Here is a 57671-nt window from a genome sequence, read left to right as displayed (position 1 = left end):
ACGGATACGTGTTTTGTCTTCATCCGTGCTGCGCAGTGCAGCGTAATAAGCTGCAATACCTTCCAGCGCATGGCGCGTCTCAAGCAGGTCAAACTGGGATTCAGGATGGTCGGAGAGCAGCTCTACCAGTGGGTCGCTAAAGCTCTGCCACAGGCTGCTCTGAACAAAAGTGCCACCGCCCTGACGACGAAGCAGTAACCCCTTCGCTTCAAGGCGTTGGATCGCCTCGCGTAAGGAGGGGCGGGAGACGTCGAACTGTTTTGCCAGCTCGCGTTCCGGTGGGAGTTTTTCTCCGGGGCGAAGTGTCCCCTCAAGAATTAAAAACTCCAGCTGCTGCTCAATCACATCGGAGAGTTTTGGTTGGCGGATTTTGCTGTAGGCCATGATTTCCTGTCTTAAGCCATTTGCCCGGAGTCAATTGGTCTTACCAATTTCATGTTCTTGACGCTAAAGTAACAAAGTATTCACCTTCTGTCCATACAGGTTTTGATTGAAATCAGTAAAGGAGGCATATTTTAACAACATTACAGAAATAACGTTTCAAACATGTAACTATGCACAAATGTTAAATTTACCCATCCCGAGGTAGTTTTAACCGAATTGAAACGAAAAAATATATCATTTGAACCGATTCACCTGCCTATTTATCGATTTATCAATCACTATTTACGAATAAAAATTCAAATTGGAAATTTTGTGGTAGATAAACTCGCGCTTACAAATGGTTTCTTTTTATTCAACTCGTCACTCGCGCCGCATAAAGCAGGTGCATTCGCGCCCACATAACATTATTCTGATTAAGACAAAAGTCTTTAGGCAACATTTCATAATTCATTGCTGTAAATAAATTAATACAACAAACGGAATTGCAAACTTACACACGCGTCACTGCGTGGTTCAAAATATAAGTACTCGAAAGATGAAGAGTAAAACCACACACGAGGTTTCATGATGGAAAGTCAACAGCATGGCGATCAGCTAAAGCGCGGCCTTAAAAACCGCCATATACAGCTTATCGCGCTGGGTGGCGCGATTGGTACCGGGTTATTCCTCGGAAGCGCATCCGTTATTCAGTCTGCAGGGCCGGGGATTATTCTGGGTTACGCTATCGCCGGATTTATCGCTTTTCTGATTATGCGTCAGTTAGGTGAAATGGTGGTTGAAGAGCCTGTTGCAGGCTCCTTTAGCCACTTTGCCTATAAATACTGGGGCGGTTTCGCGGGGTTCTCTTCCGGCTGGAACTATTGGGTACTGTACGTGTTGGTTGCCATGGCTGAGCTAACTGCCGTGGGTAAATACATCCAGTTCTGGTATCCGGAGATCCCAACATGGGTATCTGCGGCTGCCTTCTTTGTGCTGATCAACGCCATCAACCTGACCAACGTGAAAGTGTTTGGTGAGATGGAGTTCTGGTTTGCCATTATTAAAGTCATTGCCGTTGTAGCGATGATCCTGTTCGGTGGCTGGTTACTGTTTAGCGGTAACGGCGGCCCGCAGGCCAGCGTCAGCAACCTGTGGAGCCAGGGTGGATTCCTGCCACACGGCTTCAGCGGGCTGGTAATGATGATGGCTATCATCATGTTCTCTTTCGGCGGTCTGGAACTGGTCGGGATCACCGCAGCAGAAGCCGATAACCCGGAACAAAGCATTCCCAAAGCGACTAATCAGGTCATCTACCGTATCCTGATTTTCTATGTGGGTTCACTGGCAGTTCTGCTTTCCCTGATGCCGTGGACGCGCGTAACAGCAGATACCAGCCCGTTTGTCCTTATCTTCCACGAGCTGGGTGACACCTTTGTTGCCAACGCCCTGAACATCGTAGTGCTGACCGCAGCCCTTTCTGTCTATAACAGCTGCGTATACTGCAACAGCCGTATGCTGTTCGGCCTGGCTCAGCAGGGTAACGCGCCAAAAGCGCTGATGAACGTCGATAAACGCGGCGTACCGGTTAACACCATTCTGGTCTCCGCACTGGTTACCGCACTGTGTGTACTGATTAACTATCTGGCACCGGAATCTGCGTTTGGCTTGCTGATGGCACTGGTGGTTTCCGCATTGGTCATCAACTGGGCAATGATTAGCCTTGCGCATATTAAGTTCCGCAAAGCAAAACAGCAGCAGGGCGTCGCCACTCGCTTCCCGGCACTGCTCTACCCGCTGGGTAACTGGGTGTGCCTGATTTTCATGGCTGCGGTACTGGTGATTATGCTGATGACGCCGGGCATGGCGATCTCGGTGTACCTGATCCCGGTATGGATAGCCATTCTTGGCATCGGCTATCTGTGCAAACAGAAAACGGCCGGCGCCGTGAAAGCGCATTAATTCTCCCTCCCCCACCTGCATCGGGTGGGGGTTGTTACCTGCCTCACACTTTCCCACTCACGACTGTTTAGTCCATATCAGCGGCGTTATCCTGCAACGCAAAAACACCGGTGCCAGACAATAATTCTCTCCATATCTCATTAATGGAGTGCAGTTGATGGAAACCAGTAAGCTCACGGTGAAAGAAAAGATCGGCTATGGAATGGGCGACGCCGGATGCAACATCATCTTTGGCGCCATCATGTTGTTTGTTAACTATTTTTACACGGATATTTTCGGTCTTTCTCCAGCACTTGTCGGCGTATTGCTGCTCTCGGTACGCGTTATTGATGCTGTTACTGACCCTATTATGGGGGCAATGGCCGATCGTACTCGCAGTAAATATGGTCGGTTTCGTCCATGGCTTCTGTGGATGGCTTTCCCCTACGCATTATTCAGCGTACTGATGTTTACCACCCCGGAGTGGACGTATAACAGCAAAGTTATCTATGCGTTTGTCACCTACTTCCTGCTCTCTATTACCTACACAGCAATCAACATTCCCTACTGTTCACTCGGTAGCGTCATCACCAACGATCCGAAAGAACGCGTCGCCTGCCAGTCGTATCGTTTCGTGCTGGTCGGGATTGCAACTCTGCTACTCTCACTCACGCTACTGCCAATGGCTGACTGGTTTGGCGGGGAAGATAAAGCCAAAGGCTATCAGATGGCGATGGCCGTGCTGGCTTTCATTGGTATGTGCATGTTCCTGTTTTGTTTCGCAACCGTGCGCGAACGTGTACGCCCTGCGGTACCCACGAACGACGATTTGAAAGCCGATCTAAAAGACGTGTGGAAGAACGATCAGTGGGTGAAAATCCTGCTATTAACCTTGTGCAACGTCTGTCCGGGCTTTATTCGTATGGCTGCCACCATGTACTACGTCACCTGGGTTATGCAGCAAAGCACACAGTTCGCAACGTTGTTTATCAGCCTTGGCGTGGTCGGCATGATGATCGGCAGTATGCTCGCGAAGGTATTAACTGACCGCTGGTGCAAACTGAAAGTCTTCTTCTGGACCAACATCGTACTGGCGGTGTTCTCCGGCGCGTTTTACTTCTTCGATCCGAAAGCCACCATGATGATTATGGTGCTCTACTTCCTGCTCAACATCCTGCATCAGATCCCTTCCCCACTGCACTGGTCGCTGATGGCGGATGTGGATGACTACGGTGAGTGGAAAACCGGTAAACGTATTACCGGGATCAGCTTCTCCGGCAACCTGTTCTTCCTGAAGCTGGGGCTGGCGATTGCCGGCGCGATGGTGGGCTTCCTGCTCTCCTGGTACGGCTACGACGCAGGGGCGAAAGCGCAAAGTGACTCCGCGATTAACGGCATTATGCTGTTGTTCACGATTATTCCGGGCGTCGGTTATCTGATTACCGCAGGCGTGGTTCGTCTGCTGAAAGTTGACCGCGAATTTATGCAGCAAATCCAGTCAGACCTGGAAAAACGCCGCGCCAACTACCGTGAATTGAATGAGTACCATGACGTTAAATCGACTGAACATGTAAGGAAAGCCTGATGAATCAGTGGCCGAATCCCTTTATCGAACAGCGTGCCGATCCGTTTATCCTGCGAGACGGTAACCACTATTATTTCATTGCTTCAGTACCTGAATATGACCGACTGGAGCTGCGTCGGGCTGACTCTCTGGAGGGATTACGCACCGCGGAACCCGTTGTTGTCTGGCGCAAACCGGACAGCGGCCCAATGAGTCAGCTTATCTGGGCACCGGAGATCCACGCTATTGCCGGTAAGTGGTACATCTATTTTGCGGCCACGCACACGCAGGCGCTTGATACGTTGGGTATGTTCCAGCACCGCATGTTTGCGTTGGAGTGCGCAGATGCCGATCCGCTAAGCGGTAAGTGGGTTGAGAAGGGGCAAATTGAAACCCAGTTTGATACCTTCGCGCTTGATGCCACCACGTTTAACCATCAGGGGAAACAGTGGTATTTGTGGGCACAGAAATCGCCTGATATTGCCGGAAACTCCAATATTTATCTCGCAGAGATGGAAAACCCTTGGACGATTAAAGGCCAGCCGGTGATGCTCAGCCATCCGGAATATGACTGGGAATGTCGGGGCTTTTGGGTCAACGAAGGTCCAGCCGTCGTGGTGCACGGAGACAAATTGTTTGTCAGTTACTCCGCCAGCGCAACCGATGAAAACTACTGCATGGGTTTACTGTGGATCGATCTCCATGCCGATCCGCTCAACCCAGAAAACTGGCATAAGTCACCGCGTCCGGTCTTCACCACCAGCTATGAAAACCGTCAGTATGGACCCGGGCACAACAGCTTTACGCAAACGCCGGAAGGGGATGATGTACTGGTGTATCACGCAAGGAATTACACCGAAATAGAGGGGGATCCGCTGTATGACCCGAATCGCCACACCCGACTGAAGCTTGTACGCTGGGATGAGAACGGCATGCCGGATTTTGGCGTGCCGCCTGTCGATACGCTTTAAAATGTTTGCCCGGTGGCGCTGCGCTTACCGGGCCTACACTTTTTTCCATTGTAGGCCGGATAAGCGTTAGCGCCATCCGGCACAACGCTACACTAATGTCCCATAAATTGTCAGCAGCGCAATCACCACAACCACGACAAACGACGTTTTCTTCGCCATTGCAACGGCTGCTTTCGGCGTTTCGACCTTATCAGTATGCGGCTCACGCGCTAGCGAGAACTGCGCCAGACGGGTCAACACCTGATACTGCGAAGTATGTATATCCGCCAGCGATGCAAACCAGGCGGGCAACGCCTTCTCACCGTGTCCTAACAGCGCATAGACCACCCCCGCCAGACGTACCGGAACCCAGTCCAAGATATGCAGGATCGCATCAATACCTGACTGCAGACGCTGATGCGGTGTCTGGTAGCGCGCCAGCCAGGACTGCCACGCACGCAAAAAGGCATAGCCGACCAGCGTCACCGGTCCCCATGGACCACCGACGATCAACCAGAATAACGGCGCCAGATAAAAACGGAAGTTGTTCCATAACAGCGCATTTTGTAGCTCACGCAGAAACTCTCGTTCATCACAATCCGGCGGCACGCCATGAATCAGCGTCAGTTCGCTGGCCATCGCCTCACGGGCGTGCGCATCATTCCGTGAAGCCGCATTCAGGTAGGCATGATAATGAAGGCGCACCTTGCCAGCACCGATGCACAGCAAACCAATTAAGATCCACACCACCAACAGCGGAACATTAAATAACAGCCCATGCAGCGCACGCAGCAACAGGAATGTCACCGCCATCGCAATAATGGTCATTGCTAACGTTCGCGCCATAGAGAAATGCTTAACCCGCCGGAAAAAGGCCTCAATCCGGTGATCAAGCTGCCAGTGCTCACCCAGCTTAAACAAGCGCTCAACAATCAGCACCAGTAATGTTGTAAACAGCGTCATGTCATCTCCTTGTGTGACGAGGGGGTGACCAGGGCGCGAAACCTTGCCCAGTCAAAAGATGGCCCAGGATCGGTCTTCCGTTCGGGCGCAATATTGCAATGCCCAGTCATGTTGCTGGCAATCGCCGGATAACGCTGAATCAGCGTCTGCGTCACGGCAGCCAATTGCTGGTACTGCGCATCGGTATAAGCCAGCGTATCCGTACCTTCAAGCTCAATACCAATTGAAAAATCATTACAGCGTTCACGCCCCTGATAGCAGGAGACGCCTGCATGCCAGGCACGTTTGTCAAAGGGAACATATTGCACGACCTCACCGTCACGGCGGATCAGACAATGGGCAGAAACGCGTAAATGGGCAATTTGTGCAAAAAAAGGATGGGCGTTGGGATCAATTGTTCCAGTGAATAACGCGTCTATCCATGGGCCGCCAAATTCACCGGGTGGCAGGCTAATATTATGCACCACCAGCAAAGAAGGACTTTCGTCATCCGGGCGGCAATCGTAATGAGGAGAGGGAACGCGTCGCGCCTCTGCCAACCAGCCCTCGTCTAACAACATGCAGAATCTCCTTATTGGTGGTGCTCATATCAGGTTCAGGGTAGCATGTTTCTACCTTATGATTCGTTAGCAATTTGGAGTTTTATCATGCCGCCTCGCCGCTATAACCCTGACTACCGACGTGACGCGCTGTTGGAACGCATAAATCTCGATATCCCTGCCGCGGTTGCCCAGGCGCTGCGCGAAGATTTAGGCGGAGAAGTTGATGCCAATAACGATATCACCGCACAGCTTTTACCTGAGGATATGCGTTCCCATGCCACCGTCATTACACGCGAAGAGGGTGTTTTTTGTGGGAAACGCTGGGTGGAAGAGGTCTTTATTCAGCTTGCTGGCGATGATGTCAGCATCAACTGGCATGTTGAAGATGGCGACAGCATTAAGGCTAATCAACCGCTGTTTGAACTGGACGGCCCTTCCCGCGTCTTGCTGACCGGCGAACGTACCGCACTCAACTTTGTGCAAACGCTGTCTGGCGTTGCCAGTGAAGTGCGTAAATACGTCGACCTGCTGACCGGGACAAAAACCCAACTGCTGGATACACGTAAAACGCTGCCTGGGCTACGTACGGCGCTGAAGTACGCGGTACTCTGCGGCGGCGGTGCGAATCATCGTTTAGGTCTTTCTGACGCCTTCCTGATTAAAGAGAACCATATTATTGCTTCCGGTTCAGTGAAACAGGCCGTGGAAAAAGCCTTCTGGCTGCACCCGGACGTGCCGGTTGAGGTAGAAGTGGAAAACCTGGATGAACTGGACGATGCGCTGAAAGCCGGGGCGGACATCATCATGCTCGACAATTTCGAAACCGACCAAATGCGCGAAGCAGTCAAACGTACCAACGGCCAGGCGCGTCTGGAAGTATCGGGTAACGTCACCTATGAAACGCTACGCGAATTCGCGGAAACCGGCGTGGATTTCATCTCTGTGGGCGCATTGACCAAACATGTCCGCGCACTCGATCTCTCGATGCGTTTTCGCTAATCGCTGACTGTTCTGCCCGATGGCGCTTCGCGTATCGGGCCTACAGCCCCCAGCCGTATACGCCGTCGCTCGGCGGTTTATTCGAGCGTCTTCGCAAATACGTTGTCTGATTCTGTAATTTCGTAATATTCATCTGAACCGTCCTTCTCGTTCTATTTTTTGCCCCTCGCCTAAAATCCCTTCGATTTGCCAAAGTAGCGCCAGCTAACTCAAGGAGCAAATCAACAATGGACAAACAACGAGGCTTCACGCTTATCGAACTGATGGTGGTCATTAACAGTAAATTACTGTACAAATACCGCATCTGTTAATTCATCTCTCTCCCACAATGCCACAATCCATAACATATTGATTTTAATACATAATGATATCAAAAGGATTTGAACCATCTTAACCATCACTTCCCATTTTTAGACCCCCTTCTACTATATTTCTCGTCAGTAGAGATCTAATGGCATCTTTTCACCTACGCACTAATAACGTATCCTTTGCTTTCGCCAAAATGGTGGTAATCATCTTTAGAACATAGTAAAAATACTGTTGATTTCTATATAGTTCTACCTCTCCTTTAGTTGTTATTAAGATGGCAGTTTCAAATCAGGAACACATAGGTATCATGTACTAACAGCTTTATAACTTAATCAGGTGCTAACCATGGACTCGAAATCTCTTGTTGAACTTTCCCATGATATACAATCCGGACTAGGAAACATTGACGTTCCAGATTTTGATAACATCAAAACTATCGGAATGGCATCAATACTAGCAATGCATATACGCGGATTGGGAGAAATTGATTATGAAGTTTTAAGGAAAGTCAGTGACTTCTTTTTCAACATACCTTCATATGCTTTAAAAAGCGTATTGGAAGTACTGGCTGAGATAGAATATGTAGATTTAATAACGAAAGACAAAAAAATATTGTCAGTAATTCCAAACGTTCCTCGATTCAAAGATCTCTATCAAGGTGTTGGTGATTATTTCACATTTAGCGATCTCAACGAACATGAGCAAGGCACATTGATAATATTATCTAATCTTCAAAACAAACCCGAAAACAGAGACAAACTAATTCATTCTACAGGCATCGACAATACTCTTTTTTCTCGTTGTTTAGAGATTGGTGAAAAAGGTAACTATTTTAGAAATTATAGAGCTAGAGGAAAAAACATCATAGCTAGCCCATTTTATTTTGCCGATAATTTAGAGTCACTTGTCGATATTTCAGCCAAAATTGGTTCGAATGATATTGATGCTGTTTTAAAAATTATAAAAGATAATCAGGGATGGCCTCTCTCACTGATCGAATCACAATTAGAAATCGGTGGAAAAAAGCTAACAAAAGTACAAAAAGAACTTTTAATTGGTTTTTGCCAAGAGGGTGTACTCAAACCCCCTTCAATTGATTTCGGAAACCAAAAACAAGAAACATTCATATTCACACCGAGGCCCGGAAATATAAAATTGAATGCAGCTAACAGAGAGATTTATGAACGAGCAATGGCGTTAGTTTCTTGCGTTAGGAAAGGACAATTACTGCACGACAAATATAGAATAAGGCTTCCAGTTAGAATATTGGAATCATTAAAAGAAAAAGGTTATCTTAATCAAAATTCAGAAGCTGCATCCCAGTATAGGAATCTGGTGTTTTTGAAGGTTGGAATGCTAAAAGCTAAGGATCATAACAAGTGGGAATTTCATTTAATAAAAACAGAAGAAAACATTGAAGCATTAGATTTAGCAATAAGTCTCTTAAAAACAGGAGAACTTGCAAATTTAGAAGTTGATCAAAATGCAAAAATAGCATTAACACAAGATGAAAAATACATTCAATCGATCATTAGCTCCGCAGAACTTAGAACTAGAGAGAAGATAAAACAAAGCGAGGAAGCAAAAGAACAATTTGAACAACTGATTTTCGAAATGGAGTAATGGTAATGGCTAACTTAGATAAAGACCTAGGTTTGAAGCAAGACGCTATAAGGTTTTGCTTGATAAATGGTTACTTGCCATTTTTAGAAGTTAACGTTGAAAACTATAGGGAACTTTCTGATACATCTACAATTATAACAGATGTAGATGTTTTAGGGGTTGCTTTTGATATAACTGGAAAAACCAGAAAGATAATTTTCGATTGTAAAACCCTTAAAAATACCAGCCCTATTAATAGAGCGTTTTGGGCTTCCGGTGTTATGAATTTTTTAGGCTATGATGAAGCATTCATCATATTAAGAAAGAAAGCAAGTGAGGCCCATAGACTTTCCGCAAAAACAATTAATGTCCACCTTTTTGATGAAGATCAAATGAAAGGATATGCTCAATCATTTTCAATGAATTTCAATATTGATTTAAGCTACTCTACGGACATTAATAATTGGATAAGTATACAGGAAGTATATAAAACAGATAAAACCATCCAAAAATATGGCGAATTTTTAGCAAGTTCGGTTCCTACAGAAAATGATCCAGCGAAGAATTTGAGAAGATTTATTGCTGCTTTACAAAAAGTGAAGAATGAACTAGACCCTCAAAAAAATAAACACAGAGCAATTTACTTGCATAGTCTAATGACATTCTCATATATTATGGCATGCTTAGTGCAGCAACTAAGAGGGTTAATTGATTTTGATTATAATCAGAATGAATTCACAAGACTTCTCAAATATTATATCTGGGGAGGGAAGGATAGCTTTATATTAAGACATAAGATGAGAGAACTAATCTCATCTAATGACAGTTCGATTCAAAATATAGAGCCAGAGTTAAGGAATTGGGATGACTTTATTGAACTCACAAGGAGTCTACTTGACTCTCCTAATGATATAATTAAATGTTGCCATGTGTTACGTGAATTTAGTTTTTTAGAACTATCCATGCATGACATTAAAAAGGATGAGCAACTATCCACTCTAATTTCAGATAATTCAAGAATTCGTCAATTTATAATGATAATGGCTAGATACTTAACCAACTCAATGAAAATGCCAAAAGATTTCATTAACGATCTAGTATCAATATTTGATAGATTGAGATAAAAAGAAGAGCAGGCTCGAATTAAATTTCGTGCCTGCTCACCATATAAACAAATGATAATAACTCATTCAACTAGATTATCTTTAATTCAGAGCAGTAATGATTTTCTTAATAACAATTCCCCTTTCTGAATCCCATCTCAGGAGGCATTCATTTCTTTTTTCACGCGAAACACTGTAGCCCTGCCACAATCGCACAACTTTGCAATCTCATCCGGTGTGTTCTTCCCAGCTTGAAGCATCTCAATGATTTTACTGTGTAATTCTTTGTTCTTTTGCTTTCCTTTATACTTCTTAGCCTCTTTAGCAAGGGCAATTCCTTCGTTGCGACGTGATGCGATCATTCCCCGCTCAAATTCTGCAACGGCTCCCATCATGGTTAAGATTAAACGAGATTGTGGGGAGTTATCGAAACTCATTGAGTTAGCAAGGAACTGAACAGTGATCCCGCGAGCAACGAGGCTATCAATAATTTCCAGCAAATCGCGGGTATTACGTGCGAGGCGATCAATGGAATGAGTAATGAGGGTATCACCTTCGCGGAGGTGTAAAAGGAGGTTCAACAATTCAGGTCGCTCGCTGGTGGACTTGCCTGATTCTTTCTCTGTAACAATTTTGTCACAAATAGGTTCCAGTACTGCCAACTGACGCTCAAGATTCTGATCCTTTGTTGAGACTCTCGCGTAACCAAAAATCATTTCCCTGCCCTCACCGCTGATAAGTATCATTTAAATTAACTAAATGATACGGTATCATTTAAATTCTTTCAATGTCTAAATGATACTAAACGAGACAAGAAAAACGGGTATCGTTAGGGAGTACCCAAAAGAGACACATTGGTTACAACAATCGAGTATAAAATTGCTTTTTTAGCTGGAAAAAAGAAAAAGGGCACATTTATAAATGTGCCCTTTTAGATAGATGAGATGTTTACGCCGGTACGCCACTTCTTCCACGATGGGCATTGATTCGGTTGTAAACACTTTGAAGGCCAATTCCCAAGAAATTAGAAATATCTTTTGCAGAATAACCTTGATCGTACAGTGCTTGCATCATCAAGTCCTGATCCCGACGGGGAGCCGTTTTGAACATTTCTTTCGTCAATGCAGCATGAATACCAAAACCAAACATATCTACCTCCATGGATAAAGAAAGCAATAGCAAACTAACATGCACATCTCAAAAGTCAATAATGTTTCGATAATGAATCAGATCAAAAAACAATCAAAACAAACTTTAACTATATGTTTTTATTAAAAAAAATTAATTATAAGTTTATTATAGTTCGCTCCCATCTACTACTTACCTAAGACGACTAATCAACAAGGCAATAGATCGTTTTTTAATCAACTCAGGGTTAGTGGAAAGTTCAGTACTGAGAGCTGAGTACACGGCATTTGGTCGGCGGGGTTGAACCTGATGAGGCGAACGAGATTTTAAATCAGGCGGAAAAAAACTGACTGTACTTTTATCTCAGTAAACGATCCCTTTAACTTTTTTGCCAAAAATCGGGATGCCTGGCTATTGATTATTTTGCGACCTAAAGGCCAGTACTTTTAGCGAGGACGAAAAAGCGATTGATGTGCGGCACGAATCCATCATGGAAATCCAGTTCTATTCACTTGTTATGTCAAAATATAAGCCAAACTTTGTTCATTTACTTCAAAGTGTACTCAGTTTGCTCTTAATCTCATCAGTAATTGCTGAGTGATTTGACTCATAGATGATTTTAAGTGCTTCCAAGTTACTGTCATTTTCGAATACTCGTCGCATTGAAGATGCCTTTGTTCTTGCAGTACTTTCCTTCCATTCTGGATGTTCAGCCATCATTTTCTTAACAAGATTAGTTGCGTCCATTCCACTTTTAACACATTGATAGTATTCAATAAAAGTCTGCATTCCTATTGTTTGTACATTACGGATAATGTTTGAATCTGGTTTTACCGTGTTCTCTTTACTTGAACTTTCTGTGTCTAGTTCAAAAAATTCAATGAGGTCTGTTACGCGTGGGTCTTTTAGTAATAAATTGCTTATCCTTAAAGTATAGCCATTTTGATGTTTATTATAAAACCCATATTCCTTCACTAATTCATGAGGTATGGAAATAGCGTAACGAATTGAAAAATCATGATTGTATATTACGGCAATGAGTTCATCGAACTGATTAAGTTCATAATTCCTGATAATTCCAAGTACTAATGATTTATTCCTGAGGTTATTTTTCCTGGATTTAATCTGTATTTTTCGACCTCCTGAAGTTGTTGCATCGTACCCTTTAGTGCTCGGAGGAGCTAACTCCATCTGCATTTTCTCAGCAACCAGCCATTCGGTGTACTCACTGACGGGATTGTTACGAGTTCTGATCACATCTCTTCGTTCCAGCTCGTCCAGTGTCAGTTGATTTAGTTGCATCAACTCAACGCAACTCAATTGCGATAAGTCCATTACTAACTCCAGAATCTCATTTTCTTTTTCAGTTCTTCAACTTTCAGTGTTTCACTCCCACGATGAACCATCGCGTGGCAGTTTGGGCAAAGGGGAATCATGTCAGTCACTGGATCGACAACGTAATTTTCACCAATCGTATGCAAGGGCTTTATGTGGTGCACATGAATGAACCCACGACCATGTTCACCATAGACCTTCTCAAAGTCAAACCCACAACATTTACATGTTGTGCCGTGATGCTGTATGCAAGCATGGCGAGCTTTGGGATCACGCTCGTAGTAGTTGACTGTTACCTGCGTTTTCGCACCTTCAACAAAACACTCTCCTGAAGGGATTTCATCAGGGAATGGATTGGGCATAAAATCTGCGTACCATATTTCCCCTTCTTTTCGTAGATAACGTTTGTTCAATTTTCGCTCAAAATCTTTGATTACTGCGACTTCAGGGTTATCTGGATGTTCAGAGAAAACCATGTTGAAGGTGAACAATTCATAGCCTTCATGAACTAAGCGGATGTGCTCCAATGCCTGTGTATAGCCCGGTTGTCTTTTGTTATTTGAGTTGTACTCCCAACGCTCCCGGAGAATAACAGACCTCTCTTGATCACTTTCAACATCCCATGACCCAAAAATGACCATTTTCTTTTCATGATTAACAAACGACCAACTCCAAGTCCAGTTATTACAAGTAGCCCCGAGTGACTGGATGAATTGCTTCCGGTTCATATCTAATCCTTCGTGCATGTCGCTGATATAAAATATCTTATGTTATTGGAGAAGTATGAGTCCTTTTCTGTAATACTGCGAGCATTTCTTGTGCTGAAAGGCCGCTTTCACGGCCTTGTTTAACACCGTATTCACTAAGAACGCTCAAGTACCATGTACGCTGGCTGACACATGCTTCCACGTTCCTGTAGCCAGTAGTAATCAAGATCAGCTACACGCACGTCCAATCCAGAATCAACACGGTTGATCTGTAACCGTAGCCCTACAACATCCTTGTACGACAAACCGGATTTAACATTGTACTGGTACTTAACCCCGCTTTCTTCCTCAAATGACTTAAGATAAGGGGTGATTTGCTTCTGGATTTCTTTAAGACAAACAACTTCATTACCAACAACAAAGGGCTTTTCTGGCTTCCCATCGGGAATAGTAGTCGCAATTGCAGTTAATGGGATTATCGTTAAAAGTACTGATAATATTCTTATCATCATTTCTTCCCCTGATACAAGATTACTATTTTGAGCAAATCTGTGTAATTGTTCCATTATGGTTAAAATCAACGAGAATTACTTTTATTGTATTATCATTAAGCATCGATACAAAATAGTTACTTGATGAATTCCCATACTTTCGTGATCCATCATCTGCGGTTTCATTGAATTTAGCAGTGTCAGTACTGTCTTTATCACCTGGAATTGGCATTCTACTGATCAGCTTATCATCTGAGATTGTATATTCAACTAAAATACTTTTATCTGAATAGTAACCAGAATTATGTTTTGTTCCTTGTCGAGTTTGGGTTATCGCATCAAATTTATCGCATTTATAAATATCGGCTTTTTTCGTTTCCGTGCTGCCAGTCGTTGAAGCCTTAGCATTAATATCAGTACTTTTATCTTGTGAAACAACACCGGAACCAATTCCTACTGAGACAACAAAAACAATAAAGCTCATGACTAACGCTGCAATCGAAGTACGGAACTTTCCCCGACCTTTATTTCTGGAATAGTTTGAAACTTTCCTGAAAGTAAGTACTGCTAGGATCACACAAATGATGAAAACAACAAGCCCGGCCATAAAATCCCTCAAAGGTTGTGTATCAAAGGTAATCAGAATATCACTTCACAACAAATCGATCGATAAAAACGATCGATATATCAATTTTCGATCGATAAAAACTATCAAAATCTATTAATCGCCAGCAAATCAATAGGTAAAAACGATCAGACGTTGGTCAGTACTTCGAAAGCATCTGAAGTCCTTGGGCTTGACATTTAAACGCCCTCAGAAAGCCGCTAAGGCTGTTTGATTGCTTATGGATTGGGAGTGTTCCGGGGCTTCCTGTGCGTTTTGTCCGAAACACCATTATGAAGGGGAATTAATCGGATCGGGGTCGCTTCGCTCTGGTCAGTACTGACAGGGCTTTTCCAGTAACTGAAACAGCAGATGCCCCACCAAGTACACAAAGGAATTATTTGTAGAATAAGTAATCAAATAACAGTTAGTTATGTACTTACTGACAGAACAAAAACGCGATTGGGTTCGCTCTGCCAGTGACCGAAGGGAACGCAGCAGTAGAACCGATCCTGCGAACAGTACACGCAAAGCGGGTGCTGCTTAATTTTTTATATATAAACAATGGGATAGCCATCAAGTACTCACTGCGTGAGTACTCTCACTAACTACCCGAAACAGTTCGCTTGCTTCGCCGCTCCTGCTTTCAGGTAGTTAATTCGCTTTCGCTCGTTCATATGTCCGAAATTTATTACCTAAAATATTATAAGGTATTACTTTTCGGACATTTATCCGTTTTTATGATGGTGTTCTGGACTTCATTTTTTGCGTGTTTTTTGTACTTCATTTTCATATTTGTCCCACATCGCCTTTTTCTCTTCAGTACTGAGATCGGCGTTAGTAGCACTGGCAAGAAACGCCCTGAACGCTTCTAACTCAAGCCCCGGATTGCTGCCTTTCCAGCGGCGGAAACGCTTTGCTTTGGTATCAGCAAGAGTGAAACGCTTTTCTTTGTTCATTGAGCCTTGCGGCCTGCCTCTCTGCCCTTGTTCATCATCATCAATACCGAGATCTATGTACTCAATATTGTCCGTAAGATAGCTGGCCTGCCATTCATCAAAAACATAAACGGTCTGCGTTTCAGTACTGTCAAAATTCCTCGAAATCCCTCGTAGTACGAACTGGTGTAAACTTTCGTACTCCCTCGCGAGGTGAATCGCCTCACCGTCAATCCTGAAGAACAATTCACACTGTTTAGCCTCTGTTTCAGAGGGACGCATACAAGCCAACCAGACGCACGTCATCAGATGCTGGTACTTGTTGAACCCTCTGGCATCCGGGCTTATCTCTGTGCCATTCTTGAGGCTCTGAGAGTCACTTTTGTTCTTCGTCCAGTAGAAGTCTTGCCCGTTAAGTCTGGCATCGAGGAAGTCGTATATTTTTTGTACTTTATCAGGGTTGTTATTTTTCCATGTCCTTGATAGTTTGAATTTTTTAGAGAAGTAATAAACCTTTAATCTGTTTTTGAGAGCTGTTTTTCGTGTCAGTAATCCTTCAAGTTCAGTACTTTCAAAGAGTTCTTTATTGCCTTTATAGATCAATGAATTTTCGAAATTAGCTCCGAGAAAGGTGATTGATACGTCTTTGTACTTATTGAGATCTTTCCATGCGGTAATATTAAGTTGTTCCTTTTCCGTATCGGTAAAGTACTCATTATTCATTATAAAAAGATCATTATCATTCAATACTGACAGTTGATTTAAAATGTTCTTTACTACATCCCCCTGAACTTCTGGATTTCTTTCAGCCGCAATATACATATTTCGGTCATCTAATGACTGTACTTTATGGATTAAAACATTTCGGATAACATTTTTTATCTCAGAACTCCCTTCATTTACATTCTGGAAAGAGTGAAAATTAGTCACGTCGTCAATATAAACATTCCAGTTAGATAACAATTCACGAGGGATTTTGAAAAACGTTTTATCTGTTATGAGTAATGTTTTATTACTTCCAGATGAAAGAAAGTCAATAACTGAACTAATAACACTTTCATCTTTTGGTACTGTATCCGTAATAATATACTCGCAATTATTGATTTGCCTTGCTGTCTGTTTAATAAGTTCTTGAGTATTCTGTACTAAAATGTATTTTTCAGTACTTCCGCTTTCGTTAATTATTTTACATACTGCACGGGTCTTACCCGAACCACACTCAGCAGATACGTACTTAAACTTGTTATAAATAGGTGTAGGATTAATCATTTGCACACGCTCCATATTGATTAATTTAGAAAGGCCGATTCGTTCCAGTGAGTCGGCCTTTCGTCATTTTTGTTATTAGTATTTAGAGTATACATTATCAAGCTTAAATCCCAAACAATAATGAACATGCTCAGGTAGGGAATTAATTCCTAATTAGATGTTCAACTGTTTTTAAGTCATCATTCTGAACACCCATGTACAGTACCTCACCATTTTTGCTATTAATTACGATAGCTTGTTTTTCATTAATGGCAATATAATTAATAACCAAAAATATTGTATCGCTATATCTTTTTATAATTATACTTTTGATTACACGTTTAACCTTGATGTTAAAGTCGAGTCTTAAATCCACATTCAACGGATCACTCAATTCCTCTGAATATTTTTTCAACTCGTCGAATGTACTGACATTCACATTCAAACGTTTTAGATTCGATATTTCAGATTCAATTTCGCCAATTTTCTTCTGTATATTTTTCAATATCCTTCTGTCATTAGGATCGGGTATATCCTCTTTCTCGATATCTTGCAATATCTCATCTCTATATTTTATATGCGTTAACAATTCAATTGAGAGATGATTTACTCTAATCTGAACTTCAGACTCATTCGCATTCAATAACGAGAAATCAAAATTCCTGATATGTTGCAATAATGCATTTTCGAAAAGCTTGTATTTGAATCCACGTTCCTGACATCTATCAATCTTAACAAGACTGCCGCCACAACGAAAGTATGACTCACCACTAGGTTCAACACTGTTAACCTGCACATATCTACCACATTCCATGCATATACATAATCCAGCAAATAAGTTATTTGCCTTGCGATGTATTTTCCCAACAGGATTACGTTGTTTCCGTAGTTGGTCTACGATATGGAATAGTGATAAATCTACAACTACTGGATATATAACAAGACCACTCAGTTTTTTCCTACCAGTTGAATTAAATTTTCCAATCAATCGCTCATCTTTTATTATCTTGTTTAAGTGAGCAATAGTTGGTTCACTATCATTGATTAACATATTCCTTTCTTTTAATACATCGCGTATTGCGGCAGGACCGAAACCATCAGCATACATCTGGAATATAAGATTGTACTTTTCCTTCTCCCCTTCTTTGATTACATATCCATTGTCTTTTACTTCCAACCACGATGGGACTCGATTAGTCAGTACTGCTTTACCATCGATCGCGTTTTTAATTCGTTCATCCCAATTCTTGATACTCAATCGGGCTTTGCGTTTACTCTCATTATGTGCACGTTGTAACCCACCTGTAATGATACTGAGGTCACTACTGGAATGATGTATTGTTTCAGTTTCGACTTCATGGATATCACATCCGGCAGTAATCAAATTGAGGAATAGATTAGCGGCTTTAATTGGTTCTGCTCGACTAAATCGGTCAAGATTCTCGATAACTAAAACCGCATTGATAATCTTACGCTCCAATACATCATCAATGAATGATTTCAGCACTGAACCATCTTCTATGTTCTTACCGCTATACGCCGAGATACCTTCTGCGTACAACCAGTAAACCGATCCTAACTCGTATCCTCGATTATGTAGAGAATCATCGTATGCAGCAACGTAATCTCGCAGCATTGTTTGCTGTCTCGACATGCCATAACCATCTTTAGCCTGCCCTCGCGAACTGACACGAGCGTAGCAATACACCGTTTTTTTCATTCTATTTTACCAAAACCTATGACAGTAAAATTCAGTATATCATTGTGGTCATTGGCATCATTGCCATCCTCAGCGCTATCGGTATCCCGGCTTATCAAAACTATCTGCGCAAAGCCGCGCTGACAGACATGCTGCAAACCTTCGTCCCCTACCGTACTGCCGTCGAGCTTTGCGCGCTGGAGCACGGCGGAACAGAAACCTGTGATGCCGGAACAAATGGGATCCCCTCTGTGACCACCACCCGCTATGTCTCAGGTATGAGCGTTGAAAAAGGTATCGTCAGCCTCACTGGGCAGGAAAGTCTGAATGGGCTAAGCATCACCATGACGCCCGGTTGGGACAACGCCAACGGCATAACGGGCTGGAATCGCAACTGCGCTATCCAGAATGACAGCGCGCTGCAACAGGCCTGTGAAGACGTTTTTCGCTTTGATGCCAACTAAGGAAAAGAGATGAATACCACACAACTGACGGCACTTTGCCAACGTTATCAGGGAATATTGCTGGATGCAGACAATGACGTGGTGCATATCGCCGTTGTGGATGCCCCTTCCCACGAACTGCTGGATGCACTGCATTTTGCAACGACCAGGCGTATCGATATTGTGTGCTGGACGCGTCAGCAAATGGAGGGCCACACACACGCGCCGCGTAAAATGCTCCCGGCCATCATCACAGAAAGCAGCGCAACTGCCGCAGAGTTGCTGAACCATGCTTTTCAATCCGCATTGGCACAACGGGCTTCTGATATTCATATTGAACCTGCGGAGAATCACTACCGGATCAGGATACGTGTGGATGGCGTACTACACACATTACCGGAAGTCACCACAGAGATGGGCATTGCTCTCACTGCAAGATTAAAGGTGTTAGGCAGTCTGGATATTGCCGAGCACCGACTCCCGCAAGATGGGCAATTTACCGTGGAGATTTCAGGTGACCCCATTTCGTTTCGCATCGCCACACTGCCTTGCCGATGGGGTGAAAAAGTAGTGCTACGCCTGCTTCATCAGGTTAATCAAACGCTGGAGGTCAACGCACTGGGCATGCATGAGGCACAGCTGGCTGCGTTTTCACAAGCATTACAGCAACCGCAGGGATTGATTCTGGTCACCGGGCCGACCGGGAGCGGCAAAACGGTTACCCTGTACAGTGCGCTACAAACCCGAAACACCCCCGATGTGAATCTCTGTAGCGTAGAAGATCCGGTCGAGATCCCCATTGAAGGGCTCAATCAGACACAAATTCATCCTCGCGCCGGGCTTAATTTTCAGGGTGTATTACGTGCACTACTGCGCCAGGATCCCGACATCATTATGGTGGGCGAAATCCGCGACGGCGAAACAGCTGAGATTGCCCTCAAAGCCGCACAAACCGGTCATTTGGTTCTTTCGACACTGCATACCAATTCCACCAGTGAAACACTGATACGCCTGCAGCAAATGGGGGTGGCACGCTGGATGATTGCCTCCGCGCTGACGTTAATTGTTGCGCAGCGATTAGTCAGAAAATTATGCCCACATTGTCGGCGACGACTTGATACGCCCATAACACTCCCGGCAACACTTTGGCCAACGCCACTACCGCATTGGCAGGCACCCGGTTGCCAACACTGCTATCACGGGTTTTATGGTCGAACCGCTCTGTTTGAAGTATTGCCCATTACGCCAGCGTTGCGGCAACGTATTGCCGATGGCTCATCCGCAGACGTTGTGGAATCAGATGCTCAGCAAGCGGGCATGAGTACGCTTTTCGAAGATGGCTGTCAGGCTGTGGAACAAGGGTTAACGACATTTGAAGAACTGATCCGCGTACTGGGCACGCCCCATGCCAACTAAACACCTCTGGCGCTGGCAAGGAATAACCCACGAAGGTCAGCCTGTAGCAGGGATGCTATGGGCTGATACCCGACCATCGCTCCTGTTTGTGCTCGAACAGCAGCAGATTACACCGATTCGCATTAATCGGATTCGCGTTAAAACCTCACACTGGAGCAGAGCAAACAGTGCCGAAGCCATACGCCAGTTGGCAACATTGCTTAAAGCGGGATTGACGCTTTCCGCTGGGTTAACTCTGCTCGCTGAACAGCATCCCAGCAACCAGTGGCAGGCATTACTGCGCACGCTGGCTTACGATATGGAACAAGGCATTGCGCTGTCAGCCTCGCTTTCGCGGTGGCAACACGTATTTCCCCCGCTGTACCAGGCAATGATCCGCACCGGAGAGCTAACGGGCAAACTGGACGACTGCTGCTTTGAACTTGCTCGTCAGCAAAAAAACCAACAGCAACTGGCGGATAAAGTTAAAAAAGCCCTACGCTATCCCATTATCATTCTTGCCATGGCGATAATGGTTGTGCTGGCGATGCTGCATTTTGTGTTACCTGAATTTGCCGCCATCTATCGCACGTTCAACACCCCGCTACCGGCGCTCACTCAGTGGATTATGGCCGCGGCACACTACAGCAGTCGATGGGGATGGCTGGCAGGGTTGCTCTGCCTGGGGCTGGGAACAACATACGGGTTGGTAAAGCAGAAACCCTACTGGATTATTCTGCGCCAGAAAATACTGCTGCACTTCCCCATCATCGGGCCGATGGTCAGAGGGCAAAAACTTACACAGATCTTCACCGTACTGGCATTAACACAAAACGCGGGCATTCCCTTTCTGCAAGGTCTGGAAAGTGTCACTGAAACCCTTAACTGCCCTTATTGGTCCCAACGTTTGGCACAGGTGCATCACGATATCAGCGCCGGGAAGCCGGTATGGCTGGCACTTAAGAATAGCGGTGAATTTAGTCCACTGTGCTTGCAACTGGTGAGAACCGGTGAAGCTTCCGGCTCTCTGGATGCGATGCTGCAAAATCTCGCCCGACATCACAGCGAATACACGCTGTCTCAGGCCGAAAATTTAGCGGCATTACTTGAGCCAGCCTTGCTTGTCATTACGGGGTTGATTATCGGTACGCTGGTTGTGGCAATGTATTTACCGATATTTCATCTGGGAGATGCAATGAGTGGTGTGGGATAAGTTCAAATGTCGGATGGCTGCATACACGCCTGATCAGGCCTACACCGAGCATGAGCGTAGGCCTGATAAGCTGCGCGCCATCAGGCGTTTAACAGTACAACCTGTTCTTACAGGCTATTGAAAACGCGGTTTTCTTGTTCCTGTACGCGAATAAAGGTTGTCCGTTTGGTCAGCTCTTTCAGGCGGGATGCACCGACATAAGTACAGGCTGAACGCAGGCCGCCAAGGATATCACGAGCGGTATTATCAACCGGGCCACGCAGCGGCAGCTTAACGGTTTTACCTTCAGCGGCACGATACTGAGCAACACCACCAACATGGCGCGTCATAGCAGACTCAGAGCTCATACCGTAGAACAGCATGAATTTCTCACCGTTCTCTTCAACGATTTTACCGCCGCTTTCTTCATGACCAGCCAGCATGCCGCCGAGCATCACGAAGTCCGCACCACCTCCAAACGCTTTTGCCACATCACCCGGCATTGTGCAGCCACCGTCGCTGACAATCATGCCGCCCAGGCCGTGCGCTGCATCAGCACATTCAATGACGGCAGAAAGCTGCGGATAGCCAACGCCGGTTTTTACGCGGGTGGTACATACAGAACCTGGGCCAATGCCCACTTTGACGATATCAGCACCGGAAAGCACCAGCTCTTCACACATCTCGCCGGTGACTACGTTGCCAGCACAGATCGTTTTTGTCGGCCAGGCCGCGCGTGCTTTCGACACAAACTGAACAAAGTGCTCTGAATAGCCATTTGCCACATCAATGCAGATGAAGTTCAGCGCTGGATTCAGTGCCAGAATCTGTTTGGTTTTTTCGAAATCAGTGTCCGACGTCCCGGTTGAAACCATCACGTGTTTCAGTACATCGGCAGAGGAATCCGCAATGAAAGCAGCCCAGTCTTCAACAGAATAGTGTTTATGCACAGCGGTCAGGATGTCGAAGGAGGCAAGCGCCGTTGCCATGGCAAACGTCCCAACGGTGTCCATGTTCGCGGCGATAATCGGCACGCCGGACCAGGTCTGACCTGAATGTTTAAAGGTGAATTGACGTTCCAGTTCAACATCGGAACGACTTTTGAGAGTAGAACGCTTAGGGCGGATAAGAACGTCTTTGAAACCTAACTTCAGATCTTCTTCGATACGCATGTGCGGATTCCTGGGGTTAATGGCGAAAAATCGAAACTCACAACTCCAGTGACGCTATCATACGCACTAATCAATGCCGCGCAAGACTGCGAAATTCTCTTTTTTTACGCTACAATCCCATAAATTTACCTGGCGATTAGTAGGTTAATCCTGCATCAGCTTCGCCTTCGCATGCTTAATTTTTAACTGTTTGATAATCAAACCAAAACTCCAGGATCTGGATCTATGAGGTATACGGTAGCCTTAACCGGCGGCATTGGCAGTGGTAAAAGTACCGTTGCAAATGCATTCGCTGACCTCGGAATAAACGTGATTGATGCGGATATCATTGCACGCCAGGTGGTCGAACGCGGTATGCCTGCTCTACAGGCAATTGCAGAACATTTTGGTTCCGACGTTATTGCTGCGGATGGCTCGTTACAGCGGCGAATTTTACGCGAACGCATTTTTTCCGATCCTGATGAGAAAAAATGGCTAAATTCCTTGCTCCACCCACTTATTCAGCAGGAAACACAGCGTCAGTTTCAGCAAGCGACCTCCCCTTATCTGTTATGGGTCGTTCCCTTGTTGGTAGAAAACGCGCTGTATAAAAAAGCCGATCGCGTACTCGTCGTGGATGTCACCCCTGAGACTCAACTCAGGCGAACCATGCAGCGTGATGATGTTACGCGCGAACACGTTGAACAAATTTTGGCTGCCCAGGCAACACGTGAAGCGCGCCTTGCCGTGGCAGATGATGTTATTGATAATAATGGCGCACCGGATGCTATCGTCTCGGATGTCGCCCGCCTGCACGCGCTCTATTTGCAACTCGCGTCGCAGTTTGTCTCACAGGAAAAACCGTAATGCACACCCAGGTCCTTTTTGAACACCCTCTCAATGAGAAGATGCGTACATGGCTGCGCATTGAGTTTCTGATCCAGCAACTCTCCGTTAATTTGCCCATTGTGGATCACGCAGGTGCACTGCATTTTTTCCGCAATGTGGGGGATTTACTGGATGTATTTGAACGTGGCGAAGTCCGTACTGAACTCCTCAAAGAGCTGGAAAGACAGCAGCGAAAACTTCAGGCCTGGGTTGAAGTTCCCGGCGTCGATCAAAGCAGAATCGACTCTTTACGTCAGCAGTTAAAAAATGCGGGCAGCATTCTGATTTCAGCCCCGCGCATCGGACAAACCCTGCGTGAAGACCGTCTGATTGGCCTTGTTCGTCAGCGTTTAAGTATTCCCGGCGGATGCTGCAGTTTTGATTTGCCGACTTTACATATCTGGCTGCATCTGCCACAGACTCAGCGTGACACGCAGGTTGAGACCTGGCTTGCCAGCCTGAATCCTCTCAACCAGGCATTGTCTCTGGTGTTGGATTTAATCCGCAACTCTGCGCCGTTTCGTAAGCAAACCAGCCTGAATGGTTTTTACCAGGACAACGGCGATGATGCAGACCTGCTGCGTTTACAGTTGCCGCTCGCTTCGCAGCTTTATCCGCAAATATCGGGCCATAAGAGCCGCTTTGCCATTCGCTTTATGCCGCTGGATAGCGAGAACGGTCAGGTGCCTGAGCGCCTCGATTTCGATCTGGCGTGCTGTTAAGGAGTTAAGATGTCTGAACAAACTATCGTAAACTGCCCAACCTGCGGTAAAGCTGTCGTGTGGGCAGAAGTCAGTCCGTTTCGTCCATTCTGCAGCAAACGTTGTCAGTTAATCGACCTGGGTGAATGGGCCGCGGAAGAGAAGCGAATCCCAAGCTCCGGCGATCTGTCAGAAAGCGATGACTGGAGCGAAGAGCAGAAGTAATTCTGCTTATCCGGCCTGCTACACCATTAGCCAGCAATCAACCTTTCAATGACCGGCGCATTCGCGGGCGGGAAATCGTCCGTATTTAGCGCATCTTGCGCAATCCACTGGGCGGGTTGCCCCTCTTTCCCCCACGGTTCACCTTCCCAGCTTTCAACCAGCCAGAACCATAAAGTGATATGTCTGTCGGGGAACTGGTACTCCAGTTTTTCGAACAGTGAGCAATTAACGGGTGTAATCCCCACCTCCTCCTGTAACTCACGACTTAACGCCTGCTCTGGTGTTTCACCCGGTTCAATTTTACCGCCGGGAAATTCCAGTTTGTTTGCCATGTGAGCATCGGCGGCACGCTGAGTGATAAAAATCTCGTTATGCTTATTACGAATAATTCCAACCGCGATTTGCAGTACTTTCATATTTATCGTCCATAAAAAAGGCGCAGAATTCTGCGCCTTTTCAGTGAGGTATTTTCTTAGCTCAGACGGCCATGGCACTGTTTGTATTTTTTACCGGAACCGCAAGGGCATGGATCGTTACGTCCCACTTTACGATCGCCGGTCTGTGCAGCCAACTCTTCTGCAACAGCAGACTCATCATCTTTGTGGCTCAGTTGCTGCATCTGCGCTAAACGCTCCGCATCTTCGCGACGCTGCTGCTCCATTGCTTCGACTTCTTCAGGCATACGCACCTGAACTTTGCTCAGGGTGCTGATCACTTCATATTTCAGTGACTCCAGCATAGAGGCAAACATGGAGAAGGATTCGCGTTTATATTCCTGCTTCGGATCTTTCTGCGCATAACCACGCAGGTGGATCCCCTGGCGCAGATAGTCCATCGCCGCAAGGTGCTCTTTCCACAGGGAATCGAGAGTTTGCAGCATCACGCCTTTTTCGAAGTGACGCATCATCTCCGCGCCCACAACTTCTTCTTTACGCTGATAAACTTCGATGGCGTTTGCCAGGATACGTTCACGCAGCGTTTCTTCGTGCAGCTCAGGCTCTTTATCCAGCCACTCTGAAATCGGCATCTCGAGGTCGAAATCGTTTTTCAAACGTTCCTGCAGACCCGGGATATCCCACATTTCTTCCAGCGACTGAGGCGGAATGTACGCATCAATGGTGGCTTTGAAGACATCTTCGCGAATGCTGTTGATGGTTTCGCTAACGTCGGACACATCCAGCAGTTCGTTACGCTGGCTGTAGATGGCACGACGCTGATCGTTGGCAACATCATCGTATTCCAGCAGCTGTTTACGAATATCGAAGTTGCGGCTTTCTACTTTACGCTGCGCGTTAGCAATCGCTTTCGTTACCCACGGGTGTTCAATCGCCTCGCCCGGCTTCATGCCCAGTTTACGCATCATGCCAGACACGCGGTCGGAGGCAAAAATACGCATCAGCGCATCTTCCATCGACAGGTAGAAACGAGAAGAACCCGCATCCCCCTGACGACCGGAACGGCCGCGTAGCTGGTTATCGATACGGCGAGATTCATGACGTTCGGTACCAATGATGTGCAAACCACCGGAGGCCAACACCGCGTCGTGACGCACCTGCCAGTCAGCTTTAATCTGGGCGATTTGTTCTTCTGTCGGATTTTCCAGCTCGGCGACTTCTGCCTGCCAGCTACCGCCCAGCACGATATCCGTACCACGACCCGCCATGTTAGTGGCAATGGTCACGGCTGACGGATAGCCCGCCTGTGCGACGATTGCCGCTTCGTTAGCGTGGAACTTGGCGTTCAGCACGTTATGCTTGATACCGGCTTTGGTCAGTTCGTTAGAGACCACTTCCGATTTCTCAATGGAGATAGTCCCCACCAGCACCGGCTGACCATTCGCGGTACGCTCTTTAATATCTTCGATAATGGCCTGAATTTTTTCCGCTTCGGTCATGTACACCAGATCCGGCAAATCCTTACGGATCATCGGACGGTTGGTCGGCACCACTACGGTATCCAGTTTGTAGATAGAGCTGAATTCGAACGCTTCGGTATCTGCTGTACCGGTCATACCGGCCAGTTTTTCGTACAAGCGGAAGTAGTTCTGGAAGGTGATAGAAGCCAGCGTCTGGTTTTCGTTCTGGATTTCTACGCCTTCTTTGGCTTCAACAGCCTGGTGCAGACCGTCGGACCAGCGACGCCCCTGCATGGTACGTCCGGTGTGTTCGTCGACGATGATAACTTCGCCATCTTTCACAATGTAGTCGACATCGCGGGTGAACAGCACATGTGCGCGCAGTGCAGCAGTCACGTGATGCATCAGCATGATGTTGCCCGGAGAGTACAACGACTCGCCTTCATCCATAATGCCTTCTTTCACCAGCAGTTCTTCAATCAGAACCAGACCACGTTCAGTAAGGTTAACCTGGCGCGATTTCTCATCGACAGAGAAGTGGCCTTCGCCCTGGAACGTGTCAGAATCTTCCTTCTCCTGACGGATCAGGTTTGGAATGATTTTGTTCACTTTCTTGTACATTTCCGAGCTATCTTCAGCCGGGCCGGAAATGATCAGCGGAGTACGTGCTTCATCGATCAGGATGGAGTCGACCTCATCCACCAACGCATAGTGCAGTTTACGCTGAACGCGCTCTTCCGGGCTAAACGCCATGTTGTCGCGGAGGTAGTCAAAGCCGTATTCGTTGTTGGTACCGTAAGTGATGTCAGCATTGTAAGCTTCACGCTTGGCCGGTGCCGGCAGACCTGACATGTTGATACCTACGGTCATACCGAGGAACTCAAACAGTGGGCGGTTATTTTCGGCGTCACGCTGAGCCAGATAGTCGTTCACGGTAACCACGTGTACACCTTTCCCGCTTAATGCGTTCAGGTAGGCCGGCAACGTTGCGGTCAGTGTTTTACCTTCACCGGTACGCATTTCTGCGATACAGCGATCGTTGAGGACCATACCGCCCAGCAACTGCACGTCAAAGTGACGCATACCGAACACACGCTTACTGGCTTCACGGACAACCGCGAATGCTTCCGGGATCAGGCTTTCAACGCTGGCGCCTTTTTCCAGACGCGCGCGGAACTCCGCAGTCTTCGCTTTCAGCTCGTCATCGGAGAGTTTTTCCATCTCCGGTTCCATCGCGTTAATGACGTTGACCACTTTGCGCATACGACGCAGCGTACGCTCGTTACGGCTACCGAATACTTTCGTTAATAATTTGATTAGCATAATAAAATCTCAAACGCCCCGCGGTGCGGAGTCAAAAATTATAAGTTGGAAGGTTCTTTTTTAGCTGAGGCGTTGAGGGCCAGCGCGGATCCCCTGCTGCTGGCTGATCCAGACAGGAACACTAAACGCGGCCTGAGAAGTGAAATGGGCATATGTCACGCGACTTACTGTCGCCGGCGGTCTGCCTTCCTGCGTCAGCATCGCGCTGAGCGTATTCAGTAAAGCAAGATGATGCGCCTGGATCGGCAACGGCTCTTCGGCAACGGGCAGTGCCTGAGGAGCCATTGCAAAGGAAAGATGGCGTATAACCGTACGAATGGCATGTTGATGCCAATAATCAACGGTAAAATTCGGGCGACGGTTAGTGGCTTCCAGCAAAGCAAGCTGGTTAAAGTTAACTTTAGCGGCTTGATCGTGATTGCTGGTGGTCGCCTTCGCGGGGGTATTCGGTTCAGCAGCATTACCGATCGCGGGCAGGCCAAAGCTTGCCGCGACCATCCCTAATAAGAGATGCGGCCAGAAGTACCGTCTGCCTAACTGTCGCCAGCGCGTCAGTATTCCACTCACGTTAGTGCCACCTGATCTACCCTGCATTTGGGGTTTTAAATTCAAAACGATTTTTGCGCACAAATCTTATCATTAAAGCGAGCACTCCACAGCAGTAATGACAGCAAGTCGCGGTTAAATATGCTTAAGAAAGCAGCGATCGCGCTGTATTTTAATCTGACAGCGGGGAAAAAGTCGCATCGGAAAAGACGGTGAGCTATCGGAGGATAAAAAAAACGACTGGCTCACCTGGCCGGAGAGAGTGCCAGATTTACCAGTCGAATTTATACGACAGTTTGTGTCGTTATGCCAGTACAGTCGAAGGCGCTTTGAACGCCAGCGGCAGTTCTGCATCGTCCTGGAAGGTCACATATTCCCAGGCTTCCTGTTTTGCCAGGACCGCCTGCAACAGTTTGTTATTCAATGCATGACCGGATTTATACGCGGTAAATGCACCAATAATGTTGTGACCACACATGAACAAGTCACCGATCGCGTCGAGCATTTTGTGACGAACGAATTCATCTTCAAAACGCAGGCCGTCTTCGTTCAGTACGCGATAATCGTCAACAACGATGGCACAATCGAAGCTGCCGCCCAGGCACAGGCCGCGGGACTGCAGATATTCGATATCACGCATGAAGCCGAAAGTACGCGCACGGCTGATCTGGCGCATGAACGCATCAGCAGAGAAGTTCATTGCATAGCGCTGGGTGCTGGAGTCGATCGCCGGATGGTTAAAGTCGATGGTGAAATCCAACGTAAAACCATTATACGGCTTAAACTCAGCCCACTTGTCGCCATCTTCGACACGAACGGTCTCTTTGATGCGGACAAATTTCTTCGCACTGTTCAGTTCTTCAATACCTGCGTCAAGCAGCAGGTAGACGAACGGAGCAGCACTACCATCCATGATCGGGATTTCCGGGGCATTAACCTCAATAACGATGTTATCGATACCTAAGCCCGCCAGAGCAGCATTAAGGTGCTCAACGGTTGAAATCCGCACATCATGCTCGTTGACCAGACACGTACAGAGCATGGTATCACGCACAGATTTGGCATCGGCCGGGAAATCTACCGGAGGATTCAAGTCGGTGCGACGATAGATGACCCCGGTGTTGGCCGGCGCAGGGCGTAATGTCAGGGTGACTTTTTTGCCGGTATGCAAACCGACGCCAGTCGCCTGAACGATACGTTTAAGAGTCCTTTGTTTGATCATCGTATAATCTCGCCAAATTACCTATCCAACCGAAGTGTACTATACATTCGGTGGGCCAGTTTAGCACAAAGAGCCACAATTCCCAAATTCCAGCTAATTCTTAATCAGCTTGCTTACGCAGGAATGCAGGGATATCCAGATAATCCGGTTCTTTAGTGGTTTGCGGCGTATTGTCGTTAACCACCTTCGCTACCGGCTTCTGCTCTTGCGTCAACGGCGCCATACCGTGCTGCTGGTAACGATCCATTACCGGCTGCTGGACCTGCTTGTTGGTCACCAGAGTGATTTCAGGACGCTTGTCCATACCAATTCCAGTGGCAACAACGGTAACGCGCAGCTCGTCGTTCATATCCGGGTCCAGAGAAGTACCGATAACCACAGTCGCGTTATCCGATGCAAATGCACGGATCGTGTTACCTACGGTTTCGAACTCATCCAGACGCAGGTCGAAGCCCGCGGTAATGTTAACCAGCACGCCACGCGCACCAGACAGATCGATATCTTCCAGCAGAGGAGAAGAGATAGCCATTTCAGCAGCTTCTTCCGCACGGTCTTCACCACTTGCCACGCCAGAACCCATCATCGCATAGCCCATTTCGGACATTACGGTGCGCACGTCGGCAAAGTCGACGTTCATCAGGCCCGGACGGGTGATCAGTTCAGCGATACCCTGGACTGCACCTTTCAGTACGTCGTTCGCAGCGCCAAATGCATCCAGCAGAGAGATACCACGACCCAGCACTTTCAGCAGTTTGTCGTTCGGAATAGTGATCAGAGAGTCCACATGTTTGGACAACTCGGTGATACCCTGCTCCGCAAATGCCATACGCTTTTTGCCTTCAAAATTGAAAGGCTTAGTCACGACAGCAACGGTCAGAATACCTAAATCTTTTGCCACTTCAGCAACCACTGGCGCTGCACCGGTCCCGGTACCGCCGCCCATGCCTGCTGCGATAAACACCATGTCTGCGCCGTCAAGCGCTGCACGCAGAGCTTCACGGTCTTCGTCTGCCGCATTGCGACCGACTTCCGGGTTTGCACCCGCGCCCAGACCCTTGGTGATGCCGCTACCAATCTGAATGGTCTGTCCAACCGCCGTTTTACGCAACGCCTGAGCGTCGGTATTCACCGCGAAGAATTCAACACCTTCGATGCGCTCACGCACCATGTGTTCAACGGCATTACCGCCGCCGCCGCCGACGCCGATGACTTTAATCACCGCGTCATTGGTCAGTTCCATAGGTTCAAACATAGTTTCTCTCTCCGTTTTACACTTTATCCTTCAAGCCGCCTCTTTGTTGGCTGCCTTCACTCACTCCCATCACATAGTAAACTATGCTCCAGGAGATTCGCTCAGTTGCCGTCGCGATGCAACTTGAATGACGTTGTGTATGTGCCTGTCGCCTGAGGCCGTAATTATTGCCGGCCTCATAAAAATTAAAACTCTTTTCGCAGCCAACTATTGAGTCGTTTAATCCACGAGCCAACGGATGCCGTTACACGTTTTTCAACTTCAGCTTCACCACTTAAATGGGATTCTTTCCCGTAATGAAGCAACCCCACTGCCGTTGAATAATACGGCTCCTGGGCATAATCTGTCAGACCGGTAATATTGAGCGGCGCACCAATACGCACCTGCGTATGGAACACGCGCTGAGCGCAGGCCGCAAGACCTTCAATTTGCGCAGCACCACCGGTTAACACAATCCCCGCCGCCAGATGATGTTTCACACCCTGCTGGCGAAGTTGTTCCTGTAATTGCAAAATTTCTTCGTTGACCAGGTTAAGCAGCTCGGTATAACGCGGCTCAATGACCTCAGCCAGAGTCTGACGTTGCAGACTGCGTGGCGGACGACCACCGACGCTTGGCACTTCAACGCTCTCATCTTTACCAACAATAGAACCCAGCGCACAACCATGACGAACTTTAATGGCTTCCGCATCGCTCGGCGGCGTACCAAAGGCATACGCGATGTCGCTGGTGACCACATTCCCTGCATAAGGGATTACTTTGGTGTGGCGCAACGCCCCGCCAGTATAAACGGCGATGTCCATTGTACCACCACCAATATCGACCACGCAGACACCCAGCTCACGTTCGTCTTCCGTTAGCACGGAATAACTGGCTGCCAACCCGGCAAATATCAGTTGGTCAACTTTCAGGCCACAGCGTTCAACGGCTTTGACGATATTCTTCGCCATGTCGTTGTGGCAGGTAATCAGATGTACTTTTGCCTGCATACGCACGCCGGAAAGACCGACCGGATTTTTAATGCCTTCCTGGTAGTCAATGGCGTATTCCTGTGGAATAACGTGCAGTACACGATGCTCATCGCGCACACGTACGGATTTTGCCGTATGCACAACATTTTCCACATCTTCCTGGGTCACTTCCTCTTCGGAAATGGGCACCATACCAATTTCATTCTGACAGCTAATATGTTTACCTGAAAGCGCCAGATACACTGAGGAAATCTGGCAATCTGCCATCAGTTCAGCCTGGTCAATGGCGCGCTGTACGCATTTCACCACTGACTCAAGGTCATTCACCCCGCCTTTATCCATACCTCGCGATGGGCAACTGCCCACGCCAATGATATTGACCATACCGTCGGGCAGAACTTCCCCTACTAAAGCGGCTACCTTCGCGGTGCCAATCTCCAGTCCAACTACCAGTTTTCTGTCCGTCGCCTTGATCATTGTTGTTCTGCCTGTGCCTGATTCTGTTGCTGATTAGATTCCTCAGGAGGCAAGGGAACCCAGCCTACTGCTGCTCCTGAGTCATAACGCAAATCAACGTAGCTAATCCGTTTGCCATCGGTTTGCGCCTGCTGCTGTAAAACCGGGTAGAGTTCCACAAAGCGAGCCAAACGTTTTATCGTATCGCCCCTGCCCAGATTGAGCTTAATATCGTTATTAAGCGTTAACTGCCAGGAACGACGAGCGGTCATCGCCGCTTCCTTCAGGGTGAATCTATCCTTAGCCAGCACCTGCCCCATATCGCGGAACCCTTGCAACACTTCACTCGCGCTGCCTTCCGGGCCATACAACATAGGTAATACCTGCTTGTTAGCCCGACCGGTTGGTATGCTGAAGGTAGTTCCATCGGCATCCACCATATGTTGGTCATTCCAACGCGCTATCGGCACATATTCAACCAGATGAATCTTCAATTCATCAGGCCACTGCTTTCTGACGCTCGCCTGCTTAATCCAGGGGAGGCGTTCAATCTGACTTTGGATGATGTTTACATCCTGGGTCATAAAGGTTCCCGGTGCGCCAAGCGCCAGAATGGACTGACGAATATCGTCATTGCGCGTGTAGTGTCGCTCACCGGTCAATACCAGCTTCGACAATGGCAAACGCTGCGCATCTTCCATCCATCCCAACACGACCCAGCCGCTCACAAACACGGTGCACAGCACTGTCAGCAGAAACAAAATTCCTGCAAGACGCGTTCCATTATTGCGGCGTGAGGAGGCTACCTCTTCTTCATCACCGTTTCGCGTGTTCAGCGCAGCCTGCGACATATCAGTCCGCCAACGCCAGAATTCGAACCACCAACTGCGAGAAGCTCAGGCCCGCCTGACGCGCCGCCATCGGCACCAGGCTGTGGCTGGTCATACCCGGAGAGGTATTCGCTTCCAGCAGATAAAACTGGCCATCGCTGTCCAGCATGACGTCAATACGCCCCCAACCTTTACAGCCCAATGCGTTCCACGCATTCAGGACTAACGCCTGTAATTCGGCCTCCTGGTCAACTTCCAGACCTGCAGGACAGAAATATTGTGTCTCATCAGACAGATACTTCGCCTCATAATCATAGAAGGTTCCCGCGGGTTGGATACGTATTGACGGTAAAATTTCTTCGCCGAGTATCGCAACTGTGAATTCTGGCCCACTGAGCCATTTTTCAATCAGTACTTCTTCATCATGCTGAAAAGCCAATGCTAATGCAGTTTGCAAAGCATTTTCTTCTTCAACTTTTGACATCCCTACGCTGGAGCCTTCACGGCTTGGCTTCACAATCAACGGCAAGCCTAACGCAGAAATTTTCGTAACCACTTCATTGCTAAGTCCTTTTTCAAACTCAGCACGGGTCAATGCCACCCATGGCGCAACGGGCAATCCTGCCCCCTGCCACAGCAGCTTGCTGCGCAGCTTGTCCATTGAGATAGCCGATGCCATAACACCGCTGCCGGTGTACGGCAGGCCGATCTGCTCCAGCATGCCCTGCAGCGTACCATCTTCACCGCCGCGACCGTGCAGAGCAATAAACACCTTCTGAAAACCCATTGATTTCAGAAGCGTAACGTCGACCTCTTTCGGGTCAACCGGATGGGCATCCACGCCGCCCTCACGCAGCCCGGCGAGCACAGCCGCGCCAGAATTCAGCGACACTTCTCGTTCTGCGGAGGTGCCCCCTAACAGGACCGCGATTTTATCAGCCATGTTGTTCTTCCTCCGGGTTTTGCGGCTTCAGTTTGATTTCAGCTAAGGAACGCGCGATTTTGCCGATATTTCCAGCGCCTTGCACCAAAATCAGATCGTTGCCGGTTAATACCGGTGCCAGCATTTCCGCTACCTGGGCCGGATCGGACACCAGAATAGGATCGATCTTACCGCGACCACGAATCGTACGGCACAGCGAACGGCTATCGGCCCCCGGGATCGCAGCTTCACCTGCGGCATACACGTCCAACATCAGCAGCGTATCAACCTGTGTCAGCACGTTGGCAAAGTCGTCGTACAAATCGCGTGTACGCGTGAAGCGGTGCGGCTGGAACAGCATCACCAAATTTTTGTCCGGCCAACCTGCGCGTGCGGCTTTGATCGTGGCATCGACTTCCGTTGGGTGATGGCCATAGTCATCAACCAGCATCGCCGTTCCGGCTTTACCGTTGACTGGCTCAAGCGGGAATTCACCGAGGAAGTCAAAGCGGCGTCCGGTACCCTGGAAACTTTCCAGCGCGCGCAGAATTGCATCGTCTTCAATACCCTCTTCCGTTGCCACTGCCACGGCAGCCGCCGCGTTCAAGGCATTGTGACGGCCAGGCGCGTTCAACGTCACACGCAAATCGGCCATCCCCTGACGCAGCAGCGTGAAGTGACCCTGTGGGCCAATCTGTTGATAATCTTCTACGCGAACGTCAGCATCATCGCTGAAACCATAGGTGGTGGTCTGACGCCCGACGCGCGGTAACAGCTCGCGGATCACCGGATCGTCAACGCACATCACCGCACGACCATAAAACGGCAAGTTATGCAGAAAATTAATAAACGTCTGCTTTAAATTTTCGAAGTCGCCATGGTAGGTATCCATATGGTCAGCTTCGATATTGGTGACAATCGCCACCATCGGCTGCAAATGCAGGAACGACGCATCGCTCTCATCAGCTTCCGCAATCAAATAACGGCTGTGACCCAGACGTGCATGCACGCCCGCCGCCTTCACCAGACCGCCGTTCACAAAAGTCGGATCGAGGCCCGCTTCTGCATAAATACTGGAGACCATCGCCGTGGTCGTGGTTTTACCGTGGGTCCCGGCAATGGCGATACCGTGACGAAAACGCATCAACTCTGCCAGCATCTCCGCACGGCGGATCACCGGGATACGCGCTTCGTGGGCCGCTACAATTTCTGGGTTATCCGCGGAAATAGCGCTGGACACCACCACCACGCTCGCATCACGTACGTTTTCCGGGCGATGGTTGAAAAAAATCGTGGCACCCAGATTCGTCAGTTGCTGCGTAACCGGATTCGGCGCTAAGTCAGAACCGCTGATCTGATAACCTTCATTGGCCAAAACTTCGGCAATACCGCCCATACCGGCACCACCGATGCCGACAAAGTGGATGTGCCGAACGCGACGCATTTCGGGCACGATGGAACGCAGTTTTGCCAGTTGTTGTGTATTCATTCTTTAGCCATTAACTTCTCAGTTCATGCGATGCAAAAGGCATCACCACAATTACACCCGGGCAGCCCGGCTCACTTCAGTTGCAACCCGCTCGGTGGCATCCGGTATGGATGCGGCGCGAGCACGCTCTGCCATGGTTAATAAAGTTTCTCGTGACCACCCGGACAGGGTGCTAACGACGGCATCCACAGTAAACTGCGGCTGCTCAAGAATTTTCGCTGCGCCCGCTTTCTCCAGCGGCAACGCATTCCAGTACTGTTGTCTGTCTTTATGTTGAAACGGCACGAACAGCGCGGGTAAACCTGCGGCAGCAATCTCGCTCACCGTCAGTGCGCCTGAACGACAGACCACAACATCCGCCCACGCGTAAGCTGCTGCCATATCATCAATAAATTCAGTGACCTTATGCTGTAGTTGCCCCGCATCTGCATAAGCCTGTTCCACGGTTTGCTGCGCGCCTTTACCGCTCTGATGCCAGATAGTCACTGCGTCGCCAAGTTTTGCAGCGACCTGCGGCAACGTCTGGTTCAGCACGCGCGCGCCCTGCGAACCACCAACAACCAGCACGCGCACCGGACCTTCGCGCCCAGCCAGACGTTCTTCAGGTAACGGCAGTGCAAGGACATCAGTACGCACTGGATTCCCCACCACTTCCGCATTCGGGAAAGCGCCAGGGAAGGCCTGCATCACCGTCGTCGCGATCTTCGCCAGCCATTTGTTCGTTAACCCGGCGATACCGTTCTGCTCATGCAGCACGACCGGAATACCTAACGACCAGGCCGCCAGGCCGCCAGGGCCAGACACATAGCCGCCCATGCCCAGCACCACATCGGGCTTAAACTGCTTCATGATGGCGCGGGCCTGACGCCAGGCATTAAAAATACGGACAGGTGCCGCCAGCAACGCGTTGAGGCCCTTTCCGCGCAAACCGGAGATGCGAATAAAATCAATATCAATGCCATGCTTCGGCACTAAGTCCGCTTCCATACGATCGGCGGTGCCCAGCCAACGAACCTGCCAGCCCTGGGCCATTAAATGGTGAGCAACCGCCAGTCCCGGGAAAACATGTCCACCGGTACCGCCTGCCATCACCATTAACCGCTTCGGTTGACCACTCATCGTGCACCTCGTGTAAACGCCTGGGCTTTTTCCAGACGCGTTTCATAATCAATACGTAACAAAAACATGATGGCTGTCGACATGATCAACAAACTGGAACCACCATAGCTGATCAGCGGTAACGTCAGACCTTTGGTTGGCAGCATGCCCGCCGCCGCGCCGACGTTTACCAGCGCCTGGAAGCTAAACCAAATCCCGATGGAGCAGGCTAAGAAACCTGAAAAACGGTGGTCAATTTCCAGCGCCTTACGACCGATCGACATCGCGCGAAAAGCGACGAAGAATACCATTAAAAGAGCGAGTACCACACCGATATAACCCAGCTCCTCCCCAATAATGGCGAAGATAAAGTCGGTGTGCGCTTCCGGTAAATACTCCAGTTTTTGCACTGAATTACCTAAGCCTTGCCCCCAAACCTCACCGCGACCAAAAGCCATCAGCGACTGTGTCAGCTGATAGCCGCTGCCAAACGGATCTTCCCAGGGGTTCCAGAACGAGGTTACACGGCGAATACGATACGGTTCGGCGAGGATCAGCAGCACGACTGCGGAAATCCCCATCCCGATGATGGCGATGAACTGCCACAGTTTCGCACCAGCGAGAAACAGCATCGCCAGCGTCGTGACAAACAGTACCACAACCGTACCGAGGTCAGGCTGCGCCAGCAGTAAGACCGCCAGCACCAGGATCACGCCCATCGGTTTTAAGAAGCCGCGCAGGTTATTACGCACTTCATCGACCTTACGCACCAGGTAGTTGGCGAGATAACAGAACAGCGACAGCTTGGTGAATTCCGCAGGCTGAATACGCAGTGGACCCAGCGCGATCCAGCGCGATGCCCCGTTAACGGAGCTCCCCACCACCAGAACGATCAGCAGCATGATGATAGAAGCGATCAGCATCGTGGTGCTGTACTTTTGCCAAAACTCCATCGGCAGACGCAGCGTGACCATCGCCAGACAGAACGCCAGGAAGATATACAGCGCATCGCGTTTGGCGAACAGGAACGGATCGCCCGCCAGACGTTGCCCAACGGGCATTGACGCCGATGTCACCATCACAAAACCGATCGCTGCCAGACCAAAAGTCAGCCACAGCAGCATGCGGTCATACATGATCAGGCTGTCCGCGTCTTTATCACGCGAAGCCATCACCCAGCCTTTAAGTGCCGCAAAGATCCACGCCAGGATTCCGAGTCCCGGTACGCGCGGCAGTTTCAGACGAGGGAGAGATAATCGCATCAACCCAACTCCTTCGCCAGATGGGTAAAGACATCGCCACGTTGCTCAAAGTTTTTAAACTGGTCGAGGCTGGCGCAAGCCGGCGACAGCAGCACCATATCACCCGACTTCACACGCGGCGCGAGCAGGCGCATCGCCTGCTCCATGGTTTCCGTTTGTTCCGCCACTTCCGGTCGCAACGCGGCAAGCTGCGCGCCATCACGACCAAAGCAGTACAGTCGGATGCGATCGCCGTTCAGATAACGACTTAGCGGGGAAAAATCAGCTGATTTCCCATCGCCACCCAACAGCAGGTGCAGAGTGCCATCAACGTGCAGGCCATTCAGCGCCGCTTCGGTGCTACCGACGTTGGTGGCTTTTGAATCGTTGATCCAACGCACGCCGTTATGATTCAGTACCAACTGGAAACGATGCGCCAGACCGGTAAAGGTAGTCAGCGCTTTCAGGCTCGATGCCCGCGGCAGACCCGCAGCATCCGCCAGCGCCAGCGCTGCCAGAGCGTTGGTATAGTTATGCTGGCCGGTAAGCGTCATCTCTTTCACATTCAGAACTTTTTCACCCTTCACCCGCAGCCAGGTTTCGCCCTGCTGACGATTAAGGTGATAGTCCCCCATGTTGACACCAAAGCTCACGCAACGCTCATCGGCACCACGAACCGGCATGGTCAGCGCATCATCCGCATTGACTACGCACACTTTCGCATTCTCGTAAACGCGCAGTTTGGCTGCACGGTACTGCTGCAGTCCAAACGGATAACGGTCCATATGATCTTCAGTGACGTTCAAAATGGTTGCCGCAACAGCCCGTAAGCTGGAGGTTGTCTCCAGTTGGAAGCTGGACAGCTCCAGAACATACAATTCGCGCTCAGCGTCCAGCAGCATCAGAGCAGGCAGACCGATATTACCGCCAACACCGACGTTTACTCCGGCCGCTTTCGCCATTTCACCAACCAGCGTCGTGACGGTGCTTTTACCGTTTGAACCGGTGATCGCGACGATGGGCGCCTGTGCTTCGCGGCAGAACAGTTCGATATCGCCGACAATCTCAATTCCCGCATTTGCGGCAGCGCTCAGCGAAGGGTGCGCCAGGGCAATACCGGGGCTGGCGACGATGAGATCGGCGGCCAACAGCCAGTCATCATTCAGACTGCCAACATGATGCTCAACCGCTTCCGGTAATTTATCCAGGCCCGGCGGCATCGCGCGAGTATCCATGACGCGCGGCGTGACGCCGCGTGCCAGGAAGAAATCCACGCAGGACAACCCGGTCAAACCCAGACCGATAATGACGACTTTTTTACCCTGGTAATCAGCCATGATTAACGTACCTTCAGCGTTGCCAGGCCAATCAGGACCAGCATCAGCGAAATAATCCAGAAACGCACAATCACGCGCGGTTCCGGCCAGCCTTTCAGTTCATAGTGATGGTGAATCGGCGCCATACGGAAGATGCGCTGTCCGCGCAGCTTAAAGGACCCCACCTGCAGAATGACCGACAGGGTTTCCACCACGAAGACACCGCCCATGATCACCAGCAGGAACTCCTGACGCAGCAGTACGGCAATAATGCCCAGCGCGCCGCCCAGCGCCAGCGAACCGACGTCGCCCATAAAGACCTGAGCGGGATAGGTGTTAAACCACAGGAAGCCTAAACCTGCGCCGACAATCGCCGTACAGACGATCACCAATTCGCCAGCGTGGCGTAAATAAGGAATGTGCAGATAGTTGGCGAAGTTCATGTTACCGGTCGCCCATGCAACCAGTGCAAAACCGGCGGCCACGAACACGGTCGGCATAATCGCCAGACCATCCAGGCCATCGGTAAGGTTTACCGCGTTGCCAGTACCCACAATCACGAAATACGCCAGCAGCACGTAGAACAGCCCCAACTGCGGCATGACATCTTTAAAGAACGGCACCACCAGCTCGGTAGCCGGGGTGTCTTTACCGGCGAGGTACAGCGCAAAGGCCACGCCCAGCGCAATCACCGACATCCAGAAGTACTTCCAGCGGGCAATCAGTCCCTTGGTATCTTTGCGCACCACTTTGCGGTAGTCATCGACAAAACCGATAATGCCGTAGCCAATCAATACCACCAGCACGCACCATACGTACGGGTTCGACGGATATGCCCACAGCAGTACGGAGATGACAATCGCGGTGAGGATCATGATCCCGCCCATGGTCGGCGTACCGCGTTTACTGAAGTGTGATTCCGGACCGTCGTTACGTACGACCTGGCCAAAGGACATTTTTTGCAAGCGGGCGATCATGCGCGGGCCCATCCACAATGAGATGAACAGCGCGGTCAGCAGGCTGACGATGGCGCGAAACGTCAGATAGGAAAAGACGTTAAAGCCGGAATAATATTTGACCAAATGTTCGGCCAGCCAAACTAACATGTCCCATTCTCCTGTAATGCGCGTACTACCTCTTCCATGGCGGCACTACGTGAACCCTTCACTAAAATCGTCATGATCTGATGTTCTGCAATCAGCGCCTTAAGATGCGCGGTCAGCGCGCTTTTATCCGCAAAATGCTCGCCAACGCCGCTGGCATGGCTAATTGCCTGACTCAGTTTCCCTGTACTCAGCACACGGTCGATACCTGCAGCCTTTGCAGCCTCACCTACCTGTACGTGGCAGGCTTCGCTTTCTGCGCCAAGCTCTGCCATATCGCCAACGACCAGTACGCGATAGCCCGGCATTTCAGACAGCACCTGCACCGCTGCGGTCATCGAACCGACATTCGCGTTATAGGAGTCGTCCAGCAGCAGCTGATTTTCTGCGAGTTGAATCGGGAACAGACGTCCCGGTACCGCTTGCAGATCCTTCAAACCCGCTTTGATCGCCTCGTGCGTCGCGCCTACCGCCATAGAAAGCGCCGCCGCCGCAAGGGCGTTAGCGATATTGTGGCGACCCGGTAACGGCAGCAGGACATCAATGCTCCCGGTCGGTGTTTGCAGAGAAAATTCTGTACCATGCGAGGTCACATGAACGTTGGTCGCCGAAAAGTCGCTGTTGGCCGCATTCGGCGAGAAGCGCCAGACTTTGCGATCGCCGATGATGCTCTGCCAGTTCAACCAGTCGTTGTTGTCGGCATTCATAATGGCGATACCGTTCGCTGACAGGCCGGTAAAAATCTCACCTTTTGCCTTCGCCACACCCGCCAGAGAGCCGAAGCCTTCCAGATGCGCGGCGGCCAGGTTGTTCACCAGCGCCGCTTCCGGGCGCGTCAGGCCAACGGTCCAGGCGATTTCGCCCTGATGATTCGCGCCAAGCTCAATCACGGCATAGTCGTAATCGTTGTTTAACCGCAGCAGCGTCATCGGTACGCCGATGTCGTTATTCAGATTGCCCGCGGTATATAAGGTATTGCCGCACTGACTCAGAATGGACGCCGTCATCTCTTTGACGGACGTTTTACCGGACGAGCCGGTTAGTGCAACTACGCGCGCCGGAACCTGGGCGCGTACCCACGCAGCCAGCTCGCCAAATGCCAGGCGCGTATTTTTTACAATGAGTTGCGGCAGATCGGTATCCAGCGCACGGCTGACCAGCAGCGCGCCCGCGCCATTTTCTTTTGCCGTATTGGCAAAATCGTGGGCATCAAAGCGTTCACCTTTCAGTGCGACAAATAAACAGCCTGGCGTGACTTTACGCGTATCGGTCGTGACCGCATCAAGGGTCAGATCGCCCCCTTTCAGTTCGCCGCCGAGGATTTCCGCCAGTTGGCTGAGCGTTACGCTAATCATGCGATAACCCCCAGCAGACGTGCTGCCGTCACGCGGTCGGAGTAGTCGAGACGGTGTGCGCCGACAATCTGGTAATCTTCATGGCCTTTGCCAGCGACCAGCACCACGTCATTTTCTTTTGCCTGCATGATGGCGCTAGTGACCGCTTCAGCACGGCCTTCCATCACTTTTGCCTGCCCGGCATCCAGCATACCCGCCAGAATGTCATTGATAATGGCGCGAGGCTCTTCGGTGCGTGGGTTATCATCCGTAACCACAACGACATCGGCAAATTGCTCGGCAATGGCACCCATCAACGGACGCTTGCCTTTGTCGCGATCGCCGCCGCAGCCAAAGACGCACCACAGCTTGCCGGTGCAATGCAGACGGGCCGCCTGCAGCGCTTTTTCCAGCGCATCCGGCGTATGAGCATAATCCACCACTACCGTCGTTTTACCCGGCGCGCTGAATACTTCCATGCGCCCGCAGACCGGCTGCAGTCGTGCCGCCGTTTTCAGTAAATCGGCTAACGGATACCCCAACGCCAGCAGTGTGGCCAGCGCCAGCAGCAAATTGCTGACGTTAAACGCCCCCATCAGGCGGCTTTCAATTTCGCCTTCTCCCCAGGTAGAGGCAAAGCGAATCGTTGCGCCGCTATCGTGATAGTTCACCTCAACGGCTTTCAGCCAACGACCGTGGCAGTTGGGATTGATATGATCTTCCATCGAGACAGCTACCGCATCCGGCAGCTTTGCCAGCCAGCGACGCCCCACTTCGTCATCCGCATTGACGATAGCCTGTCCACAGTGATGCGTGGAGTACAGCAACCACTTCGCGGCTTCGTAGTGTTCCATATCGCCGTGATAATCGAGATGGTCACGGCTTAAGTTGGTAAATACTGAGGCCGCAAATTTCAGCGCCGCCACGCGGTGCTGAACCAGGCCATGCGATGAAACTTCCATCGCGCCAAAGGTCGCGCCCTGTTCAACCAGCCCCGCCAGCACATGCTGAACGTCAACGGCTGACCCAGTGGTATTTTCCGTCGGGATCACTTTACCCAGCAGGCCATTACCTACCGTTCCCATTACCGCACTGGTTTCGCCAAGCAGTTGGCTCCACTGTGCAAGCAGTTGGGTAGTGGTGGTTTTACCGTTCGTTCCGGTCACACCGACCAGACGCATATTTTCAGATGGCTCGTGGTAAAAGCGGCCTGCCAGTGCAGATAAACGCTCGTTAAGCTGGCTGAGATAGATGACCGGAACGCCGTGCATTTCTCGGATTTCGCCGTCTGCGGCCTCATCTTTTGCCTCTGCAATAATGGCAGCCACACCTTGCGCTATCGCCTGCGGGATATATCGACGCCCGTCCGCCTGATGACCCACTACTGCTACAAAGAGATCGCCCGATGCAGCCACACGGCTGTCGAGTGTCATCTCTCGCAGTGCTCGCTCCGGTGCACCCGGCACCCATGGAGCAAGAAGGTCGCGCAAATTACGATCTGCCACCTGTTGCCTCGCCTTGATTATTCACAAATTCATTTTTATCGCCCGTTGTCAGCGCATCCGGTTCGATGTTCATGGTGCGCAGTACGCCGCCCATGATGGCACCGAAGACCGGCGCGGAAACGGCGCCACCGTAATATTTACCCGCCTGCGGATCGTTGATAACAACAACCAGCGCGAAGCGCGGCTGACTCGCAGGCGCAACGCCTGCGGTATAAGCAATGTATTTATTGATGTAGCGGCCATCTGGCCCGACTTTTTTCGCCGTACCGGTTTTAATCGCGATGCGATAGCCTTTAATCGCCGCCTTCACGCCGCCACCACCCGGCAGCGCCACGCTTTCCATCATGTGCACCACAGTGCGTACGGTCGACTCCGGGAAGATACGCTCGCCCGGAACAGGAGGGTCAACTTTAGTAATCGACAGCGGGCGATAAACGCCATAGCTACCGATAGTTGCGTAGACTCGCGCTAACTGTAACGGGGTTACCATTAGCCCATAGCCGAAAGAGAAGGTGGCCCTCTCTATGTCAGACCACCGTTGTTTTTGAGGATATAAGCCACTGCGTTCTCCGACCAACCCCAAATTGGTCGCTTTTCCCAGCCCAAAACGTGAGTAAGTATCTACTAACGCTGAGGACGGCATCGCTAACGCCAGTTTGGAAACACCGACGTTACTCGACTTCTGCAAAACCCCGGTAAGGGTCAATTCGCTATAACGCGCCACGTCTTTAATTTCGTGGCCATTAATTCGGTAAGGAATGGTGTTAAGTACGGTATTTTCACGTACCACGCCACGCTGCAGCGCGGTCATCACCACCATCGGTTTGACGGTAGAACCCGGCTCAAACACGTCGGTAATGGTCCGGTTACGCATTGCGTCTTTCGGCGTACCGGTGAGGTTGTTCGGGTTGTAAGACGGGCTGTTCGCCATCGCCAGCACTTCACCGGTGTTCACATCCACCAGGACCGCACTGCCTGACTCTGCCTTGTTGAACGCCACGGCGTTATTCAGTTCACGGTAGACCAGCGCCTGTAAACGCTCATCGATGCTCAGCGCGAGGTTGTGCGCCGCCTGGCTGTCGGTAGAGGAGATATCTTCAATGACGCGGCCATAGCGGTCTTTACGTACAATACGTTCGCCCGGTTGCCCGGTGAGCCATTTGTCGAAGCTCTTCTCAACGCCTTCAATCCCCTGGCTGTCGACGTTGGTAAAACCAATGAGGTGAGCGGTCACTTCCCCGGAAGGATAGTAACGGCGGGATTCTTCGCGCAGATGAATGCCTGGCAGCTTCAGCTTCTTGATGTAGTCGGCCATGTCAGGGTTTACCTGACGCGCCAGATAGATAAAACGCCCTTTCGGGTTGGCGTTAATGCGGGAAGCCAGTTGATCGAGCGGGAGGTTCAGCGCAGTCGACAGCGCTCTCCAGCGTTCGCCAACGCTCACGCCGCCTGCGTCATGCACCTCTTTCGGATCGGCCCAAATCGCCTTCACCGGAACGCTCACCGCCAGCGGACGACCTGAGCGGTCGGTAATCATCCCGCGTGATGTAGACACTTCCTGGACGCGCAGAGAACGCATGTCTCCCTGACGCACCAGCATGTCTGGCGCAATGATTTGCAGCCAGGCAACACGCCCCAGCAGGAAACCCAGCGCCAGCAAAATACAGCCGCACAGTAACGCAAAACGCCAACTGATAAAGTTGGCTTGTTCTTCCTGGCGTTTTGGTTTGTGCGTTTTTGCCGCTGCTTTCATGCGTCGCGTTTATCCTTATTTTTGTACTACGATATTTTCTTGTGAGGGATCAACATGCTGCATTTGCAGCTTTTCCGTTGCGATCCGTTCAACACGGCTATGATCACCGAGCGCGTTCTCTTCAAGGATCAAGTTACGCCATTCGATATCCAGCGCATCTCGCTCCAGAACCAGCTGCTCACGCTGCGCGGTCAGTAACCGCGTATGGTGTGCGGTTGTTACGACGGTAACCGCCGTCAAAATAATGCAAATGAACAGGCAGAGTGGCAGCTTCCCGAACCGCAAAAGATCGTCACCGATCACGCCAGGCAAAGCATGGCGCTCGTTGCTTCCTATCGATCCTTTAACTTTGCTGAGGGCTTCTGTCACTCTGCTGATCATGCGTTCGTCCTCTCTGCAATACGCAGAACTGAACTACGGGCACGAGGATTTTCTGCGACCTCTTCTTCACCCGGCATCAACTTGCCTAGTGCTCTCAACTCACGACCGCCCAGTTTTTTGATCTGCGCTTCGGTCATCGGTATTCCAGCCGGAACCTGAGGACCACGGCTTTGTTCGCGCATAAAGCGTTTCACAATGCGATCTTCAAGCGAATGGAAACTGATTATCGAAAGGCGACCACCTGGTGCCAGCACGCTGAGCGAGCTTTTTAGCGCCTGCTCTATCTCCTCCAGTTCACTGTTTACCCAAATGCGCACCGCCTGGAAGGTACGGGTCGCGGGATGTTTGAATTTGTCCTTCACCGGCATTGCCGCTGCAATCACTTCCGCCAGCTCTTTGGTGCGGGTCATCGGTTCAACGCGGTTGCGCTCGACAATGGCGCGAGCAATACGTTTGCCGAAGCGCTCCTCGCCAAAGGTTTTAATCACCCAGGCGATATCAGCTTCATCGGCGGTTTGCAGCCACTCGGCGGCAGACTGACCGCGGGTGGGGTCCATACGCATATCTAACGGACCGTCACGCATGAATGAAAAGCCGCGTTCGGCATCGTCAAGCTGCGGAGAAGAAACGCCCAGATCGAGAAGAATTCCGTCGATCTTACCGGTCAGTCCACGCTCGGCAACATAGTCAGCCAGCGCAGAAAAAGGTCCATGTACGATGGAGAAGCGAGGATCGGTAATCGTTTTTGCAACGGCAATAGCCTGCGGATCGCGATCGATTGCCAGTAAACGTCCCTCTTCGCCAAGCTGGGAGAGGATCAGACGTGAGTGACCACCGCGACCAAATGTCCCGTCAATGTAGATGCCATCTGGACGAATATTCAGGCCGTTTACGGCTTCATCCAGCAACACCGTTGTATGTTTATAATTTTCCGTCATTTTATAGAGACAAATCCTGCAATCGTTCCGACAACGCGCCAGTAACAGACTGCTCAGCGTCGATATCTTCCTTGACCTGTTGATACCAGGTCGTTTCATCCCACAGCTCAAACTTATTGAACTGCCCAACCAGCATCACTTCTTTCGTTAGCCCTGCGTGTTGCCGCAGAATGGGGGCTATCAGTAATCGACCAGCGTTATCCATCTGACATTCGCTGGCATGACCCAACAATAAGCGCTGTACGCGACGCTCAACTGGATTCATGCTCGACAGACGCGAGAGCTTCTGCTCGATTATTTCCCATTCAGGCAGGGGGTACAGCAGCAGGCACGGGTGATGGATGTCAATGGTGCAAACCATTTGACCGGTAGCGCTCTCAAGCAGTTGATCCCGATAACGGGTAGGCACGGATAAGCGCCCTTTACTGTCGAGATTAACTAACGTTGCTCCCCGGAACATGCCAGCCTCACCCCCAATTACCACTTTATCCCACAAATTCCCACTTAAAGGAGTTTACGGAGCGGAGGAAAACCTTGTCAAGCAAGTCGCGGCGCTTAGCGGAGCAAAAAACCCATTGTTTACGGCTAATATCAGCGTTGAACAAAATCCGTACAGCAAACGAAGCAAATTAACGTCATGAATATTTGTAAGAAAAAAATCCAACAACTCATCATTGTTTAAAACAACTGAATATCATCCAAAGAAAATATAAAGTGTCAGTTTGCGACGCGAGCGGCATTTTAGGACAATATGCAGCGAGTTAACAGTACCAGTTAATCGGTCTGTACGCCGCGCAGGGCCGAGGTAAGTACCAGATGGCCGCAATACGAGAGCAAAGTGTTTGTTAATTCGGCAAATCCACACATGCATGTAACAAAATAATACAAGCGTAACGCGTCGTTACGTATCAATAACCCAAAAATGGATAGTTGCATTTTTAATTCGGGGTATTTCAAGAATGAATTTCAGATAATTCTAAAGAATATTCTTAAATATAATGCGGTTATTTCTGAGAATAGAAAAATGAAGACGTCAGAGGCTTATCCCGCCGACGTCATCAATTGAGGAAACTTAGTTACGGCTGAGAATACCGCGACGGTACAGATTACGCCGTATACGCGTTAAACCTGGTTTTGGTTTACGCGGTTCGTCCAGACTTGCCAGTACAATCTCCAGCACGCGTTCCGCGACATCACGATGGCGCTGTGCCACTGCCAGTACCGGGCACTGCAGGAAGTCGAGCAGTTCGTGATCGCCAAAAGTCGCAATTGCTAAATCAGACGGCAGCTGTCCGTCACGACGCAGGGTCACATCCATCACCCCCTGCAACAGGGCAAACGACGTGGTAAACAACGCCTGAGGCATTGGGTGCGTTTCCAGCCATTTATCAAACAGCTGCGCAGCCGCTTCCCGCTCATAGCTGTTGGCGTACAGGAAATGGACTTCACGCGGATCGTCCTTCCACGCGGTACGAAAACCCTGTTCGCGCAGGAAACTGACGGATAACTCAGGAAGCGCGCCCAGATAGAGGACGGTTTCAGCAGGAAATTTGCGTAACTCCTCCGCCAGCATTTCCGCATCATCCTGATCCGCACCCACAACGCTGGTAAAATGTTCGCGATCCAGTGCACGATCCAGCGCCACAATCGGGAATGAACTGTTTGCCCAGCGTTGGTAGAACGGATGCTCAGGTGGCAAGGAAGTCGACACAATTATGGCATCGACCTGGCGCTGTAAAAGATGCTCAATACAGCGCATTTCGTTATCCGGCTGATCTTCAGAGCAGGCAATTAACAGCTGATACCCACGCTGACGCGCCTGGCGCTCCAGATAGTTTGCGATCCGGGTATAGCTCGTGTTCTCAAGATCCGGGATCACCAGCCCAATAGAACGTGTGCGTCCAGCACGCAGCCCGGCCGCCACGGCATTCGGGTGGTAATTATGCTCACGCACCACCGCCATGACTTTTTCAACCGTTTTGTCGCTTACGCGATATTGCTTTGCTTTGCCATTAATAACGTAGCTTGCAGTCGTTCGCGAAACGCCGGCCAACCGAGCGATTTCATCCAGTTTCACAATTGCCCCTTGCGTAAAATGTACAAACCATAACCTTTTAGATGGCATGGGTTAAACTTCTTAACATCTAAGCGCAGAATAATGACTGCGGCAACCGCTTTTGTCTCTGGTTACTGCTGATTTCGCAAAAAAAAGCGCAACAGGTAGCATCAGCGCAAACGGGTACGTTACATGTAGGCCGGATAAGGCGTTTACGCCGCCATCCGGCATGATCTCCGCGATGATGCCTGATGGCGCTGTGCTTATCAGGCCTACAGTCGACTATTAGCGCATAATTTTATCGCCACGGGAGAGTCCCACTACGCCGGAACGGGCAACCTCCACAATTTTGGCGACTTCACGCAGGCTTGCCAGAAACGCATCCAGCTTATCGCTGGTGCCCGCCAGTTGTACGGTGTAGATAGACGGCGTCACGTCGATGATTTGCCCGCGGAAAATCTCCGTGTTGCGTTTCACCTCTTCCCGGCCATAACCGCTGGCCTGGATTTTCACCAGCATGATTTCTCGTTCAACGTGAGCGCCCTGCCCCAGTTCGCTGACGCGCAGAACATCCACCAGCTTGTGAAGCTGCTTTTCGATCTGCTCAAGGACTTTCTCATCCCCTACCGTCTGAATCGTCATCCGCGATAAGGTCGGATCGTCGGTCGGCGCGACGGTCAGGCTTTCAATGTTGTATCCACGCTGGGCGAAGAGGCCAATCACCCGCGATAATGCACCCGACTCGTTTTCCAGCAATACTGATAATATCCGGCGCATAATCAGGTCCTCTCCGTTTTGCTTAACCACATTTCATCCATCCCACCCCCACGAATCTGCATCGGGTAGACATGCTCACTGCCATCGACGGTGACATCGACAAACACCAGGCGATGGTTACGCACATGTTCCAGCGCTTCACCCAGCTTGCTCTCAAGTTCATCTGGATGATTAATCTGGATACCGATATGCCCATAAGCCTCAGCAAGGCGCACAAAATCGGGCAGCGACTGCATGTAAGACTGTGAGTGACGCCCGGAGTAGATCATGTCCTGCCACTGTTTGACCATGCCGAGATAACGGTTGTTAAGGTTGAGCACCAGCACCGGCAGTTCATATTGCAGCGCCGTCGACAACTCCTGGATATTCATCTGAATGCTGCCATCCCCGGTGACACACACGACCGTTTCATCCGGCAACGCCATTTTCACCCCTAACGCCGCGGGTAAACCGAATCCCATAGTCCCGAGGCCGCCTGAGTTAATCCAGCGACGCGGTTTATCGAACGGATAGTAAAGTGCGGCAAACATTTGATGCTGGCCAACGTCAGAGGTCACATACGCCTCCCCTTTCGTCAAACGCCAGATGGTTTCAATCACCGCCTGCGGCTTAATGCTTTCACTTTGCGTATCGTATTTAAGACACTGACGGGCGCGCCAGTGCTCAATCTGTTGCCACCAGTCACGGTTATCATCCAGTGGTTGCTGTGATTTCTCTTGCTCCAGCAGTTCGAGCATTTGATCCAGTACCAGGCGGGCATCACCCACAATCGGAATATCCGCAGTAACGGTTTTAGAAATAGAGGTCGGATCGATATCGATATGCAGCACGGTCGCATTCGGACAATATTTTGCCAGGTTATTCGTCGTTCGATCGTCAAAGCGAACGCCGACTGCAAAGATCACATCGGAATGATGCATGGTCATATTCGCTTCGTAGGTACCATGCATTCCCAACATGCCCAGCGCCTGACGATGCGTGGCCGGAAACGCGCCCAACCCCATTAGCGAGGAGACAACCGGCAGATTCAGCGCTTCAGCAATCTGAGCTAACTGCTCATGGCAAGCCGAATTGACCGCGCCCCCACCCACATAGACAACAGGTTTCTTCGCCGCAACCAGCGTCTGTAGCGCCCGTTTGATCTGTCCCTTATGTCCCGTCGTCGTCGGATTATACGAGCGCATACTCACCGAGTCCGGCCAGCTATAAGGCAGTTTCTTCGCCGGATTCAGAATATCCTTCGGCAAATCCACCACCACTGGCCCGGGACGACCGCTTGCTGCCAGCCAGAAGGCTTTTTTCAGCACCTGCGGGATGTCTTCCGTTTGCTTGACCAGAAAACTGTGTTTCACCACCGGACGAGAAATCCCCACCATATCGCACTCCTGAAAGGCATCGTAGCCAATCAGAGAGGTAGCCACCTGCCCGGAGAGGATCACCAGCGGGATGGAGTCCATGTACGCCGTTGCGATACCTGTGATCGCATTGGTTGCTCCCGGCCCTGAGGTGACTAACACAACGCCCACTTCACCCGTGGCACGTGCCAGGCCATCGGCCATATGGACCGCAGCTTGCTCATGGCGGACCAGCACATGATCAATACCACCGACCGTATGCAAAGCATCATAAATATCGAGGACTGCGCCCCCGGGATACCCGAATACCTGCTTCACACCCTGATCGATGAGCGATCGGACGACCATCTCGGCTCCAGACAACATCTCCATGGCTTGCCTCCACTCTTATAATGAATAACGGTTTAACAACACATTAACCGCTGATGATAAGGCATGGCAATTGACACCGAAACGGTGGTGTAACAGCGGATAAGAATAAAACGGAGGAAAGAATCGAATAAACGGAGAATTAAACCAGTATAAGCAAATGGAATGACAAATAATCGCTTAAAAATGAGGACTTACAGCGATTACTCTATTTTTTCACCCTCCCAGGCAAAGACCAAAAGAAGATTTCAGCATAAAATTTCAAATAAAAATAAAAAAGCAGAATAAACCAGATTCATCATCGGATTTACTCTGCCGTAGGTCACTGCTTACAGATGGAGACTAACAGCTCTTCCATCCATTGATGTCCTTTATCCCGACCCGCGGCTTCATGCCAGGAAAGATAACAAGTCCGGCTATTCAGTTTTAACGGTAGCGGTAATATTTGCAGTTCTAAAGACTCGGAGAACTCTTCAGCTAACCAGCGTGGCGCGATAGAAACCAAATGAGTTTGGGATACAATATTCAGTACACTGATTAATGCCATTCCCTGATAAGCAACGCAGGCTTGTTTATCCTGAGTGTCATACCAGGGGTGACTGAATGACGCAAAGCGATCGAGAGAAACGACCGCATGCTGTTCATTATAGACATCACTCTCCAGCAATGGACCGCTAATGCGCGGGTGTTTTTTACTTGCGACTAACACCATCTCATCGCTGAATAACGGAATACTGGTGAATTCAGGACGGCGGAATTCTTCATAACTAATAACAAATTCTGTTTCCTGATACCGTAATTGATGTTCTGTATTTTGGTTGAGCGATGATTTAAATACGACATGAATATTAGGTGCAACTTGCTCAACGCGATTGTAAATCAAGGACGTGAGGATATTATCCAGGGGGCTACAGACGCAAAGATTAAATATACGTGAGCTGCTGGCGGGTTCAAAACCGGACCCTGGCAGTTCATTCTGCACCAATTGCAGCGCCTGACGAATAGAGCCAAATAGCTGAAAAGCCCGTGCTGTTGGCTGGATGCCTCGGCCATAGCGCACAAAGAGCTCATCATTAAACATAACCTTCAGACGTGCGACTGCGTTGCTGACTGCAGGCTGCGACATGCCCAGAGAATGCGCTGCGCGAGTAATATTCTGTTCTTGCATCACCGCGTCAAAAACGGTTAATAAATTAAGGTCAACCATGCGCAACTGCGGCTTCCCCATCTCTAAAAGATTAGGTTTATCTATTATTTTTACTTCTGGCATATTTAACTCCACTGTCACTCTAAAATCCCTTTTCCCAGACGGAGCTCAGAAATAACCTCCGCTAATATGATTTACCATGCATATAAAATAAGAAAAAGGGAAAGCATTAAAATTAGGAAAACATAAAGGCCCTGGCCTGAATGAACAAAAACCAATGCGAGCGCAGTGTGGCAGAGGTCACTGCACGATGATTCATACGTTTAAATGTCGAAAACAATATAACCATAACCATGGCGAATATACAATCATGCACTAAGTGAATGTATATTTAAGTTTTAATTAAATTTTTATATCATTAACACCGTGATGCTTAACATTTATTTATCAATCATTTTTCCCACGGCACCTCAAACCTATTCAAAGTTAGTATAAAAAACCGATAAATCATAAAGATAAAAAATCCATACACAAGTTATCTCTTCAATATGCCGTTACAATAGCTGAAAACAAATATGCTCAAATATGTCAAATCGTGAAAAGTATGTAATCCATACGCTGATTTATTTTATACAACCATAAAAATTCAGCACAATTCGCTCAAAGTTCAGGAGATTTTTTCCGCTTACTGGGGGCATTTGTGGGGGATGGGGTTGACATCAATCTTCATATCCAGTACCACTAAAAGCATATCGCATTCGCCTGGAGCTTGATTGATGACTTACATTGCTCGTTTTAACGGTCTACTACTACTAAACGCATTCTCATTGCGCGGTAGACTGGTGGACGACATTCAGCATTAAGTCAGCTCCAGTTAAGACAAAAACCCGCGCCATTGCGCGGGTTTTTTTATGCTCGAAGCAAGGCGCCCTAAACACCAAGGACCTAAACCATGAGCCAGCAAGTCATTATTTTCGATACCACCTTACGCGATGGTGAACAGGCGTTACAGGCAAGCCTGAGTGTGAAAGAAAAACTGCAGATAGCTCTGGCCCTCGAGCGTATGGGCGTTGACGTGATGGAAGTGGGTTTTCCTGTTTCTTCACCGGGTGACTTTGAATCAGTACAGACCATTGCCCGTCAGGTTAAAAACAGCCGCGTTTGCGCCTTAGCGCGCTGCGTAGAAAAAGATATCGACGTTGCCGCAGAATCTTTGAAAGTCGCCGAGGCTTTTCGCATTCATACGTTTATCGCCACTTCGCCGATGCATATCGCGACGAAATTACGCAGCACGTTGGATGAAGTGATCGAGCGCGCTGTCTACATGGTTAAGCGTGCGCGTAATTATACGGATGACGTGGAGTTCTCATGCGAAGATGCTGGTCGAACCCCTATCGCCGACCTGGCCCGCGTGGTTGAAGCGGCGATTAATGCGGGTGCCAAAACCATCAATATCCCCGATACCGTTGGCTACACCATGCCTTTCGAATTTGGCGCAATCATTTCTGGTCTGTATGAACGCGTACCGAATATCGATAAAGCCATCATCTCCGTACACACCCATGATGACTTAGGCCTGGGCGTCGGTAACGCACTGGCGGCTGTTCATGCGGGCGCCCGTCAGGTGGAAGGCGCGATGAACGGTATCGGCGAACGTGCAGGCAACTGTTCACTGGAAGAAGTGATCATGGCGATCAAAGTGCGTAAAGATATCCTGAATGTACAGACCCGCATCAATCACCAGGAGATCTGGCGCACCAGTCAGTTAGTCAGCCAAATCTGCAACATGCCAATTCCGGCAAACAAAGCCATTGTCGGAAGCGGCGCCTTTGCCCACTCTTCCGGCATCCATCAGGACGGCGTACTGAAAAATCGTGAAAACTACGAAATCATGACGCCAGAATCCATCGGCCTGAACCAGGTACAGCTGAACCTGACCTCCCGTTCCGGACGCGCCGCGGTGAAACACCGTATGGACGAGATGGGCTATAAAGAAAGCGAATACAGCCTGGACAATCTGTATGACGCGTTCCTGAAGCTGGCAGATAAAAAAGGTCAGGTATTCGATTACGACCTGGAAGCACTGGCCTTTATTAACAAACAGCAGGAAGAGCCAGAACACTTCCGTCTGGACTATTTCAGCGTGCAGTCTGGCTCTAATGATATTGCCACCGCCTCCGTCAAGCTGGCCTGTGGTGAAGACGTCAAAGCCGAAGCGGCTAACGGTAACGGCCCGGTCGATGCCATTTATCAGGCCATTAATCGCGTGACGGAATACAACGTCGAACTGGTCAAATATAGCCTGACCGCTAAAGGCCACGGTAAAGATGCGCTGGGTCAGGTGGATATCGTCGCCAACTATAACGGTCGCCGCTTCCACGGCGTCGGGCTGGCAACAGATATCGTCGAGTCTTCCGCCAAAGCGATGGTGCATGTGCTGAACAATATCTGGCGCGCTGAAGAAGTCGAAAAAGAATTGCAACGCAAAGCTCAGAACAACGAGAACAACAAGGAAACCGTGTGATGTCGAAGAATTATCATATTGCTGTTTTGCCGGGTGACGGTATTGGCCCGGAAGTGATGGCGCAAGCATTGAAAGTACTGGACGCAATTCGCAACCGTTTTGGCATGCGCATTACCACCAGCCACTATGACGTGGGCGGTGCCGCTATCGATAACCACGGTCAGCCGCTGCCACCGGCGACGGTTGAAGGCTGTGAGCAAGCCGACGCCATTCTGTTTGGCTCCGTTGGCGGCCCGAAATGGGAACATCTGCCGCCCAACCAGCAGCCTGAGCGCGGTGCGCTGCTGCCGTTGCGTAAGCACTTCAAATTATTCAGCAACCTGCGCCCGGCTAAGCTGTACCAGGGGCTGGAAGCCTTTTGTCCTCTGCGCGCCGATATCGCCGCGAACGGTTTCGACATCCTGTGCGTACGTGAACTGACGGGTGGGATCTATTTCGGTCAACCCAAAGGCCGCGAAGGCAGCGGGCAGCATGAAAAAGCCTTTGATACTGAGGTTTATCACCGTTTCGAGATCGAGCGTATTGCCCGTATCGCGTTTGAGTCTGCGCGCCAGCGTCGCCGTAAAGTCACGTCGATTGATAAAGCCAACGTGCTGCAAACATCCATCTTGTGGCGTGAAATCGTCAATGAAATCGCCAACGAATACCCGGATGTTGAACTGGCGCATATGTATATCGACAACGCGACAATGCAATTAATCAAAGACCCGTCCCAGTTCGACGTACTGCTGTGCTCAAACCTGTTTGGTGACATTCTGTCTGATGAGTGCGCCATGATCACGGGCTCAATGGGCATGTTGCCATCTGCCAGCCTGAATGAGCAGGGCTTTGGCCTGTACGAGCCGGCTGGCGGTTCTGCACCCGATATCGCAGGGAAGAATATTGCAAACCCTATCGCCCAAATTTTGTCACTGGCCCTGCTGTTGCGTTACAGCCTGGATGCCAATGATGCGGCAACCGCAATTGAGAGCGCTATCAACCGCGCATTAGAAGAAGGTATTCGCACCGGTGACTTAGCCCGTGGCGCTGCCGCAGTTAGTACCGATGAGATGGGCGACATCATCGCTCGCTACGTCGCTGAAGGGGTGTAATCATGGCCAAGACGTTATACGAAAAATTGTTTGATGCGCACGTTGTCTTTGAGGCGCAAAACGAAACCCCACTGTTATATATCGACAGACATCTGGTGCATGAAGTGACCTCTCCGCAGGCATTTGATGGTTTACGTGCGCATGGCCGCCAGGTTCGCCAGCCGGGTAAAACCTTTGCCACAATGGACCACAACGTTTCGACGCAAACGAAAGACATTAACGCCTCGGGCGAAATGGCACGTATTCAGATGCAGGAGCTGATCAAAAACTGCAATGAATTTGGCGTGGAACTGTACGATCTGAACCATCCGTATCAGGGTATCGTTCACGTGATGGGGCCAGAACAAGGCGTGACGTTGCCGGGTATGACCATCGTCTGTGGCGATTCCCACACCGCTACACACGGCGCGTTCGGCGCGCTGGCGTTTGGCATTGGCACCTCTGAAGTTGAACACGTTCTGGCGACGCAGACCCTGAAACAGGGGCGCGCCAAAACCATGAAGATTGAAGTCAACGGTAAAGCAGCCCCTGGCATTACCGCCAAAGATATCGTGCTGGCGATTATCGGTAAAACCGGTAGCGCAGGCGGTACCGGACACGTCGTTGAGTTTTGTGGCGAAGCCATCCGTGCACTGAGCATGGAAGGCCGGATGACCCTGTGCAACATGGCCATTGAAATGGGTGCCAAAGCGGGCCTGGTCGCACCGGATGAAACAACGTTCAACTATGTGCAGGGCCGTTTGCACGCCCCGAAAGGTGACGACTTTGCCAATGCAGTTGCGTACTGGAAAACGCTGAAAACCGACGATAACGCAACGTTTGATACCGTCGTTACCCTGCAGGCAGAAGATATCGCGCCGCAGGTCACCTGGGGAACGAACCCGGGTCAGGTCATCTCAGTGAACGATAATATTCCCGACCCGGCTTCATTTGCCGATCCCGTTGAGCGTGCATCGGCTGAAAAAGCGCTGGCGTATATGGGGCTGAAACCAGGCATTCCGTTAACGGAAGTAGCTATTGATAAAGTGTTCATCGGTTCCTGCACCAACTCGCGTATTGAAGATTTACGCGCCGCGGCAGAAATCGCCAAAGGGCGCAAAGTTGCGCCGGGCGTGCAGGCACTGGTGGTGCCGGGCTCTGGTCCGGTGAAAGCGCAGGCGGAAGCAGAAGGTCTGGACAAGATCTTTATCGAAGCCGGTTTTGAATGGCGTTTACCGGGCTGCTCCATGTGCCTGGCCATGAACAATGACCGCCTGAACCCTGGTGAGCGTTGCGCATCCACCAGCAACCGTAACTTTGAAGGTCGTCAGGGCCGCGGTGGTCGCACGCATTTAGTCAGCCCGGCCATGGCCGCCGCTGCCGCCGTCACCGGTCATTTTGCCGACATTCGCAGCATCAAATAAGGAAACTACCATGGCAGAAAAATTTACCCAGCATACCGGCCTGGTTGTCCCACTGGATGCCGCCAACGTCGATACCGATGCCATTATTCCCAAACAGTTTTTGCAGAAGGTTACCCGCACCGGGTTTGGCGCTCATCTGTTTAACGACTGGCGTTTCCTCGACGAAAAGGGGCAACAGCCTAATCCAGAGTTCGTACTGAACTTCCCGGAATATAAAGGTGCATCAATTCTGCTGGCGCGGGAAAACTTTGGCTGCGGCTCTTCACGTGAGCACGCGCCCTGGGCGCTGACCGATTATGGTTTCAAAGTGGTGATCGCGCCGAGCTTCGCCGACATCTTCTACGGCAACAGCTTCAACAACCAGCTGCTGCCGGTGACCCTGAGTGACGCACAGGTCGATGAAATGTTTGCCCTGGTGAAAGCCAATCCGGGCATTAAATTTGAAGTGGACCTGGAAGCGCAGGTGGTGAAAGCAGGCGATAAGTCCTACAGCTTTAAAATCGATGACTTCCGCCGTCACTGCATGCTGAACGGTCTGGACAGCATCGGACTGACGCTGCAGCACGAAGCGGCTATCACCGAGTACGAAGACAAGCAGCCAGCGTTTATGCGCTAGTCATTATGACGCCGGATGCGCTGCGCTTATCCGGCCTACAACCGCATTCCAACTGTAGGCCGGATAAGCGCAGCGCATCCGGCAACATGATTAAACGTCTTTCACCCGCCCGGTCATCACCAGCGTAACCACAGAAATCGCCGCGATTACCCAGTAAACGGTAAAATGTCCGTAGCTTTGCGCGACAGCCCCCTGAATCACCCCTGCCAAAATGACACCCGTGGAAATGCTGTTGGTGAATAATGTGGTGGCAGAACCCGCGCGTCCCGGCATCAGATCCTGAAACCACAGCATCCCTATCCCAGCGACAATACCGATGA

At 49.7% G+C, this 57671-nt stretch carries 54 protein-coding genes (2 of these 54 running past the window's edge); 18 read left to right on the top strand and 36 right to left on the bottom strand.

Going from position 1 to position 57671, the window contains the following annotated elements; genetic code table 11:
• Positions 1 to 384, bottom strand: partial view of a pyruvate dehydrogenase complex transcriptional repressor PdhR gene (pdhR, locus tag RYZ59_RS09680; protein ID WP_003018699.1) — the 5' portion only. Its footprint begins 381 nt before the window's first position; only the first 384 of its 765 coding nucleotides appear in the window; it begins with the start codon at positions 382 to 384; its stop codon lies off the left edge, out of view.
• A 564-nt stretch (positions 385 to 948) separates the two neighbouring features.
• Here pdhR and aroP point away from each other — a divergent pair.
• The 3 genes from aroP to RYZ59_RS09665 all read left to right on the top strand — a co-directional run bounded on the left by aroP (position 949) and on the right by RYZ59_RS09665 (position 4836).
• Positions 949 to 2322, top strand: a complete 1374-nt coding sequence (gene aroP, locus RYZ59_RS09675) for an aromatic amino acid transporter AroP (RefSeq protein ID WP_318047468.1) — start codon at positions 949 to 951, stop codon at positions 2320 to 2322.
• A 157-nt stretch (positions 2323 to 2479) separates the two neighbouring features.
• Positions 2480 to 3886, top strand: a complete 1407-nt coding sequence (locus RYZ59_RS09670; protein WP_318047470.1) for an MFS transporter — start codon at positions 2480 to 2482, stop codon at positions 3884 to 3886.
• Positions 3886 to 4836, top strand: coding sequence for a family 43 glycosylhydrolase (locus RYZ59_RS09665; protein ID WP_318047472.1), 951 nt, complete (start codon positions 3886 to 3888; stop codon positions 4834 to 4836). The genes RYZ59_RS09670 and RYZ59_RS09665 overlap by 1 nt, the downstream gene beginning before the upstream one ends.
• 87 nt (positions 4837 to 4923) lie before the next feature.
• On the opposite strand, the gene ampE is transcribed toward RYZ59_RS09665, so the two are convergent.
• Complete coding sequence (ampE, locus tag RYZ59_RS09660; RefSeq protein ID WP_318047474.1) at positions 4924 to 5778, bottom strand: beta-lactamase regulator AmpE; 855 nt, start codon at positions 5776 to 5778, stop codon at positions 4924 to 4926.
• Positions 5775 to 6338: a 1,6-anhydro-N-acetylmuramyl-L-alanine amidase AmpD gene (gene ampD, locus RYZ59_RS09655; RefSeq protein WP_137383708.1), complete on the bottom strand. Its 564-nt coding sequence runs from the start codon at positions 6336 to 6338 to the stop codon at positions 5775 to 5777. The genes ampE and ampD overlap by 4 nt, the downstream gene beginning before the upstream one ends.
• Before the next feature lie 87 nt (positions 6339 to 6425).
• Here ampD and nadC point away from each other — a divergent pair, with 87 nt between their 5' ends.
• The 4 genes from nadC to RYZ59_RS09640 all read left to right on the top strand — a co-directional run bounded on the left by nadC (position 6426) and on the right by RYZ59_RS09640 (position 10354).
• On the top strand, positions 6426 to 7319 hold the full coding sequence (nadC, locus tag RYZ59_RS09650; RefSeq protein WP_318047478.1) for a carboxylating nicotinate-nucleotide diphosphorylase: 894 nt from the start codon (positions 6426 to 6428) through the stop codon (positions 7317 to 7319).
• Positions 7320 to 7546: 227 nt separating this feature from the next.
• Positions 7547 to 7630, top strand: coding sequence for a prepilin-type N-terminal cleavage/methylation domain-containing protein (locus RYZ59_RS24740; protein WP_071883250.1), 84 nt, complete (start codon positions 7547 to 7549; stop codon positions 7628 to 7630).
• Positions 7631 to 7973: 343 nt separating this feature from the next.
• A complete protein-coding gene (locus RYZ59_RS09645; RefSeq protein WP_021293063.1) occupies positions 7974 to 9251 on the top strand; it encodes a hypothetical protein in 1278 nt (425 codons plus the stop codon).
• A gap of 5 nt (positions 9252 to 9256) precedes the next feature.
• Positions 9257 to 10354 (top strand): hypothetical protein, encoded by a 1098-nt coding sequence (locus tag RYZ59_RS09640; RefSeq protein ID WP_129560323.1) that lies wholly within the window; start codon positions 9257 to 9259, stop codon positions 10352 to 10354.
• Positions 10355 to 10491: 137 nt separating this feature from the next.
• Here the strand turns inward: RYZ59_RS09640 and RYZ59_RS09635 are convergent, their stop codons facing one another.
• The 8 genes from RYZ59_RS09635 to RYZ59_RS09600 all read right to left on the bottom strand — a co-directional run bounded on the left by RYZ59_RS09635 (position 10492) and on the right by RYZ59_RS09600 (position 18504).
• Positions 10492 to 11049, bottom strand: coding sequence for a recombinase family protein (locus RYZ59_RS09635; protein ID WP_318047483.1), 558 nt, complete (start codon positions 11047 to 11049; stop codon positions 10492 to 10494).
• Between the two features lie 232 nt (positions 11050 to 11281).
• Positions 11282 to 11482 carry a hypothetical protein gene (locus RYZ59_RS09630; RefSeq protein ID WP_055322518.1) on the bottom strand — a complete coding sequence of 67 codons (201 nt, stop codon included), beginning with the start codon at positions 11480 to 11482 and terminating at the stop codon, positions 11282 to 11284.
• Between the two features lie 531 nt (positions 11483 to 12013).
• Positions 12014 to 12796, bottom strand: coding sequence for a DUF6998 domain-containing protein (locus RYZ59_RS09625; protein WP_055322457.1), 783 nt, complete (start codon positions 12794 to 12796; stop codon positions 12014 to 12016).
• 2 nt (positions 12797 to 12798) lie between these two features.
• Positions 12799 to 13524, bottom strand: a complete 726-nt coding sequence (locus tag RYZ59_RS09620; protein ID WP_055322458.1) for an HNH endonuclease — start codon at positions 13522 to 13524, stop codon at positions 12799 to 12801.
• 134 nt (positions 13525 to 13658) lie between these two features.
• Entirely contained in the window at positions 13659 to 14012 is a 354-nt protein-coding gene (locus tag RYZ59_RS09615; RefSeq protein WP_318047665.1) for a hypothetical protein, read from the bottom strand.
• Between the two features lie 25 nt (positions 14013 to 14037).
• A complete protein-coding gene (locus tag RYZ59_RS09610; protein ID WP_160886782.1) occupies positions 14038 to 14601 on the bottom strand; it encodes a hypothetical protein in 564 nt (187 codons plus the stop codon).
• 755 nt (positions 14602 to 15356) lie between these two features.
• Complete coding sequence (locus tag RYZ59_RS09605; RefSeq protein ID WP_105551888.1) at positions 15357 to 16805, bottom strand: type III restriction endonuclease subunit R; 1449 nt, start codon at positions 16803 to 16805, stop codon at positions 15357 to 15359.
• 142 nt (positions 16806 to 16947) lie between these two features.
• Entirely contained in the window at positions 16948 to 18504 is a 1557-nt protein-coding gene (locus RYZ59_RS09600) for a recombinase family protein (protein WP_318047493.1), read from the bottom strand.
• 29 nt (positions 18505 to 18533) lie between these two features.
• On the opposite strand from RYZ59_RS09600, the gene ppdD reads away from it, so the two are divergent.
• From ppdD to hofC, 3 genes are read left to right on the top strand one after another with little or no spacing between them, the layout of a single operon-like run.
• Positions 18534 to 18947, top strand: a complete 414-nt coding sequence (ppdD, locus tag RYZ59_RS09595; protein WP_318047667.1) for a prepilin peptidase-dependent pilin — start codon at positions 18534 to 18536, stop codon at positions 18945 to 18947.
• Positions 18948 to 18956: 9 nt separating this feature from the next.
• Positions 18957 to 20342: a type II secretion system protein GspE gene (gspE, locus tag RYZ59_RS09590; protein WP_318047495.1), complete on the top strand. Its 1386-nt coding sequence runs from the start codon at positions 18957 to 18959 to the stop codon at positions 20340 to 20342.
• Positions 20332 to 21534 carry a protein transport protein HofC gene (gene hofC, locus RYZ59_RS09585; RefSeq protein WP_318047497.1) on the top strand — a complete coding sequence of 401 codons (1203 nt, stop codon included), beginning with the start codon at positions 20332 to 20334 and terminating at the stop codon, positions 21532 to 21534. The genes gspE and hofC overlap by 11 nt, the downstream gene beginning before the upstream one ends.
• A 107-nt stretch (positions 21535 to 21641) precedes the next feature.
• Here hofC and RYZ59_RS09580 read toward each other — a convergent pair whose 3' ends face one another.
• Entirely contained in the window at positions 21642 to 22685 is a 1044-nt protein-coding gene (locus RYZ59_RS09580; protein WP_040229985.1) for a GMP reductase, read from the bottom strand.
• 225 nt (positions 22686 to 22910) lie between these two features.
• Here RYZ59_RS09580 and coaE point away from each other — a divergent pair, with 225 nt between their 5' ends.
• The 3 genes from coaE to yacG are packed head-to-tail and all read left to right on the top strand — an operon-like array spanning position 22911 to position 24478.
• Positions 22911 to 23531 (top strand): dephospho-CoA kinase, encoded by a 621-nt coding sequence (gene coaE / locus RYZ59_RS09575; RefSeq protein ID WP_202039492.1) that lies wholly within the window; start codon positions 22911 to 22913, stop codon positions 23529 to 23531.
• On the top strand, positions 23531 to 24274 hold the full coding sequence (gene zapD / locus RYZ59_RS09570) for a cell division protein ZapD (RefSeq protein WP_318047500.1): 744 nt from the start codon (positions 23531 to 23533) through the stop codon (positions 24272 to 24274). The genes coaE and zapD overlap by 1 nt, the downstream gene beginning before the upstream one ends.
• Positions 24275 to 24283: 9 nt before the next feature.
• Positions 24284 to 24478 carry a DNA gyrase inhibitor YacG gene (yacG, locus tag RYZ59_RS09565; protein ID WP_005124648.1) on the top strand — a complete coding sequence of 65 codons (195 nt, stop codon included), beginning with the start codon at positions 24284 to 24286 and terminating at the stop codon, positions 24476 to 24478.
• A 26-nt stretch (positions 24479 to 24504) separates the two neighbouring features.
• Here yacG and mutT read toward each other — a convergent pair whose 3' ends face one another.
• From mutT to leuO, 23 genes are all read right to left on the bottom strand, one after another.
• Complete coding sequence (mutT, locus tag RYZ59_RS09560; protein ID WP_318047503.1) at positions 24505 to 24894, bottom strand: 8-oxo-dGTP diphosphatase MutT; 390 nt, start codon at positions 24892 to 24894, stop codon at positions 24505 to 24507.
• A gap of 56 nt (positions 24895 to 24950) precedes the next feature.
• Complete coding sequence (gene secA / locus RYZ59_RS09555) at positions 24951 to 27656, bottom strand: preprotein translocase subunit SecA (RefSeq protein ID WP_137383717.1); 2706 nt, start codon at positions 27654 to 27656, stop codon at positions 24951 to 24953.
• 60 nt (positions 27657 to 27716) lie between these two features.
• The gene (secM, locus tag RYZ59_RS09550; RefSeq protein ID WP_318047506.1) at positions 27717 to 28223 is read right to left on the bottom strand and encodes a secA translation cis-regulator SecM; all 507 of its coding nucleotides are present in this window, start codon (positions 28221 to 28223) and stop codon (positions 27717 to 27719) included.
• Between the two features lie 283 nt (positions 28224 to 28506).
• Positions 28507 to 29424, bottom strand: coding sequence for a UDP-3-O-acyl-N-acetylglucosamine deacetylase (gene lpxC / locus RYZ59_RS09545; protein ID WP_048212691.1), 918 nt, complete (start codon positions 29422 to 29424; stop codon positions 28507 to 28509).
• A 100-nt stretch (positions 29425 to 29524) separates the two neighbouring features.
• Positions 29525 to 30676, bottom strand: a complete 1152-nt coding sequence (gene ftsZ, locus RYZ59_RS09540; protein WP_003018753.1) for a cell division protein FtsZ — start codon at positions 30674 to 30676, stop codon at positions 29525 to 29527.
• 185 nt (positions 30677 to 30861) lie between these two features.
• Positions 30862 to 32124 carry a cell division protein FtsA gene (gene ftsA, locus RYZ59_RS09535; protein WP_003018755.1) on the bottom strand — a complete coding sequence of 421 codons (1263 nt, stop codon included), beginning with the start codon at positions 32122 to 32124 and terminating at the stop codon, positions 30862 to 30864.
• Positions 32121 to 32954, bottom strand: coding sequence for a cell division protein FtsQ (ftsQ, locus tag RYZ59_RS09530; RefSeq protein WP_318047508.1), 834 nt, complete (start codon positions 32952 to 32954; stop codon positions 32121 to 32123). The genes ftsA and ftsQ overlap by 4 nt, the downstream gene beginning before the upstream one ends.
• 1 nt (position 32955) lies before the next feature.
• Positions 32956 to 33876, bottom strand: a complete 921-nt coding sequence (locus RYZ59_RS09525; RefSeq protein ID WP_137383719.1) for a D-alanine--D-alanine ligase — start codon at positions 33874 to 33876, stop codon at positions 32956 to 32958.
• Positions 33869 to 35344: a UDP-N-acetylmuramate--L-alanine ligase gene (gene murC / locus RYZ59_RS09520; protein WP_202039499.1), complete on the bottom strand. Its 1476-nt coding sequence runs from the start codon at positions 35342 to 35344 to the stop codon at positions 33869 to 33871. Before murC ends, RYZ59_RS09525 begins: the two co-directional genes overlap by 8 nt.
• A gap of 51 nt (positions 35345 to 35395) precedes the next feature.
• Complete coding sequence (gene murG, locus RYZ59_RS09515) at positions 35396 to 36463, bottom strand: undecaprenyldiphospho-muramoylpentapeptide beta-N-acetylglucosaminyltransferase (RefSeq protein WP_318047512.1); 1068 nt, start codon at positions 36461 to 36463, stop codon at positions 35396 to 35398.
• Complete coding sequence (ftsW, locus tag RYZ59_RS09510) at positions 36460 to 37704, bottom strand: cell division protein FtsW (protein WP_137383722.1); 1245 nt, start codon at positions 37702 to 37704, stop codon at positions 36460 to 36462. The genes murG and ftsW overlap by 4 nt, the downstream gene beginning before the upstream one ends.
• Entirely contained in the window at positions 37704 to 39020 is a 1317-nt protein-coding gene (gene murD, locus RYZ59_RS09505; RefSeq protein ID WP_318047514.1) for a UDP-N-acetylmuramoyl-L-alanine--D-glutamate ligase, read from the bottom strand. The genes ftsW and murD overlap by 1 nt, the downstream gene beginning before the upstream one ends.
• Before the next feature lie 2 nt (positions 39021 to 39022).
• On the bottom strand, positions 39023 to 40105 hold the full coding sequence (gene mraY / locus RYZ59_RS09500; RefSeq protein ID WP_003018774.1) for a phospho-N-acetylmuramoyl-pentapeptide-transferase: 1083 nt from the start codon (positions 40103 to 40105) through the stop codon (positions 39023 to 39025).
• The gene (murF, locus tag RYZ59_RS09495; RefSeq protein WP_318047516.1) at positions 40099 to 41457 is read right to left on the bottom strand and encodes a UDP-N-acetylmuramoyl-tripeptide--D-alanyl-D-alanine ligase; all 1359 of its coding nucleotides are present in this window, start codon (positions 41455 to 41457) and stop codon (positions 40099 to 40101) included. The genes mraY and murF overlap by 7 nt, the downstream gene beginning before the upstream one ends.
• Entirely contained in the window at positions 41454 to 42941 is a 1488-nt protein-coding gene (gene murE / locus RYZ59_RS09490) for a UDP-N-acetylmuramoyl-L-alanyl-D-glutamate--2,6-diaminopimelate ligase (protein WP_318047518.1), read from the bottom strand. Before murE ends, murF begins: the two co-directional genes overlap by 4 nt.
• Positions 42928 to 44694, bottom strand: coding sequence for a peptidoglycan glycosyltransferase FtsI (gene ftsI / locus RYZ59_RS09485; protein WP_016151691.1), 1767 nt, complete (start codon positions 44692 to 44694; stop codon positions 42928 to 42930). The genes murE and ftsI overlap by 14 nt, the downstream gene beginning before the upstream one ends.
• 15 nt (positions 44695 to 44709) lie before the next feature.
• On the bottom strand, positions 44710 to 45075 hold the full coding sequence (ftsL, locus tag RYZ59_RS09480; protein ID WP_000625651.1) for a cell division protein FtsL: 366 nt from the start codon (positions 45073 to 45075) through the stop codon (positions 44710 to 44712).
• A complete protein-coding gene (gene rsmH, locus RYZ59_RS09475; protein WP_318047520.1) occupies positions 45072 to 46013 on the bottom strand; it encodes a 16S rRNA (cytosine(1402)-N(4))-methyltransferase RsmH in 942 nt (313 codons plus the stop codon). Before rsmH ends, ftsL begins: the two co-directional genes overlap by 4 nt.
• A gap of 1 nt (position 46014) precedes the next feature.
• A complete protein-coding gene (gene mraZ, locus RYZ59_RS09470) occupies positions 46015 to 46473 on the bottom strand; it encodes a division/cell wall cluster transcriptional repressor MraZ (RefSeq protein WP_003018792.1) in 459 nt (152 codons plus the stop codon).
• Positions 46474 to 47085: 612 nt separating this feature from the next.
• Entirely contained in the window at positions 47086 to 48090 is a 1005-nt protein-coding gene (gene cra / locus RYZ59_RS09465) for a catabolite repressor/activator (protein ID WP_003018794.1), read from the bottom strand.
• Positions 48091 to 48354: 264 nt separating this feature from the next.
• Positions 48355 to 48846: an acetolactate synthase small subunit gene (gene ilvN, locus RYZ59_RS09460; protein WP_318047522.1), complete on the bottom strand. Its 492-nt coding sequence runs from the start codon at positions 48844 to 48846 to the stop codon at positions 48355 to 48357.
• Positions 48847 to 48848: 2 nt separating this feature from the next.
• Positions 48849 to 50573, bottom strand: a complete 1725-nt coding sequence (ilvI, locus tag RYZ59_RS09455; RefSeq protein ID WP_191234187.1) for an acetolactate synthase 3 large subunit — start codon at positions 50571 to 50573, stop codon at positions 48849 to 48851.
• A 319-nt stretch (positions 50574 to 50892) separates the two neighbouring features.
• On the bottom strand, positions 50893 to 51840 hold the full coding sequence (gene leuO, locus RYZ59_RS09450) for a transcriptional regulator LeuO (protein WP_318047525.1): 948 nt from the start codon (positions 51838 to 51840) through the stop codon (positions 50893 to 50895).
• 653 nt (positions 51841 to 52493) lie between these two features.
• Here leuO and leuL point away from each other — a divergent pair.
• From leuL to leuD, 5 genes are all read left to right on the top strand, one after another.
• Positions 52494 to 52580 (top strand): leu operon leader peptide, encoded by an 87-nt coding sequence (leuL, locus tag RYZ59_RS24735; protein WP_075551415.1) that lies wholly within the window; start codon positions 52494 to 52496, stop codon positions 52578 to 52580.
• 89 nt (positions 52581 to 52669) lie between these two features.
• Positions 52670 to 54241, top strand: coding sequence for a 2-isopropylmalate synthase (gene leuA / locus RYZ59_RS09445; RefSeq protein ID WP_137383731.1), 1572 nt, complete (start codon positions 52670 to 52672; stop codon positions 54239 to 54241).
• Positions 54241 to 55332 carry a 3-isopropylmalate dehydrogenase gene (gene leuB, locus RYZ59_RS09440; protein ID WP_271440489.1) on the top strand — a complete coding sequence of 364 codons (1092 nt, stop codon included), beginning with the start codon at positions 54241 to 54243 and terminating at the stop codon, positions 55330 to 55332. The genes leuA and leuB overlap by 1 nt, the downstream gene beginning before the upstream one ends.
• A 2-nt stretch (positions 55333 to 55334) precedes the next feature.
• Positions 55335 to 56735, top strand: a complete 1401-nt coding sequence (gene leuC / locus RYZ59_RS09435; protein WP_318047529.1) for a 3-isopropylmalate dehydratase large subunit — start codon at positions 55335 to 55337, stop codon at positions 56733 to 56735.
• A 10-nt stretch (positions 56736 to 56745) separates the two neighbouring features.
• Positions 56746 to 57351, top strand: coding sequence for a 3-isopropylmalate dehydratase small subunit (gene leuD / locus RYZ59_RS09430; RefSeq protein ID WP_016151683.1), 606 nt, complete (start codon positions 56746 to 56748; stop codon positions 57349 to 57351).
• A gap of 90 nt (positions 57352 to 57441) precedes the next feature.
• On the opposite strand, the gene RYZ59_RS09425 is transcribed toward leuD, so the two are convergent.
• Positions 57442 to 57671, bottom strand: partial view of a sugar efflux transporter gene (locus RYZ59_RS09425; protein WP_318047530.1) — the final stretch only. It continues 949 nt past the right edge of the window; the window shows 230 of its 1179 coding nt (coding positions 950-1179); the start codon falls outside the window, past its right edge; the stop codon is at positions 57442 to 57444.

Source organism: Citrobacter sp. HN-141 (genome assembly GCF_033341895.1).
Classification (GTDB): domain Bacteria; phylum Pseudomonadota; class Gammaproteobacteria; order Enterobacterales; family Enterobacteriaceae; genus Citrobacter.
This window is presented reverse-complemented; position numbering and strand designations above follow the sequence as displayed.

Excerpts from the sequence above, each read along its gene's own strand:
- aroP (WP_318047468.1), top strand. The coding sequence starts at position 949 with ATGATGGAAAGTCAACAGCATGGCGATCAGCTAAAGCGCGGCCTTAAA.
- RYZ59_RS09670 (WP_318047470.1), top strand. The coding sequence starts at position 2,480 with ATGGAAACCAGTAAGCTCACGGTGAAAGAAAAGATCGGCTATGGAATG.
- RYZ59_RS09665 (WP_318047472.1), top strand. The coding sequence starts at position 3,886 with ATGAATCAGTGGCCGAATCCCTTTATCGAACAGCGTGCCGATCCGTTT.
- ampE (WP_318047474.1), bottom strand. The coding sequence starts at position 5,778 with ATGACGCTGTTTACAACATTACTGGTGCTGATTGTTGAGCGCTTGTTT.
- ampD (WP_137383708.1), bottom strand. The coding sequence starts at position 6,338 with ATGTTGTTAGACGAGGGCTGGTTGGCAGAGGCGCGACGCGTTCCCTCT.
- nadC (WP_318047478.1), top strand. The coding sequence starts at position 6,426 with ATGCCGCCTCGCCGCTATAACCCTGACTACCGACGTGACGCGCTGTTG.
- RYZ59_RS24740 (WP_071883250.1), top strand. The coding sequence starts at position 7,547 with ATGGACAAACAACGAGGCTTCACGCTTATCGAACTGATGGTGGTCATT.
- RYZ59_RS09645 (WP_021293063.1), top strand. The coding sequence starts at position 7,974 with ATGGACTCGAAATCTCTTGTTGAACTTTCCCATGATATACAATCCGGA.
- RYZ59_RS09640 (WP_129560323.1), top strand. The coding sequence starts at position 9,257 with ATGGCTAACTTAGATAAAGACCTAGGTTTGAAGCAAGACGCTATAAGG.
- RYZ59_RS09635 (WP_318047483.1), bottom strand. The coding sequence starts at position 11,049 with ATGATTTTTGGTTACGCGAGAGTCTCAACAAAGGATCAGAATCTTGAG.
- RYZ59_RS09630 (WP_055322518.1), bottom strand. The coding sequence starts at position 11,482 with ATGTTTGGTTTTGGTATTCATGCTGCATTGACGAAAGAAATGTTCAAA.
- RYZ59_RS09625 (WP_055322457.1), bottom strand. The coding sequence starts at position 12,796 with ATGGACTTATCGCAATTGAGTTGCGTTGAGTTGATGCAACTAAATCAA.
- RYZ59_RS09620 (WP_055322458.1), bottom strand. The coding sequence starts at position 13,524 with ATGAACCGGAAGCAATTCATCCAGTCACTCGGGGCTACTTGTAATAAC.
- RYZ59_RS09615 (WP_318047665.1), bottom strand. The coding sequence starts at position 14,012 with ATGATAAGAATATTATCAGTACTTTTAACGATAATCCCATTAACTGCA.
- RYZ59_RS09610 (WP_160886782.1), bottom strand. The coding sequence starts at position 14,601 with ATGGCCGGGCTTGTTGTTTTCATCATTTGTGTGATCCTAGCAGTACTT.
- RYZ59_RS09605 (WP_105551888.1), bottom strand. The coding sequence starts at position 16,805 with ATGATTAATCCTACACCTATTTATAACAAGTTTAAGTACGTATCTGCT.
- RYZ59_RS09600 (WP_318047493.1), bottom strand. The coding sequence starts at position 18,504 with ATGAAAAAAACGGTGTATTGCTACGCTCGTGTCAGTTCGCGAGGGCAG.
- gspE (WP_318047495.1), top strand. The coding sequence starts at position 18,957 with ATGAATACCACACAACTGACGGCACTTTGCCAACGTTATCAGGGAATA.
- hofC (WP_318047497.1), top strand. The coding sequence starts at position 20,332 with ATGCCAACTAAACACCTCTGGCGCTGGCAAGGAATAACCCACGAAGGT.
- RYZ59_RS09580 (WP_040229985.1), bottom strand. The coding sequence starts at position 22,685 with ATGCGTATCGAAGAAGATCTGAAGTTAGGTTTCAAAGACGTTCTTATC.
- coaE (WP_202039492.1), top strand. The coding sequence starts at position 22,911 with ATGAGGTATACGGTAGCCTTAACCGGCGGCATTGGCAGTGGTAAAAGT.
- zapD (WP_318047500.1), top strand. The coding sequence starts at position 23,531 with ATGCACACCCAGGTCCTTTTTGAACACCCTCTCAATGAGAAGATGCGT.
- yacG (WP_005124648.1), top strand. The coding sequence starts at position 24,284 with ATGTCTGAACAAACTATCGTAAACTGCCCAACCTGCGGTAAAGCTGTC.
- mutT (WP_318047503.1), bottom strand. The coding sequence starts at position 24,894 with ATGAAAGTACTGCAAATCGCGGTTGGAATTATTCGTAATAAGCATAAC.
- secA (WP_137383717.1), bottom strand. The coding sequence starts at position 27,656 with ATGCTAATCAAATTATTAACGAAAGTATTCGGTAGCCGTAACGAGCGT.
- lpxC (WP_048212691.1), bottom strand. The coding sequence starts at position 29,424 with ATGATCAAACAAAGGACTCTTAAACGTATCGTTCAGGCGACTGGCGTC.
- ftsZ (WP_003018753.1), bottom strand. The coding sequence starts at position 30,676 with ATGTTTGAACCTATGGAACTGACCAATGACGCGGTGATTAAAGTCATC.
- ftsA (WP_003018755.1), bottom strand. The coding sequence starts at position 32,124 with ATGATCAAGGCGACGGACAGAAAACTGGTAGTTGGACTGGAGATTGGC.
- ftsQ (WP_318047508.1), bottom strand. The coding sequence starts at position 32,954 with ATGTCGCAGGCTGCGCTGAACACGCGAAACGGTGATGAAGAAGAGGTA.
- RYZ59_RS09525 (WP_137383719.1), bottom strand. The coding sequence starts at position 33,876 with ATGGCTGATAAAATCGCGGTCCTGTTAGGGGGCACCTCCGCAGAACGA.
- murC (WP_202039499.1), bottom strand. The coding sequence starts at position 35,344 with ATGAATACACAACAACTGGCAAAACTGCGTTCCATCGTGCCCGAAATG.
- murG (WP_318047512.1), bottom strand. The coding sequence starts at position 36,463 with ATGAGTGGTCAACCGAAGCGGTTAATGGTGATGGCAGGCGGTACCGGT.
- ftsW (WP_137383722.1), bottom strand. The coding sequence starts at position 37,704 with ATGCGATTATCTCTCCCTCGTCTGAAACTGCCGCGCGTACCGGGACTC.
- murD (WP_318047514.1), bottom strand. The coding sequence starts at position 39,020 with ATGGCTGATTACCAGGGTAAAAAAGTCGTCATTATCGGTCTGGGTTTG.
- mraY (WP_003018774.1), bottom strand. The coding sequence starts at position 40,105 with ATGTTAGTTTGGCTGGCCGAACATTTGGTCAAATATTATTCCGGCTTT.
- murF (WP_318047516.1), bottom strand. The coding sequence starts at position 41,457 with ATGATTAGCGTAACGCTCAGCCAACTGGCGGAAATCCTCGGCGGCGAA.
- ftsI (WP_016151691.1), bottom strand. The coding sequence starts at position 44,694 with ATGAAAGCAGCGGCAAAAACGCACAAACCAAAACGCCAGGAAGAACAA.
- ftsL (WP_000625651.1), bottom strand. The coding sequence starts at position 45,075 with ATGATCAGCAGAGTGACAGAAGCCCTCAGCAAAGTTAAAGGATCGATA.
- rsmH (WP_318047520.1), bottom strand. The coding sequence starts at position 46,013 with ATGACGGAAAATTATAAACATACAACGGTGTTGCTGGATGAAGCCGTA.
- mraZ (WP_003018792.1), bottom strand. The coding sequence starts at position 46,473 with ATGTTCCGGGGAGCAACGTTAGTTAATCTCGACAGTAAAGGGCGCTTA.
- ilvN (WP_318047522.1), bottom strand. The coding sequence starts at position 48,846 with ATGCGCCGGATATTATCAGTATTGCTGGAAAACGAGTCGGGTGCATTA.
- ilvI (WP_191234187.1), bottom strand. The coding sequence starts at position 50,573 with ATGGAGATGTTGTCTGGAGCCGAGATGGTCGTCCGATCGCTCATCGAT.
- leuO (WP_318047525.1), bottom strand. The coding sequence starts at position 51,840 with ATGCCAGAAGTAAAAATAATAGATAAACCTAATCTTTTAGAGATGGGG.
- leuL (WP_075551415.1), top strand. The coding sequence starts at position 52,494 with ATGACTTACATTGCTCGTTTTAACGGTCTACTACTACTAAACGCATTC.
- leuA (WP_137383731.1), top strand. The coding sequence starts at position 52,670 with ATGAGCCAGCAAGTCATTATTTTCGATACCACCTTACGCGATGGTGAA.
- leuB (WP_271440489.1), top strand. The coding sequence starts at position 54,241 with ATGTCGAAGAATTATCATATTGCTGTTTTGCCGGGTGACGGTATTGGC.
- leuC (WP_318047529.1), top strand. The coding sequence starts at position 55,335 with ATGGCCAAGACGTTATACGAAAAATTGTTTGATGCGCACGTTGTCTTT.
- leuD (WP_016151683.1), top strand. The coding sequence starts at position 56,746 with ATGGCAGAAAAATTTACCCAGCATACCGGCCTGGTTGTCCCACTGGAT.